Origin of the sequence: Veillonella sp. 6_1_27 (assembly GCF_000163735.1) — a bacterium.
Classification (GTDB): domain Bacteria; phylum Bacillota; class Negativicutes; order Veillonellales; family Veillonellaceae; genus Veillonella; species Veillonella parvula_A.
This window is the reverse complement of record NZ_GG770215.1, coordinates 417,340-474,828: the sequence shown is the minus strand read 5'-3', so window position 1 is coordinate 474,828 and position 57,489 is coordinate 417,340. Positions and strand designations below refer to the sequence as shown.

Here is a 57,489-nt window from a genome sequence, read left to right as displayed (position 1 = left end):
ACTANNCTTTTTTGGGGGGCTCTAGAACCCCCAAAGAGTACATGTACTTTTTATTTTACGCGCGTGTAACTTTATTAGAACGAAGGCAACGAGTGCATACGTTTACTTTTTTAGTAGCACCGTCTACAACCGCCCGTACTCTTTGAATGTTCGGTTTCCAAGTTTTTCTTGTGCGAATGTGAGAATGACTCACGTTCATACCGCTAGATGTGGATTTACCACATACTTCGCAAAGGTTTGCCATAGTTTCCACCTCCAAGCTTAATCTATAACATAACAAAAGTATATTATCATAAAGAATAGCTTAAAGCAAGTATTTTTGTCGTACATATTGCTCTTTTTATGAAATATACTACAATATAAGGTATACTATATATCATATTCTAAGATATAAATGGACTTTTACACAAGGATATACAAAAATTGGATATATCTCATGTGTTTATCGTATATTTAAAGGAGTTTTTATGGATGAACGATTGACGACTATAAAGGGAATTGGTCCTGGTCGTGAGAAACAATTGCATAAATTGGGAATTACCAATGTTACATCCTTATTGACTTACTTTCCCAGAACCTATGAAGACCGGCGTACGATTTATAGAATTGGTGATTTAAAATCAGGTATGACAGGTGGTGTGGTAGGTACTGTTATTGCTGTACAAGAGAAACGACCTCGCCCTCAATTGTCTATTTTAGAGGTAGTCATTGCAGATGGCACAGGACCTTTGAAGATTGTTTTGTTCAATCAAGGGTATAAAAAGAACTTTTACAAAAAGGGACAACGTATATATGCATATGGTAAGGCTGAGTTTCAGTATGGTACTATGCAAATGAATACACCGCAAATGGAAAATTTAGGAGATAGTGGTGAACCAGATCGAGGTATCGTTCCTATTTACGCGCTTGCTGATGGGGTATCTCAGTTTGTGGTTCGTTCATCTGTACGCAATTGGTTCGCAGCTAATCATGAGTTACCAGAGATTTTACCTGTGGAGGTTCGTGAAAGTCATCATTATATGAGTCGCTATGATGCTTTTAAGATGATGCATTTCCCAGACTCCTCAGAGCATTACGAAGAGGCTCGTTATCAATTGGCCTATGAAGAGTTGTTCGTCATGCAAGCTGGCTTAGCTTTGTTGCGAAGTAAAGAGCAATGCCACAGAGGTCCAAAAATGGGACCAAACGGGGAACTAATGGCTCAGTGTATAGAGAATTTACCGTTTTCCTTAACAGGTGATCAACAACGAGCGTTAGAGGATATTCGTATTGATATGGAAGATGAACGACCTATGCAACGTTTGTTGCAAGGTGATGTAGGCTCAGGTAAAACTATTGTGGCTACCTTGAGTTTATTAAAAGCTATCGAAAATGGGTATCAGGGGGCATTGATGGCCCCTACGGAAATTCTAGCGGCTCAACATTATGAAGGAATACGAACTGTATGTGCTAATTTAGGTATTACCATAGAATTATTAACGGGATCCTCTACGAAAAAAGAGAAAGAATACATCTATGAGGGCTTAGCAGATGGCAGAATCCAAATGATTATTGGAACGCATGCTCTTATCCAAGAGGGGGTTAATTTCCATAATTTAGGCCTTGTTATCATTGATGAGCAACATCGCTTTGGTGTAGATCAACGGGCGAGATTGCAACAGAAGGGAACATATCCTCATGTACTTATCATGACGGCTACACCAATCCCTCGTACCATGACATTATCCGTATATGGAGATTTAGCAGTATCTTTAATTAAAGAAATGCCACCAGGTCGAAAACCTGTTAAAACATATGCTGTAGATAGTTCTTATAAAGAGAGATTACGCACTTTCTTTGGTAAGGAAATGGCGGAAGGGCGTCAGGTCTACGTGGTGTGCCCTCTTGTAGAAGAATCCGAAAAATTAGACTTGCAAGCTGCTGAGGAATTGTATCTAGAATTAAAAGAGTACTTTTATAAGGCCTATGAAGTGGGCCTCGTTCACGGTCGTATGAAGCCAAGTGAAAAAGATGAAGTGATGAATGCCTTCCATAGGGGTGAAATTTCATTACTTGTTTCTACAACAGTTATCGAAGTGGGGGTTAATGTGCCAAATGCGACCATTATGTGCGTTGAAGGGGCAGAGCGATTTGGTCTATCTCAGCTACATCAGCTGAGGGGGCGTGTAGGTCGTGGTGCTCATCAGTCCTATTGCATTCTTGTTAGTGATTCTAAAAATGATGTAAGTCAAGAGCGTTTAAAGTTGATGGAACAAATCCAGGATGGATTTGAGCTTGCAGAGCAAGATTTATTGCTTCGCGGTTCAGGGCAATTGTTTGGATTAGCTCAATCAGGACTACCTGATTTGCGTGTTGCTAATATCATCAAAGATATTGAGATTTTAGTAAAGGCTCGTAAAGATGTGCTAGATTTTGTAAGTCGATTCGGAATAGAAAAATTAGAAATTGCTATGAAAGAGGAATTAGAAAAAAGATTTGGTGAAAAATTTCTAAGAATATTGTATAATTAAGAGGTAGGATTAATAAGTATATAAGCATCGATAATATTAGATTTTATCTGGCTTTTTTCCTTGTCTATATGTCCTTCATACCGTATAATAGAACAAACAATTTATTTCATTTTTTCATCTATGGAGGTTAATATGCCAATTATTCATGTAGAGCTCGTCGAAGGGCGTACAAAAGAACAAAAGAAACAATTAGGTGAAGCAATTACAAAGGCTGCGGTTGATATCGTAAATGTTCCTGCTGATGCAGTAAAAGTTATCTTCGTAGATATGAAAAAAGACGATTATATGGAAGGCGGCATTTTGCGGTCTGAACGCTAAGGCTACGACTGACCGCCTAGTCCATAGGGACTAGGCGGGTCGTAGTTTTGTTTTATTATACGGAAAGGAAAGAAATATGAGAGACGATAAATTCGGTATGCGTGGACTAACTTTTGATGATGTATTATTAATACCAGCAGCTTCGGATATACTGCCTAATCAAGTAGAGTTAAAAACTCAATTAACTCGTGATATTACATTAAATATTCCTATGATTAGTTCTGGGATGGATACGGTTACTGAATCACGGATGGCGATTGCTATGGCTCGTGAAGGAGGTCTTGGCGTTATCCACAAAAATATGTCTATTGAAGAGCAAGCTCATGAAGTTGACAAGGTAAAACGCTCTGAACACGGTGTTATCGTTGATCCTATTTTCTTAAGCCCTCAAAATTTACTATCCGATGCAGCAGAACTTATGGAAAAATATAAAATTTCTGGTGTACCTATCACAGAACATGGTAAACTAGTAGGGATCATTACAAATCGCGATATGCGTTTTGAAACTGATTTAAGCCGACAAATTGGGGAATGTATGACAAAAGATTCCCTAGTTACTGCACCGGAAGGTACATCTCTTGAAGCGGCGAAAGCTATCTTAAGCGAACATCGTATTGAAAAATTACCTCTTGTAGATGGCGACGGTAACTTAAAAGGCTTAATTACGATTAAAGATATTGAAAAAGCGACTAAATATCCAAATGCAGCAAAGGATGGTAGTGGCCGATTATTAGTTGGTGCTGCAGTAGGTGTTTCTCAAGATTTGTATGATAGACTTGATGCGCTTGTATCTGCTAAAGCTGACGTAATTATTGTTGATACTGCCCATGGGCATTCTGCAGGTGTTCTTCGTACGTTGAAGGACATTAAACAAGCGTATCCTCACATTCCTGTAATTGCAGGTAATGTGGCAACTGCAGCAGGCACTGAGGCTCTTATCGAAGCTGGAGCTGATGCAGTTAAGGTTGGTATAGGACCTGGGTCTATTTGTACAACTCGTGTCATTGCTGGCATTGGGGTACCTCAAATCACAGCAGTCTATGAGTCTGCTCAAGTGGGGCGTCGCTATGGAGTTCCTATCATTGCTGATGGGGGGATTAAATATTCTGGAGATATTGCTAAAGCTATTGCGGCTGGTGCTAATGTAGTTATGATGGGTAATATTTTAGCGGGTACTGATGAAAGCCCTGGAGAAACAGTGATTTATCAAGGCCGTTCTTATAAAGTATATCGAGGCATGGGTAGTCTAGGGGCTATGAAACTCGGTAGTAAAGATCGATATTTCCAAACAGAAGCTAAGAAATTAGTTCCTGAAGGTATAGAAGGTCGTGTACCATATAAAGGTATGCTGGCCGATACAATTTTCCAAATGGTTGGTGGTTTGCGTGCAAGTATGGGGTATTGTGGATGTCATAACATCCAAGAAATGATTGAAAACACTCAATTCATTCAAATTACAGCGGCTGGTTTGAAAGAAAGTCATCCGCATGATGTAAGCATTACCGTTGAAGCACCAAATTATAGTGGTTGATAATGGAGTATTACATTGAATAAACGTATTTCTGTTTTATCTGTGCCTATCGATTGTGTCACAATGGATGAGGCAGTCCAACGTATTTTGCAATTAACTGAACAGCCGGGGCTACATTTAGTAGCAACGGCTAATGCAGAAATGGTTATGTTGGCTAATGAAAATCCTACATTGCACTCCATATTGAATAATGCTAGTCTCGTCGTTCCCGATGGGGCTGGCATTTTGTGGGCTGCAGAGCGTCTAGGAGAACATGTGCCTGAACGCGTAACAGGTGTAGACGTAACTATGGAATTGTTTAAAGTTGCGGCGACTTATCAAATTCCTGTATACTGCTTGGGGGCGGCACCTGGTGTTGCTCAACGAGCAATTGATAATGTATCTGCTCAGGTAGGTGCATTAAATATAGCAGGAATTCATGACGGATTCTTTGATAGTACAGAGGAACAAGAAATCATTAAATCTATAGCTGAATCTAAGGCAAAATTGGTATTTGTTGCCTTAGGTGTGCCAAAGCAAGAACAATGGATTGCAGAAAAGTTGAGTCACCTCGATGGCGTAGTTGCCATCGGAATTGGTGGTTCCTTTGATGTCTTGGCAGGTAATATTCCTCGGGCCCCAGAATGGATGCAACGAAATCGACTTGAATGGTTGTATCGATTATATTTAGAACCTCAACGGATTGGCCGCATGTTGGCTATTCCAAAGTTTATGTGGACCGTTATTAGAAATAAATAGAGGAGTGTTGAATCGTGCCTACAGGACCAATAATTAAGGAAGGGTTTCCTCTGATAGGAGCTATGCTCATTATCACTGTGGTGTTAGGATATTTAGGACATTATGTAATTGCGATTATTTCATTTATTCTGGCATTATTTTTCGTCAATTTCTTTAGAAATCCTAAACGTGTAATCCCTCAAGATCCAGATTTGATTTTATCCCCAGCAGACGGTAAAATCATGGATATTTCTGATGTATACGAAGATATTTACTTACATAAAGAGTGTAAAAAAGTAACTATTTTCTTATCTGTTTTTGACGTGCATGCTAATCGTGCGCCTATTGATGGTAAAATTACGTACCGTCACTATACGATGGGTAGTTTCCTACCAGCATTCAAAGATGATGTAGGTTTTGAAAATGAACGTCATACTATTTGTATTGAAAATGATCGTACTTCCGTATTAGTAACGCAAATTGCGGGCCTTTTAGCAAGACGTATCGTATCTTGGACAGACCTAGATAGTGTACTTGAACGCGGTCAGTTGTACGGGATGATTAAGTTCGGTTCCTGTACTGAGCTCTATATGGATAAGGATGTAGAGTTGTTCGTAGAAAAAGGTCAACATATTACAGGCGGTGATACTGTTATCGGGAGGTTACGACATGAATAAATCTATTATTCCAAATTTATTTACTAGTGCAAATTTAGCATTTGGTGTTCTTGGTATTACGTTGTCTGCTACAAATAATACCTTCTGCGCAGCTATATGTATATTATTGTCTCTAGTAGCAGATGGATTAGATGGTCGTGTAGCAAGAGCTTTAAACGTTGCAGGACCAATGGGCCGGGAACTTGATTCTCTGTCTGATGTAGTGGGATTTGGTGTAGCGCCTGCCTATATGCTTTATATGAAAGAATTAAATGGTTTAGGATGGATTGCATATGTGCCATTATTAGCTTTTGCAGTGCTTGGTGCATTTCGTTTAGCGCGATTTAATATTAAAACTGACGAAGTTCATGGCTATTTTGAAGGTTTACCAATTCCAGCCGCTGGATGTTTAGCGGCGACTTACGTATTGTGTGGCGTATCGGTACCTCAATTTGTGTTGGTAGTTTGTATGATTGGTATAGGTCTCCTTATGGTTAGTGAAGTTAAATATCCCGATTTTAAAGGTAAAAGTGAGATTTATATCAATAAACTTTCTATTGTACTCACAGCCATATTTGTTATAGCTTGTCTCGTGTATGATTGGCATACATGGGCCGTTATGATTTTTGCTGGCTATGTAATGTTTGGGCTTATTAACGGGGCTTTAAATATAGTACGTAAATAGATGTGTGGAGGAGAATAGTATGAATTACCTACTGGATCTATTACTGATTCCTATGCAGGTAATAATCGTAATTTATACGGTTTATTATTTTATACTCGCTGTCGTAGGTATGTGGCGATCGCGAGTACATAAAAATTATACCCCTAAAAATTCCTTTGCCATCGTTGTATGCGCTCATAATGAGGAAGCTGTTGTTGGTGAGTTAGTTAAAAACTTACGTGGCCTAGATTATCCTGATGATCTATACGATATTTTTGTAGTTGCCGATAACTGTACAGATAAGACTGCGGAAGTAGCAAGTGCTGCTGGCGCTAATGTACATGTACGTGAAAATAAACAAGAAATAGGTAAAGGTTATGCCATGGGGTGGATGTTTGATCGGGTAGAACAAATGGATCGGAAATATGATGCATTCCTGATTTTTGATGCCGATAATTTAGTACATCCTCAATTTATGTTAGAAATGAATGATCATCTTGAAAAAGGTGAGTCTGTAATTCAAGGTTACTTGAACTCTAAAAATCCAACTGACTCTTGGGTAGCCGGTACGTTCTCTATCGCCTTTTGGATGGTTAACCATATGTGGCATTTAGCAAAATATCGTCTTGGATTATCTACGGCCTTAGGTGGTACAGGCATGTGTATTCGTACATCTATTATTCGCGAATACGGTTGGGATTGCAATAGCTTAACCGAAGATATGGAATTTTCCATGAAACTATTGACTCATGGTATCCGTACTTGTTGGGGGCATGATGCTATCGTATACGATGAAAAGGTTACGACTATGATGGCTTCTTGCAGACAACGTTTACGATGGGCTCAGGGGCAATTTGACTGTGCGGGTCGATATATTCCTAAATTATTTGCTATTGGTATCAAAACAGGGAATATTATGATTTTGGATGGTATATTCCAAGTGAGTCAACCTTATTTCTTATTGTTGACAACCGTATACTTGGTGTTATCCTACATCAATGCGTATACTCCAATTTATACAAATATTTTGTATCAAATTATGCCTATGTCTGTATGGACAATTATAGGTGTTGGTCAATATCTATTCCCATTAATTGTATTGTTGAAAATCAAGGTACCACCAAAGATTTGGTTCTATTATTTACTATATCCATTATTTGTTTATTCTTGGATTCCAGTAAATATTTTAGGGTGGTTCCGCCGTCATAATAAGGTATGGTCTCATACAGTCCATACGAGAGCTGTGGGCTTAGATGATGTTAAATTAACACGTATGGGCAATATGAATAAGAATGAAAAATAGAATCTGTAGGAGTGACTATGCATATTTTAATGTGTAATGACGATGGCATTTTAGCAGATGGTTTACGTCATCTTGCATCGTATTTAAGTCAATATTATAGAATTACTGTTGTAGCACCTGCTAATGAGCAAAGTGCTAAATCCCATGCATTGACGACCGAGGTTCCATTGAAATTAGATGCTTGCAATGGCGAGGATGAAAATCCTCGCCTTTATGCTCTAACGGGAACGCCGTCCGATTGCATGAAGTTCGGTCTCAGTTATTTATTGACTGATGATATGCCAGATCTTGTAATTTCTGGAATTAATCATGGATTTAATTTAGGCTCTGATGTATTGTATTCCGGCACTGTTTCGGCAGCTATGGAAAGTGGTTTTTACGGTATTCCCGGTTTAGCATTATCTGTTGAGAGATATTCTGTTGAACGGGGAGACGAGATGCATCCATTTATACATGAATTGATTGAGAAAATTTATGTGGCGGGTCAGTTTAGCGGTTTACTAAATGTGAACTTCCCATTACGTGGCACATGTGATTGGGATCATTTTAAAATGGTGAGCCAAGGCTTACAAACCTACAGTAATATTATCGAAGCTCGCATTAATTCAAGAGGACAGGATTATTATTGGTTAGCTGGCGAGCTAGACTATGGTGCTGAAAGTGTTCCTACAGATGTAGAATTTGCCCGTAAAGGCTATATTACAGGTGTCGCACTTACATGGAAACAACAATGTGATACGGATATGAAAAGGGTTCAAAATATTTTAGATGAAATATAAAAAATATGTTGACATTGCTTAGGGATGTCTGTATAATAACAAATGTTCCGATACGCCGGAGTGGCGGAATGGCAGACGCACTTGACTCAAAATCAAGCGGGTAACACCGTGTGGGTTCAAGTCCCACCTCCGGCACCAACATTAGGCGGTAAGACTTTTGTCTTACCGCCTATTTTTATATTTATAAATTTATATACTATAATATACATTATTAATTTCATGAGGTGACAGTATGGATCAAGGTGTAATTGATTATATTACAAATATCTTTGATATTCCTAAACTTACTCAACAGGTTAGCGCTGTACAGATGCCATTGCCATTATCTCGCTTGGCAGAAATACCATTAGATGGATCTGTAAATCAGTGCCAAGGATTTTGTTATAATTCAAAAAAAGACGTTTTTGCTTTAGCTTGTATTAATTCAGATAATACGAAGCAAATTATTTATGAAATTAATCCAAAAACTTTTACTGTTGTTGCAAAATATGAGTATAGTTATAAAAGTTTATTAGGTCATATGAATACCTTAACTTATAATTCTGTCAATAATCGTTACTATACAACAAATGCTGTTGTAAATGGATATAACCTTACTCCTATTGAAGCGGATAGCATGATTGTTGAAGCACCGATTAAACTAAAAGAGAAAGTTTTTAATTTTGCATATGATAAAGTACGCAATGAATATGTATCAATTGTGCCTTTAACAAACTCTGAACGGACAATTAATTATTACGACTCCAATTTTAATCGTATTCGTTCTTATAAAATTGATGCTAATCATACAAACTTAAATAATAACGGTGCTTACGCAACTAATGGAAATACTTTATTTACAACGTTGACAACCTTTGTATACGTCGATGAAGAGGGGGTTGTTAAAAATATTAGCCCTTATGCTTCTGGAATGGAAGTAGAAGACATGGATTGTCGAAATGGTCAAATGTATATGGCGGTCAATCGCAAAGGTAAAGTTGAAATTTATAGTTTGTCTAGCCTACCATTTTCGGTAAATGTCTAGATACTACCTATGTTTTAATCCCCTTTATGAGTGTATAATAATAGTATTAGAGTATTTTAGGAGCTATTATGAAATTAGGGAATGATATTATAGAGATTGACCGTATACGTCAAGCTATAGAGAAATCAAGTTCATTTAAAGCGCGCGTTTATACGATTCATGAGATTGAATATTGTAAAAGTCGGAATAAAGGATGTTACGAATCCTTTGCAGGTATATATGCTGCAAAAGAGGCTTTTATTAAAGCTTTAGGCACAGGGATGAGGCATGGATCATGGCAAGATATAGAGATTTATCATGATAAATGGGGCGCACCCTTAATTCGTTTACAAGATACTTTCAAAGATATTTACGAAACATCAGGTTATACTGATATTCATGTATCGATTAGTCATTGCAAGGATTATGCAATGAGTACAGTTATACTTGAAGGAGCATAAGATGAATATTTTAACTACAGAAGATGCTCGATTTATAGATCGAGAGGTTCCTAAGCAATTAGGAATCTCTTTAGAAATCCTCATGGAAAATGCTGGACGTGGTATCGTAGATGCCTTATGGGGAGAGTACGATTTATTTTCTCTGAATAATGGCCGTTCCATAAATAGTTTTGTTTTATTCATATGTGGTACGGGTAATAATGGGGCAGATGGCCTTGTAGCGGCTCGCCATTTGATGGAGCAAGGCGTACCAGCACAAATTGTACTAGTAGGAGATATAAACAAGTGTAGTGATCTTTTTGCAGTGCAAATTGAGCGCTGCAAAGCTATGGGCTGTAGCATCGATATGTATGATGAATTCAATGATTGGTCCAACGTAGCTATCGCTGTGGAAGGCATCATGGGAACGGGCGTTACTGGAAGGTTAAGAGAGGTGACCATCGATATATTAAATGATATTGATACTATGCGTAGTCAGTATAATTTTGATTTGTGGGCTATTGATGTACCTGCAGGTTTGGATGCTACTACTGGTCATGTAACTGAAGGCACACTGACCTATGATTATACTGTTACTTTTGGAGCTATCAAACAAGGTTTGTTATTATATCCCGGAAAGGCTATAGGAGGAACCGCTGTGGTTGCTCCATTGGGTGCTCCTTGGCAGCAGGTACTGGGTGAACGTGTTAGAACTATAACTATTGATTCTGATTTAGCAGAAAAAATTATCAACTATCGTACCCCAATGGCGCATAAAGGTGTCAATGGAAACACTTTAATTATTGGTGGTTCAAATGATATGATAGGAGCCCCTATTTTGGCTGCTGAAGCGGCAGTTCATAGTGGTGCTGGTAAAGTAACATTAGCTGTACCCAAAATAATTAAACAGATTGTACAAAGCCGTGTCATACCTGAGGTGATGGTTACTTCCACAGAGACTAATAAAGAACTTTTTGATTGTCGCCAAGTTGTTGCTATGGGACCTGGTTTAGGTCGCACCCGTGAAATCTGTGATTTAGTGGATCATATCTTAGATGCTTACGAAGGAGCATTAGTACTAGATGCTGATGCTTTGTATGCATTGGGACATGTTGGTTGTGTTAATAAAGATGCTTTGCGAGATGGTGATATTGAGTCTGCATATATAGTGGAAAGAGAACTTCCATATTGTGTTATGACACCGCATTTAGGTGAATTTAGTAGACTTATTGATTTACCTATTAAATGGATTGAGCGTCATTATATCACGTTGGCTAGAGAATTTGCTAAGGCTCATCAAGTTATTCTTGTACTAAAGGGAATTCCTTCAATTGTGGCATTACCTGATGGAACAGTGTATGTAAATATTATCGGTAATGCGGGCATGGGTACTGGCGGTATGGGAGATGTGCTGACTGGTGTAATTGCTGGTTTTATAAGTCAGGGTTATTCACTACAAGATAGTGCTATTCTCGGTGTATATGTACATAGTCGTAGTGCAGATATTCTGAATGAAACAAAGAGTTGGGGTTATACTCCGAGTGATGTCAGTGCTTCTTTAGGCTTCGTGGTTAGTGAATTATTGGGAGATTATGAATGACAAATAGAATACAACGCTTTATAGCTTTTTTGTTAGTATTATGTATTCCTATCTTCGCCATTGCAGGATGCACAAATAATGATGTAGCAAACGCAGCAAATCAAGTAACTACTAACGCTAATGGGGCTTACTCGATCGATACTAAAACGACTACCCCTGAAGGTAAGCTAGATGTATATATGCTAGATATTGGTCAGGGGGATGCTATATTACTTAAGGTAGACGATGAGTATAGCATGATCGATACTGGTGACATAGAGCATCGTGAAAATATTGTAGCTCAACTTAAAACTATGGGTGTAACAAAGTTAAAAAATATTATTATCACGCATCCTCATGCTGATCATATGGGTGGTTTCTATGCTATTGCAAAGGCTATGCCTATTGAACATGTATATGATGATGGTATTGCCGTTGATAATAATATGTACAAAACTTATGAAAAGTGGATTGAGAAAAATAAAATTCAACGAACTACTTTGAGAAGTGGAGATGTAGTTGATTTTGGACATGGTGCTGTCTTTGTAGTATATGCTCCTTGGGTTGAACCTTTAACTGATAAAAAAGGAGAGACAGATCTTAATAATAATTCTATTGTAGGTAAATTAATCTTCGGTAAATTCTCTATGCTCTTCACGGGTGATGCTGAATGGCAAGAAGAGAAAAAACTTATAAAAGAGCAGAATTCCAGATTGTTTGCTCGTATTCTTAAGGTAGGTCATCACGGTTCTCGTACAAGTAGCTCTGAAGATTTTTTGAAATCTATTAAGCCTGAAAGTGCATTAATTTCAAATGGCATGTATAATAAGTATGGTCATCCTCACGATGTGACATTACGTCGCTTGCAGGAAAATAATATTGCTATTTACCGTACAGATACGATGGGACGTATTCATATTAGTACGGATGGGAATGAATGGCAAATTACAACTGAACGTTAGTTTTGATTACTTATACAAAAAATTATTTTTATGAAACTGTTTTTTGTGTATTCTGTATAAGGTCTTTATATAGTAATATGTGTAATCGGCATACTAATCTTCATGTTTGTATGAAATAATCTATTTATAATCTAACATTAGTTTATGGATAGATTGGAACGATGAGATTTTGATAGATAAAAATATCATCGACTCATCTCTATGGTTTGGACACTATGTATGTCAGTTAGATTGGAGTGAATGTATTGCGTAAACTATTTTTAATGTGCCTTGCAGTCTTGATGGCGATACCTTTATTATTGACTCAAGCAAAGGCAGCTAATTTGGAAGATGCTCGATGGGTGACTAGAACAGATGCACCTGTACCATATGTTCGTATTGTTATGGACTTATCGGCACCTATAAAGGCATCTGCATCAATTAGCAAAGATGGGAAAACTACGACTGTTACTTTAAAGAATACAAAGCTAAAGACGGCTAAAGAGAACATTTCTATGGACTCAGCTATTGCTAGCTCTGCTAAACTTTCACAAGATGGCAGAGACGTTAAAGTAACAATCAAGACACCTTCATCTATTGATACTAGTGATGTAAAGGTTTTTTCCTTGAAAAAAGATACGGTTAATAAGAAACCGTATCGTATCGTTGTTGATGTTCAGAAAAAAGGTGCTGTAGCTAAGCCTACTTACTATGGTAAAAAGCCATCTCAATCTGCGCATCCAGCAAAAAATGTACCTACAGAATCTGGTAAATACTCTACTAGCGGTGGTTTATCTGGCAAAACAATTACTATTGACCCAGGACATGGTGGTAGTGATTCTGGCGCTATTGGACCTCATGGTGTACAAGAGAAAAACATTACACTACCGATTTCTATGTATTTGAAAAAATCTCTAGAAAATCGTGGTGCTAAAGTGCTTATGACTCGTACTACTGATGTAGATGTATATGGCCCTAATGCAAGCGGTGTTGATGAATTGGGGGCTCGTGTTAACGTGGCTAACCGTAGTAATTCTGATGCTCTTGTAAGCGTTCATATCAACGCATTTAATAATCCTAGCGTTGGTGGTATTGCGACATATTACTATAGCAAAACCGGTAACGATGCTCGATTAGCACAAAAGGTACAATCTCAAATTGCTAACACACCTGGTTTCAATGGTGATCGTGGCATTCAAGAAGGTAACTTATACGTGTTGAGACATTCTAATATGCCTGCAATTCTTGTAGAGCTTGGTTTTATTTCTAACCCTAATGAGGAACGTGTGCTACAATCTCCTCAAACTCAAGAAGACTTTGCTAACCGCATTGCAAATGGTATTGCTAATTACTTTGGAGGTTAATCGATGAAATTACGTAAACAAGTTCTATCGATTCTCTGTGTAGGTATGCTGGCATTTGTAGTGGGTTGTACACATGAACAAGCTCCTACAACAGGTAAAAGTGAACCTACGCAAGAGACGAAAGTCAATAAGGATGCAGAAACAAGTAAAGTATCTCAAGAAAAGGTTAAGATGGCCTTCTTTGTTCCTACAGAGGATGGTTCTGGGGTAAAACAAACTACCGTTGAGATAGAGGCGAATAAAGTTACGCCTAAAGCAGCTCTTTTAGCAATGTTAAATGCCGATAGAGCACAAAAATACCCAGTCTTCTCTAAGGATATTGAAATTACATCTGTTACTGTAAAAGATGGTATTGCTTCTGTTGAAGTAAATGATGCATTCGTAAAGGGTAATGGCGGAGACTTAACTATTAAATTACAAATGGCTGCTATTGTAAATACATTGACATCCTTTGATAATATTAATGGTGTTCTATTTGTCAATAATGGTAAAAAGGTGCCAACTGTAGGTTCCTTTGATACTAAAGAACCTGTTAAGAGAATGACGAATCTAATTAAAAAATAATTCTTTTAAAGACATTTATAGCAGATAGTTGTTATATCAACTATCTGCTATTTTTGTTGTCTTTTATATATGTTACAATACAATAAGTAATAAACGGAAACTAGGTGATCAGATGCAATTAAAAGATGTAGGGGAATTTAATTTCATTCGCCAAATTCAAGATAACACAATATATAATCCTAATACTGTAGTGTATGGTATTGGTGATGATTGTGCTATTTATAAAGCAGAACAAAATACAGAGCAATTGATAAGCACTGACACAATGGTGGAAGGTGTTCATTTTAGCTTTCACTATATGATGCCCTATGATGTTGGCTATCGCCTTATGACGGCTAATTTAAGTGATGTTGCGGCTATGGGTGGCATTCCTAGACAAATTGTATTATCTGTAGCCGTACCAGACCATGTTGATACAGTCATTCTTGATGAAATTTATAGGGGAATTAAAGATCAATGTATGCGATATCAACTCAATATATTGGGTGGAGATACGGTACGTACAGAAGGGCCCATGGTTTGGACTGTAACAATTATCGGAGAGGTTCCTAAAGGCACTGCGGTTATGCGAAGTGGTGCGAAAGTAGGAGATGTTGTAGGTGTTACAAACTATGTAGGTTATGCAGCTACAGGCTTAGGAGCGTTATCATATAATTTAGTAGGCTATGATATGACCAAAGTGGGGCATCAACGTCCCGAACCACAGATTGAATTGGGGCAAAAATTGCGACGACTTGGTATCCATAGTATGAATGATATTAGCGATGGACTAGGAAGTGAATTGAATGAAATCGCTGTAGCTAGTAATGTTTCCATTGTATTTGAAGAACAAGCAATCCCTCTACACGAGGAGACTTACGAATTAGCTAAGCATTTACAAACTAATCCAGTAGATTATGCTTTGTATGGTGGAGAAGACTTTCAGTTAGTCTTTACGGCGCCAAAATCACTACTTTCGGAATTGGAAAAGCTATCAGGCATTACGTTGATTGGAGAAGTTTTATCTGGCCCACCACGGGTTCAAATGGTAACACCTGATAAAACGATTAAGACTGTAGAAGCGAAAGGATATAATCATTTTCATGAAGGATAAGGTACAGGTTCATTTAAAGACTTATACAGTAGAAGATACACAACAATTTGGTAAATTATTAGGTGCATGGGTTAAACAGAATGGGGACCCTCTTTGTATAGCACTAGTTGGTGACTTGGGGACAGGAAAAACACATTTGTCGCAAGGAATTGCAAAGGGCTTTGGGGTTACTGAAGAAATTACAAGTCCTACCTTTGCCATCATGAATACCTATGATGTGAATCGAACTCATTTATATCATTTTGACGTATATCGCTTGGAAGATATTAGTGAACTGGAAAATATTGGCTTTTATGAGTATACAGAAGATTGCGTATCCATTGTAGAATGGGCTGATAAATTTCCTCATGAATTGCCTGATGAAACACTATGGATTTATTTAACGCGCATTGATGATACAAGCCGATCCATTACATTAGTTAGTGATTACCTTACAGCGGATGATTTAGTAGAAATAGGAGGCCCATATGTGGTTGGGAATTGAAACGAGCTCACTTGTGTCGAGTGTGGCTTTAATGGATGAAAGTTGCCTAATTGGGGAATTGACCATTCAAGCTGGATTGACTCATTCTGAGCAGTTGGTACCTCATATTGATATGTTATTACGGACCTGTCAAGTTGAAAAAAGTGAATTAAAAGGGATTATGGTTAGCATTGGACCCGGTTCTTTTACAGGGTTACGGATTGGTATGGGGACAGCAAAAGCTATGGCTTATGCCTTACAAATTCCTTTATATGGTGTAATGACCATGGATAGTTTAGCTCGTAATGTAGCTTATACAGACCGCACGATTTGTACTATTATCGATGCTCAGAAAAAACATGTTTATGCAGGTATCTACAAATATGATGGTAATGAACTAGTCTGCAAAGAGGAACCTTTTGTCATTGCTGCTAATGATTTATTAGATCGACTCCGAGCATCTGAAGAGCATGTTGTATTCCTTGGGGATGGCGTTAAGCGAATAGAGAAGCTACTAGATGAAAGTGATACAAATTTAACGATTTTAGATATATCGCAACGTATTCCAAAAGCTAGTTCTCTATTACTGGCTGGCCGTAGATTGGTAGTCTCTGAAGAGAGTTCTGACCCTATGGATATGGTTCCTTATTATATTCGACGGTCAGAAGCAGAAGTGTTATGGGAAGAACGCCATAAGGATAATCCTGAAATGTTGAAACAAAATCCTGCAGTTATAGTTACTGAGGCAGCGGGAGTCGAATAATGGAGATTCGTTTGGCTACAATAGATGATGCTCAAGCTATCTATGCTATTGAACAACAGTCTTTTTCTGTTCCTTGGAGTTTAGAATCTGTTCTCGTTGAGTTAGAAGGGGCATCAAATAAATTATATATGGTAATTTGTGAGGAGAACAAAATTGTTGGATATGCAGGTGCTTGGCTTGTATACGATGAAGGTCAAATCACGAATATCGCTATTATTCCTTCCGTACGAGGTAAGGGATATGGATCAAAACTTACCAAGCAATTAATAGATGAATGTCTTACGAGAGGTATGAAAGAAATTTTCTTAGAGGTGCGCATATCTAATTTAGCAGCATTAGCTATGTATAGAAATTTAGGATTTTCTGTAAAAGGAATTCGTAAAGATTATTATTCAGAGCCTACGGAAGATGCTTATATTATGTCTCTCGTTTCAGAGGAAATAGAATGAGTATATACACATTAGCCTTGGAAAGTAGCTGTGATGAAACCTCTGCTTCTGTCCTTAAGGACGGGCGCACCGTTTTGTCTAATGTTATTTCAAGCCAAGTACCAATACATAGAAAATTTGGTGGCGTTGTACCTGAAATTGCATCACGTCATCATATAGAACAAGTTATACCCGTTATAGACCAAGCGTTACGTGATGCGAATGTGACTCTACAAGATATCAATCATATTGGTGTTACGTATGGGCCAGGTCTTGTAGGGGCTTTATTAGTTGGTGTAGCTGCTGCAAAAGGGTTATCCTTTGCTACAGGGATTCCCTTGGTGCCAGTGCACCATATGGAAGGTCATATTTTTGCTAACTTTTTAGCTAATCCAGAACTGGAGCCTCCGTTTTTAAGTCTCGTTGTATCTGGTGGTCATACCATGTTAGTACATGTAAAAGGATATGAAGAATTTGATGTTCTTGGTCAAACACGAGATGACGCAGCTGGCGAGGCTTTTGATAAGATTGCACGGGTTATGGGATTCCCTTATCCAGGGGGCCCTCATATCGATGCCCTTGCCGCTGAAGGGAATCCAGAGGCTATTGAATTTCCAAAGGCTTTAAGTGAGCCAGGTAATTTTGAATTTAGCTTTAGTGGTTTGAAATCCGCAGTTTTAAACTATTTAAATAGTAAGCAACAAAAGAATGAGCCTATTAATCAAGCTGATGTGGCCGCATCGTTTCAAAAGGCCATCGTAGATGTGTTAGTAGAAAAGACGAAAGATGCCGCACATACTTTAGGTGAAAGTCGTATTACTATTGCTGGCGGTGTATCAGCTAATAAAGGATTACAAAAGGCTTTAGAAGCTATGTGTATAGAAGAAGGTTTTACTTATTACAAACCACATAAAATTTTGTCTACTGACAATGCGGCCATGATTGGATGCCGAGCTTATTATATGGCGCAGGCCGGAAAATTTTGCGATTTAACATTGAATGCAAAGCCCAGTGTTGAAATTGGATACGTATCTTGGAAAGAGGATTAATCGTGGATATTGGTCAAGATATATTAAATAGAACACCATTAGGACCATTACAAACCTCATTACTTGAGCATATTAGTAAACTCATATCCTTTGGCGAGTCTTTAACTCGTCAAAGGATACAGATTTTTACCCCCCTACTAGAGACAGGACAAGGTGAGAGATCACAACAATGTGCAGATATGCTATGTATAGAACGCAGTAATCAAGGGATTACTACACGTCAATTAAAAGGCAATCATACGTGGCATGCTATGATGAAAGATGGTCAACCACTTATCGGGTTAGATGACAAACAGCGTCAATATGTCTTTCCTATCGTAGACAACGGAGGTCGTATTATTGGGGGTATATCTTTTACATTATCACCATCTATTAAGGCAGAACAATATGAGCAAGAATACCTTTTGTCTGATACGATGCAACGTCTTATGCTGACGGCTACTGATGAACAAATATTGTCTTACGAACCCATGTCCTATTTTGATGGTTTAATTATTTTCGACGACACTTATAAAATACTGTATGCTAACGATGCAGCTATGAAGTTAGTAGATGTATTAGGCTTTGATCGTCGCTTGGTAGGTTCATCAATTTTTAGCAGTACCTTAAAGATGTCCGCTATACAGCAAGTATTATCAGATAGAAGTATACGTACAAATGAAGAAATCTATCAAGATATGGTAATTCGTCAGCACATGATTCCTATTGCTATGGGGCGCAATGAAACGAGGTGCTTTTTAGTTCTTCATGATTGTACTCGTGAAAGTAAACAGCAACAAGAATTATTGGTTAAAAATTCCATTATCAAAGAGGTTCATCATCGTGTAAAAAATAACTTACAAACTGTAGCAGGGTTATTGCGTATGGAGGCGAGACGCTCTAGCTTGCCAGATGTAAAGCAAGCACTCCAAGAGGGGATTAATCGCATCGAGAGCATGGCTCTAGTTCACGATATAGTGTCTCATTACGATGAGGATTATATTGGTATACGATCAATTTACGATGAATTATGTCGTTTGTTGCGTATGAGTATGGTGCGACAAGACCAAGAGGTTACTTTTACTTACAGTGGCGAAGATATGCTAATTTCTTCTCATATGGCAAGTTATGTATCTCTTACTATTAATGAATTGATTACGAATAGCTTAGAACATGGGTTAGACGGGAATCGTGGAAATGTTCATCTAGCAGTTACTGATGCAGGTAGTACAATTAAACTGGCTTTTACAGATAACGGAAAAGGATTGCCTAGTGATTTTTCTGTTTCGTCTAATAAACGGTTAGGTTTAACAATTATTAATAATTTAGTTACTCATGAATTAAAAGGAAGTTTATCCATAGAAAATACTGGAACAGGTGTATTGGTGACGATATATATGAAAAAGGAGGCATAAATGCGCGTTTTAATCGTGGATGATGAATCCCTAATACGTATGGATTTACGAGATATTATTGAGTCTTGTGGTCATGAAGTCGTTGCAGAAGGTACAAATGGTGTTGAAGCTTTAGTACTTTGTAAAAAACATAAGCCAGATATTATATTGATGGATGTTAAGATGCCAGAATTAGATGGTATTGAGGCGGCACGTCAAATTGGCTTTCACCATGAAGCACCTGTAGTATTATTAACAAGTTATAGCCAGCAAGATTTAATCGATAAGGCTCGAGATTCTGGTGTATATGGCTATTTAATTAAACCAGTACGGGAGGAACAGTTAGTTCCTACCCTAGAGATGGCTTTAGGCCGCTATGAAAGTGATGCTCAGTTGCGCGAAAAGATGGCTGAGCTAGAACAGTCATTAGAAGATCGCAAAATTATTCAAAAGGGGACAGGTATATTGATGGAACTATATTCCATATCTGAGGCCGAAGCTTATAATCGCATCCGCACCTTAAGTATGAATAAACAAATATCTATTATAGAAACATGTAATCTCATCATTAAACAGTCTAATAAGTCAAATAATATCTAAAAAGTCAAAAAATCAAAATTAGTACTTGCAATTATTTTAACTTAGGTTATAATAATACTTGTGATTAGCACTCAATGAGTTAGAGTGCTAATAAATTATGGAGATTAACTAGTAAAAAGGAGTGACATTATATGTTAAAACCATTAGCTGACCGCGTTCTTATCCGTCTAGAAGCAAAAGAAGAAAAAACTAAAAGTGGTATCTTCCTTCCTGATACAGCTAAAGAAAAGCCTCAAGAAGGTGTAGTTGTAGCTGTAGGTGCTGGTAAAGTATATGACAATGGTCAACGTGTAGCTCCAGAAGTTAAAGTTGGCGACACTGTTATGTTTGCAAAATATGCTGGTAGCGAATTAGAAATCGATGGCGCTACTCATTTGATTATTAGCGAACGCGATATTTTAGCAGTATTATAATCGCTGATTTATAGTCTATATGACTATAAAAACTGATGATACATTCTATATTGCTTAAGGGCACATATATTTCGTTACATTGGATAGTGTTACTATTTAGGAGGTAATACATATGGCAAAAGAAATCTTGTTTAATGAAGAAGCTCGTCGCGCTTTAGGCCGTGGCGTCGATCAATTAGCAAATGCTGTAAAAGTTACATTAGGTCCAAAAGGTCGTAATGTTGTGTTGGATAAAAAATTTGGTTCCCCAACAATTACAAATGATGGTGTAACCATTGCTCGCGATATTGAACTTCCAGATCCATTTGAAAACATGGGGGCTCAATTAGTAAAAGAAGTTGCTACTAAAACTAACGACGTAGCAGGTGATGGTACTACTACCGCAACAGTATTGGCGCAAGCTATGATTCAAGAAGGTATGCGCAATGTAGCAGCCGGTGCAAACCCAATGATTTTGAAAAAAGGCATTGAAACAGCAGTAAAAACTTTGGTTGAAGAAATTAAAAAACGCTCTATCAAAGTTTCTGGTAAAGCTGAAATTGCTCAAGTTGCAAGCGTATCCGCTGCTGATGAAGAAATCGGTGGTTTAATTGCTGAAGCTATGGAAAAGGTTGGTAATGACGGTGTTATTACTGTTGAAGAATCCAAAGGTTTGCAAACTGCATTAAATGTAGTAGAAGGTATGCAATTTGATCGTGGTTACATTTCCCCTTATATGGTAACTGACCCTGATCGTATGGAAGCCGTTATGGATAACCCATATATCTTGATCACTGATCGTAAAATCAGTGCCATCGCAGACATGTTGCCAACACTTGAAAAAGTAGTAAAAGTAGGCAAAGAACTTCTTATTATCGCTGAAGATGTAGAAGGGGAAGCATTGGCTACATTAGTAGTAAACCGTTTGCGTGGTACATTCAAAGCTGTAGCCGTTAAAGCTCCTGGCTTTGGTGATCGTCGTAAAGCTATGCTTGAAGATATCGCTATCTTAACAGGCGGTACTGTTATTACTGAAGATATGGGTCGTAAGCTTGATTCTGTAGAGCTTGAAGATCTTGGTACAGCTCGTCAAGTTCGCATCACTAAAGATGAAACTACAATCATCGATGGCGCAGGTGATAAAGATGTAATTGCTAAACGCGTTAACCAAATCCGTGCACAAGTTGAAGAAACATCTTCTGATTTCGACCGTGAAAAATTACAAGAACGTCTAGCTAAATTGTCCGGTGGTGTTGCAGTTATCGAAGTAGGTGCTGCTACAGAAGTTGAAATGAAAGATAAGAAACTTCGCATTGAAGATGCATTGAATGCAACTCGTGCAGCTGTTGAAGAAGGTATTGTAGCTGGTGGTGGTACTACATTCATCGATATCATCCCTGCATTGAATACATTGGAAGCTACTGGTGACGTTCAAACTGGTATTAACCTTGTAAAACGCGCTGTAGAAGAACCACTTCGTCAAATCGCATACAACGCAGGTCTCGAAGGTTCTGTAGTAGTAGAAAAAGTTAAAAATACTGAAGCTGGTGTAGGTTTCAATGCCTTGACTGAAGAATACATCGATATGGTTAAAGCTGGTATTGTTGATCCTGCAAAAGTTACTCGTTCTGCCCTTCAAAATGCCGCATCTATCGCATCTCTTGTATTAACTACTGAAACAATCGTAGCTGATAAGGTAGATGAAAATGCAGCAGTTCCTGCAATGCCTCCAATGGGTGGTATGGGCGGTATGATGTAATCAGCTGCTTAGAATTAATTTTATAAGAAATATAATATTCCTAATGAATTGTGAATTACATTTTTCATATTCATTAGGATTATTTTTTACTGATAAATTAATCTATTGTAAGGGTGTAATATTTTAAATAAGATATTATTATATTCAAGCCGACCAGATTTAAAGTGACTAGATTATGTTGATTACATCGATAAAATTGATTTTGTATACAATGTATGATATAATTCTATAGAATTTAATAGTGAGTCTTATTGACATAGTTATTCTCTAATAGTATAATTAGTGTATCGAATTTATTCGATTTGTTATATTTGAATTGAAAGAAGGATCACTATGTTGAACTTTATTTTTAAAAGTAAACCTAATTATGTAAATTTTGGCTTATTGATTTATCGCCTTGCATTGGGCATTTCCATGTTTTATCATGGTTATTTAAAATGGCTTAGCGGAGCTGAAGGGCTCTACAAAGTAGGGACTATGTTAGCACCTTTAGGTGTATCCGGTGGTTATGAGATGTTAGGCACTATGGCAGCACTTGCAGAAATGATTGGTGGTATTCTCATTGCAGTAGGATTATTTACACGTATTGGTGCTATTCTAGTTGTAGGTACTTTAGCAACTGCGACTATTGTGAGTTTGAATGGTAGTTTCTTTAGCTGGGACTACCCATCTCAATTAGGCTTTGGTGCACTTATGTTATTCTTTGCTGGTGCTGGTCGCTTTAGTTTAGATAAAGCTTTATTTAAATAATTAGGAAATTAGAATAAAAGACTCATCGGCTGATGAGTCTTTTATTTATGTAGAAAGGTTATCATGAACAAAAAAACAGTTCCATTCACGTCAGAACAATTAGAAAATATTATTGCTCAGTATCCAACTCCATTCCATATTTATGATGAAGAAGGAATTATTGAGAATATGAAATCTTTCATCAATGCATTCTCTTGGAATAAGGGATTTAAGCAATATTTTGCAGTTAAAGCAACTCCAAATCCGTATATCATGCGTTTGTTACAAAAGCTTGGGGTTGGCGCAGACTGTTCTTCCTTAGCGGAACTACTTTTATGTGAAAAAGTGGGTATTACGGGCCATGATATTATGTTCACATCTAATGATACACCATATGTGGAGTATAAAAAGGCACTTGAAATGGGTGCAATCATCAATCTTGATGATATTACACATATCGAATATTTAGAAAAAAATCATGGCTCTTTGCCAGATACATTCTGCGTGCGTTATAATCCGGGTTCTTTAAAAGAAGGGGGCAATACAATTATTGGCCTTCCTGAAGAAGCTAAATATGGTATGACACGCGAACAAATATTTGAAGCGTATAAACAATTACAAGCTAAAGGTGTAAAACACTTTGGTATTCATACAATGGTTGTTTCTAACGAACTTGATATTGACGGTTTAGTTGGTACAGCAGAGCTTTGCTTTAATCTTGCTGTAGATATTAAAAAAGAACTTGGTATCACTGTTGAATTTATTGATTTAGGTGGAGGTGTAGGTGTAGCTTATAAACCAGAACAAACACCAGTAGACTTCCGCGTATTAAGCAAGGGTGTAGAAGAAGCGTATAATCGAATTTTAGTAGCTAATGGACTTAATGATGTAGCATTGGCTTATGAATGTGGGCGTATGGTAACAGGTCCATTTGGTTATCTTGTTTCTACTGCTATTCATAAAAAAGATATTTATCGTCATTACATCGGTTTAGATGCTTGTATGGCAAATCTTATGCGTCCGGCGTTGTATGGCTCTTATCATCACATTACCGTAATGGGGAAAGAAAATGCTCCCAAGGATCATGTATATGATGTAACAGGCTCCTTATGTGAAAATAATGATAAATTTGCTATTCAACGAGAGCTGCCAAAAATTGATATTGGAGATCGTGTCATCATTCACGATGCTGGTGCACATGGACATTCTATGGGTTTCAATTATAATGGTAAATTACGTTCTGCAGAGTTATTGCTACATAAAGATGGCTCTGTTACACAAATTCGTCGTGCTGAAACATATGATGATTTATTTGGAACTCTTGATTTTTCAAACCTATAATTTAATATTGAGAATCGAATAGGATGAGAATTAATATTAATAAAAACCTATCAATATATGTAATACTTGATATTCTTTTAATTCCTGTATATTTTAGTAGGAATATCTTGCTATCATTTAGATAAGAATGTATAATGAGTGTAGATTGTTATGCACATACTTGCTAAGTTGGCGAGAATTACGGCGGTATTCACGTTAGTGCGTACCGCCTTTTTATATGTGTCAGTATATACGTTTTATATATAATGAGTGTATGTTTCTTATGGTTACATACAAATAAAAGGAGTGAACATTTTGGCTGAATTACTTCAGATAAAAGATTTAAAGGTATCTGTTGAAGAGAAACAAATCTTGAAAGGTATTGATTTAACAATTAATAAAGGTGAAATTCATGTTGTGATGGGGACAAATGGTGCTGGTAAATCTACACTTGCTAATGCAATCATGGGTAACTCTACATATACAGTAGATAGTGGTTCTATCATTTTTGATGGTAAGGATATTACGGAAGATGCAGTAAACGATCGTGCAAAAGCGGGTATTTTTATGTCCTTCCAAAATCCAATTTCTATTCCTGGTATTACTGTAGAAAACTTCATTCGTACAGCTAAATCCACAATTACTGGTGAAAATGTACGTGCATTATCTTTCAAAAAAGAATTGAAAGAAAAAATGGATGAATTATCCTTTGATTTATCTTATGCGCAACGTTATGTAAATGAAGGCTTCTCTGGTGGTGAACGCAAGAAGAATGAAATTCTTCAAATGTCCATTTTGAATCCTAAATTGGCTATTCTTGATGAAACTGATTCTGGCCTTGACGTAGATGCGGTTCGTATCGTATCTGAAGGTGTACAACGTTTCCATAACGAAGAAAATGCTGTATTAATCATTACTCATCATAACCAAATTTTACAAAAACTAAAACCAGACTATGTTCATGTGTTGATTAATGGCAAGATTGTTAAAACTGGTGATGCTTCTCTTGTACGTGAAATCGAAGAAAAAGGTTATGACGCATACAAAGCATTAGCATAGGAGGCATAATGGAAGAAAGAAAGAAAACCCAAGTCGCGGATATGGACCGTGGCGTCTATGATATAAAGAACGAATTTGAATATTCTTATATCTCTGATGCCGGTTTAACAGAAGATATTATCCGTGAGATTTGGTCTAATAAAAATGAACCAGAATGGATGCTCGATTTCCGTTTAAAGTCTTTGGAAATCTATAATCGCATGGGCATTCCAAATTGGATTCCTGATATCTCGGGCTTAGATATGGCAAATATTCATACATATGTTAAGCCTAAAGTAGATATGAAAGAAAACTGGGATGAAGTTCCAGAAGAAATTAAAAGTACTTTTGACCGCTTAGGTATTCCAGAAGCGGAAAAAACATCTCTAGCTGGTGTTGGTGCTCAATATGATTCTGAAGTTGTTTACCACAGTATTCAAGAAGATCTTGTTAAGCAAGGTGTTATCTATACTGATATCGAAACAGCATTACATGAACATGAAGAAATCGTAAAAAAATACTGGATGACATTAATTCCACCTACAGACCATAAATGGGCTGCTCTTCACGGTGCCGTTTGGTCTGGTGGTTCCTTCGTATACGTTCCTGCAGGTGTACAAGTAGAGATTCCATTGCAATCTTACTTCCGTTTGAATGCACCAGGTGCTGGTCAGTTCGAACATACGATGATTATCGTAGAAGAAGGGGCTAAATTGCACTTTATCGAAGGTTGTTCTGCTCCTAAGTATGATGTGTCTAACCTTCATGCAGGCGCTGTTGAACTGTTCGTTAAAGATAATGCTACATTGCGTTATTCTACAATTGAAAACTGGTCTAAAAACATGTACAACCTTAACACAAAACGTTGTGTAGTAGGTAAAAATGGTACAATTGAGTGGGTATCTGGTTCCTTTGGCTCCAAAGTTTCTTGTTTGTACCCAATGAGTATTCTCAACGGTGAAGGTGCACATGCTGAATTTACAGGTGTAACATTCGCAGGTGAAGGACAATTCCTCGATACAGGTTGTAAAGTGGTACATAATGCACCATATACAACAAGTAATGTAAACTCTAAATCCATTTCTAAATCCGGTGGCGCTGCAATTTATCGTGGCCTTTTGAAGATTGGCCCTAAAGCTGAACATTCCAAAGCAACAGTTTCTTGTGAATCCTTGATGCTTGATGCTGAGTCTCAATCTGATACAATTCCGGCTATTATCGTAGAAAATGACAATGTGGATTTAGGTCATGAAGCTAAAATCGGTCGTATTTCCGACGAAGCAATTTTCTATCTTATGACTCGTGGTATTAGCGAAGAAGAAGCTCGTGCGATGCTAGTTCGTGGTTTCGTAGAGCCAATCTCTAAAGAATTGCCACTTGAATATGCAGTAGAAATGAACAATCTAATCAATCTTGAATTAGAAGGTTCTATCGGTTAAGGAGGAATTATGAGCGAATTACTATTTAATGAACTCCCTAGACCGACATTCAGATGGTTGCGCGTTAATCATACTGTAAGCTCTCTAGCTGGAGAAGATACAGCGGTACAATCCATCGCTGTGGAAGCTAATAAAGATATACTTTCACCATTACCTGTTGGTACAGCATTACTAGATGGTAATTATGAAGGTGCTAATAAAGAAGCTGTTCATGTATTAGTTGAAAAAGCGGAAGGCTATGCTATCAATGTGCCTCCTAAGGCGAAAGAAGTTGTAGGCATCCGCATTGATGCTAATGCTCGTGTAGCAAACCGTTTCCAATTTATCGTTGGTGAAGGTGCTGAGCTAGAAGTACAATTCTATGTAACTGGTTCTGGCGATGCATTGACAAATGTTAGCTATTTAAACGAATACGATGTGAAAGAAGCTGGTAAGGTTGTAGTAAAAAAGGTAAATCTTTTGCCTGAACATGTACAGCATATCGAGCATCGATACACTAAATTAGAAGAAAAAGCAGATGTAGAATACATCAATATTGAAATTGGTGGCAGTGAAAACATCTTGAATTACTATCATGATTTAGTAGGTCAAGAATCCCGTATGGTTCATGACATTGCTTATCTTGGTAATAAAGAGCAAAAATTTGATATTTCTATGGTTATGAGTCATGGTGGTAAAAAATCATTTAGTGATATTCATACCTTAGGTGCTCTTAGTGGCAATTCTAAAAAATCCTTCAGAGGGACCCTTGATTTCCTTAATGGAGCAACAGCTTCTGAAGGTGCAGAAGAAGATACTTGCTTATTGTTAGATCCAACTGTAAAATCTGTTTCGTTACCACTTTTATTGTGTAAAGAAGATAATGTAGTTGGTAATCATGCAGCAAGTGCAGGCCAAATTGATCATAATAAATTGTTCTATATCATGAGCCGTGGCTTTAGTGAGGTAGAGGCAAAACATATCATTGTTGAATCTATGATTCGACCTATTATTGATCGCATTGGTGATGAAACGATTGAAGAAGCAGCGTTAGCAGCTGTACGTAATAAAATTTAAAGAGGCGTTTTTATGAGACCAATTGCAGAAGCATACAAAGACTTTCCTATATTACATAAAGAGCATAATGGGCATCGTGTTATCTATTTAGATAGCGGTGCTACTGCTCAAATTCCACAGTCCGTAATTGACCGTGTTGTGGAACATATGACACAACGTAATGGTAACCCACATCGTGGTTCTCATATTTTAGCCATTGAAGCATCTGAAGACTATGAAAATGCACGGGATCGCGTAGTTGAATTTATCAATGCTCGCGAACGAGAAGAGGTTATATTTACACGTAATAGTACGGAGTCAATGAACTTGATTGCCCACAGCTATGGCCTTCATAATGTGAGAAAAGGTGACAAGATTGTCATTACTGTTGCTGAACATCATGCGAATCTTGTAACATGGCAATATGTGGCAGAACAGACGGGGGCAATCTTAGAATACATGTATCTTGATGAACATGGGCACTTAAAAGATGGTGAAATCAATAAAATTGATGAAAAGACTAAAATTGTTGCTTTCGCTCATGTTAGTAACGTGCTTGGTATGGAATTCCCAGTAAAAGAATTAACTGAGAAGGCTCACTCTGTAGGTGCTATTGTTGTTCTAGACGGTGCTCAATCTACACCTCATAAAAAAATTGACGTACAAGCATTGGATTGCGATTTCTTCGTATTCTCTGGCCATAAAATGTGTGCATCTCAAGGGATTGGTGTACTATACGGTAAACGTGATTTATTAGAAACTATGCCTCCATTCCTATTGGGTGGCGATATGATTGAGTATGTAAAAGAGCAAACTGCTACATTCAATGAGCTTCCATATAAGTTTGAGGCAGGTACTCCAAATGCTGATGGTGCCGTTTCCTTGCATGCAGCTATTGATTATTTGGAATCCTTTGGAATGGATGCTATAGAAGCCTATGAAGAGGAGTTAGTAGCTTATATTCTTCCTAAGATTGTTGAATTGCCACATGTCCATGTTATTGGTTCTCAAAATCCTAAGGAAAAACATGGCGTTATTGCGTTCACTGTAGATGATGTACATCCTCATGACGTAGCTACAATTTTGGATTCTAAGGGGATCTGCGTTCGTTCCGGTCACCATTGTGCACAACCATTAGGTGCGTTCTACAATGTATCTGCATCTACTCGTTTAAGTATGTACTTATACACTCGCAAGGAAGATTTAGACGCATTCCTTGAAGTATTAAAGACTGTTCGTTCAGTAATGGGTTTTAAAGATTAGGAGAATTACCACTAATGGAAATGGATCAATTATATACGGAACTTATTTTGGAACATAACCAAGATAAACGTAATAAGCATGAATTATCTGAATTTACAAATTCTGAACATGGACATAACCCTAGTTGTGGTGATGATCTAACATTACAACTCAATGTAGTAGATGGTATCATTAAAGATGCTGCATATACAGGTTCTGGCTGTGCTATTAGCCAAGCATCTGCATCTATGATGATTGATATCATTAAGGGCAAATCTGTTGAGGAAGCGCTTCGTTTAGTAGAAATTTTCTTGGGTATGATTAAAAAAGAGATTACCGATGAAAATGAGTTAGAAGAATTAGAAGATGCTATGGCTCTACAAAATATTTCTAATATGCCAGCACGTGTAAAATGTGCAGTTCTTGCATGGCATACATTGAAAGAGGCTTTAAAGAAATAATATGAAGAAAACGATATTATTTGATTTAGATGGAACCTTAACTGACTCTCAAGAAGGTATTCTTAAAAGCATTAAATTTGCATTGGAACATTTCGGTTATACTGTACCTGATGAAGAAACATTACAATTGTTCTTAGGACCACCATTGGTAGATGCTTTCCAAGAACATTGTGGTTTGACCTTTGAGCAAGCGGAAGAAACATACTTTAAATTCCGTGAACGTTATGGTACCATCGGTAAATTTGAAAATAAAGTATATCCGAATATTGTAGACTTATTGGCTAAATGCAAAACTGAACAATATACTATAGCTGTAGCTACTGCAAAACCAGAACATTATGCTAAAGATATTCTTGATCACTTTGAATTGACACCATACTTTGATGTTATTGTTGGTGCTAATTACGAAGCGGGATTGTTACACAAAAAAGAAATTCTTGAAAAAGCTCTCACGCTATGTGGTAACCCATTAACTGATGAAAATGGTCGTCGATTGACATTCATGGTTGGAGATCGTAAGTACGATGTAGAAGCAGCTAATGAACTTGGCTGTATCTCCATCGGTGTTACCTATGGTTACGGTACAGAATCTGAGTTAAAAGAAGCGGATGCTGAATATATCTGTGATGATGTTGATGAAATTGCTGATGTTCTCAATCTTGAAGAAATGATGGTTCGTAGATAAGCTATATAAATAGAATTACATATCAACCCAAATAAAAAGCTAGAGGAAATCCTCTAGCTTTTTTGCATTTTCATTTTATGTTATTTTTTTAGGCCACTCTTTTTAGCTAATGTTTTGATAACCTTAGCACTTTGTTTTTTCAACTTGCCTCCTGTTTGTTTGAGTTGGATACGTGTACGAGAAACACGACCAAGTGTAGTAATCTTAGTTTTGCGACGTGGCTTCATATCACGTTCGTTACCAAAGTCGCCACGTTGCACACTTGTTGCCTTTACTTTTTCAGCTCTAAAAGATTTACGTAAGGCTTTCATAATTAACGTAAGCGGTAATGTTTGCTCGAAGGAATACAAATCAACTGCTACATAACCAAGTGCAGGATATGTGTGCAATGTAAAGTGAAAACCTAGTGCGACAGAAAGAAGGGCGATTTCCTCATCCATAACCTGACAACTGATTTCATCTACATCAAGTTCAGCTAAGTCAAATGCGGTTGCTACACTTTCCTGTACAGCTGTAGCGGATGAAATTGCGTCTTCATCGCAGGAATATAAATCAATTAACAGTTCTTGTCCTAATGCTTCTGCCATAACAACACCTTCCTTCAGAAAATAATATCTCATTTATTATACATAGATTTAAGCATTAAGTCCAATTATATGAGAATACATTAAAAGTCAAACGTTATTTTTATGAAATTTGACTTTTATGTTGACTAAGGTTAAAAAGTCAAATATAATAAAGTTATGCTAAAGAACAAATAGTCAAAACCATAGTAAATAAACTTTAAAGGGGTGTTTTTTATGAGTATGATAGCTGATAAAATAGAAAAATTTATATTAGACCGTATGCGTGAAGAACAAGAAAAGCTAATTTTAAAGCGTAATGAATTGGCTGATGAATTAGATTGTGCGCCATCCCAAATTAGTTACGTGTTAAGTACGCGTTTTTCTAATGAGCGCGGTTTTGATGTTGAGTCAAGACGTGGCTTGGGTGGATATATTCGAATCAAAAAAATTAACCCAGAAAGTTCAGATTCTTTACCTGCTGTTACAACTTATCGGATTTATGAAGGTCCAAATACGGTAGAACGATTAATTGATATGCGAGATGTAGATCAATCATTATTTCAATTATTACAATCTGAAAAGATTACCCGTCGTGAAGCTCAATTGATGCATAATTCTTTTGCTACATTAATTGAAAATGTAGACGTAGAAGAACGTAATGATGCTGTTCGTCAATTATATGCATCAATGGTGGACACTTTACGGAAGGAGTGATGATTTGTGTTATGTGATCATTGCCATAAAAATGAAGCTACTATCCATATGACTAATATCATAAATAATCAAAAGACTGAGCAACATCTTTGCAGTGCTTGTGCCACCGAGTTACAACAAGCTGGGAAATTATCTCCTTATAGTTCTTTTATGAATGATATGTGGGATAATAACTTTTTTACTAATGATTTTTTTAAGAATATGGTGTATCCAGATAACTTATTAAAAGCTCATCAATCTAAGAGATGCCCTCAGTGTGGTATTACTTATGATGAATTCAATCGGGTAGGTAAGTTTGGCTGTGGTCAATGTTATGAGACTTTTAATAGTGAAATAAATCCATTATTAGAACGAATACAAGGTAGTTCTGAGTATGAAGGGGCTATACCTAGTCGTGGTACTAATGTATTTAAAGCAAAGTATGAAGTAAAGCAATTGCGCCGTCAATTAGATACAGCTATTCAAGCTGAAAACTTTGAAGAAGCCGCAATTTTAAGAGATAAAATTAAAAATCTAGAAGTTATCATCGATGGTGATAACGAATAGGAGGTTCTTATGTTAGATACTATATTGGACTCTCCGCTAAGTCAGTGGCTGTGTCAGGATACAGAGGCGACTGACCACATTGTAATTTCAAGTCGTATACGATTGGCGAGAAATTTTGATGATATATTGTTTACGAATCGTGAAGATATAGTTTCCTTAGAAAAAGTGAATACAATCTCTCGAGGCCTATTGCCAATATTAAAAAAGGCTGATGAGCATCAATATACAAATATTAGCCTTGAGCAATTAAGTCAACGTGAACGTGCTGTCTTAGTTGAAAAACATTTAATGAGTCCTGCTTTAGAGGAACAATTACCGTATCGTAATTTGATCGTATCTGATGATGCTTCTATCGCAATTATGGTAAATGAAGAAGATCATTTACGTATTCAATCTATGGCTTCAGGACTTAAATTGCAACAAGCTTATAATCATGCAGTTCAAATTGATAAAGCTATCGAAGCAAAATACCCTTATGCCTTTGATGAGCGATTTGGTTATTTAACTGCTTGCCCCACTAATGTGGGTACAGGTTTACGGGCCTCTGTTATGTTACACTTACCCGCATTGACGTTATCTGGTCGTATTACGAGACTCATTCGTAACATAATACAATTAGGTTACTCTGTACGAGGTTTGTATGGGGAAGGTTCCGAAGCTTTAGGTTGTATTTACCAGATTTCTAATCAACGAACGATGGGGATTAGTGAAGAAGCAACTATTGAGCAATTGATTAAAATCGTAGAAGGAATTATTGCAGAAGAACGAAAGTCCCGGCAATCTTTATTACACAATGATAAAGAAGGTTTGGAAGATATACTTTGGCGATCCTATGGAGTTTTACAATATGCACGACGTGTAAGCGGTAAAGAGGCACTTAGTAAGCTTAGTGATATTCAATTAGGTGTAGATTTAGAAATATTACCATTCTGGGGTAAAGATACTTTTAATGAGCTTGTTGCTATAACTAGACCAAACTTCCTCTCTAAATACTTAGGTAGTGAAAATTTGACAGATACCGATCGCGACAGCTATCGTGCAAAGGTGATACGTCAAAAAATTTCAAATTAATATAAGTACATAAATAATTAATGCATGATTATTTATTTTGTATAGATTGATTTATATAATTTTCTTAGTTTACTGTTAAGAGATTTGTAAAAAATAGTAAATATTAATACTAGATAGCATAATAGATTAATAGAGTTTAATAATATTTTTGATATTCCAATGGTTATTTCACCATTGTTTACATATATTTGAAAAGAAATAATTACAATTTACATAGATAGATGAGGTGATATTATGATGCAACGGTTTACAGACGATGCACAGCGTGTTCTTTCGTTAGCTCAAGAGGCTGCTTTGGAGTTAGGACATGACTATGTCGGTACTGAACACGTACTCATCGGCCTTACAAAGGTTAAAAATGGTGTAGCAGCTAAAGCTTTAGAAGAGCTTGGCCTTGTTACAGAAGATATTTTTGAAGCTGTAGAAGAACATGTAGGACGTGGTAATAAAAAGGCAACGTCAATATATATGACACCTCGCGTTAAGCATGTGCTTGAGCTTGCCATTCAAGTAGCAAATCACATGAATCACAACTACGTTGGTACTGAGCATATTCTATTGGGCCTACTTAGCGATGGTAGCGGTGTTGCTGTTGCTATTCTACGAGCTATGAATATACGTAGTAATGACGTAGTAGAAGCAATTCGTAGTATTCTTGGCTCGAATAAAGGTAGCAATAATGGTGGTCAAGAGGGAATAAATAGCAATAATGATTTAGGTGAGCTGTCAGATTTTGCAACTGACCTTAATGAGTCTGCTAAACAAGGTAAGATTGATCCTGTTATTGGCCGTGATACGGAGATTCAACGAGTCATTCAAATTCTCAGCCGTAGAACTAAAAATAATCCTGTTCTTATTGGTGAACCAGGTGTAGGTAAAACAGCTATTGCCGAAGGCTTGGCACAGCGTATTGTGACTGGTAATGTACCGGAGATTTTACGTAATAAACGCATTATTTCTCTTAGTATTGGTTCTATGTTAGCGGGTGCCAAGTACCGTGGTGAATTTGAAGAACGGTTGAAAAAAGCCATAGATGAAGTACAACAACATGATGATATGATTATCTTTATAGATGAAATTCATACATTGGTTGGGGCAGGTGCTACTGAAGGCGCTATGGATGCAGCTAATATCTTAAAGCCTGCTTTGGCACGAGGTGAATTCCAAGTTATCGGTGCCACAACACTTGATGAATATAAGAAACATATAGAAAAAGATGCTGCTTTAGAGCGTCGTTTTCAACCCGTTCAAGTAGGAGAGCCTAACGAAGAGGATGCTCTTGAAATTTTAAAGGGATTAAGAGATCGGTATGAAGCTTTCCATAAGGCTAAGATTACAGATGAGGCATTAACAGCAGCTGTGTCTTTATCTAGCCGATATATTACAGATCGATTCTTACCTGATAAGGCTATCGATGTAGTCGATGAAGCTGCATCTAAGGTTCGTATGAAAGTATTTTCTGCAGCACCTGATGTTAAAGCATTAGAGGATCGCCTCAATACAGTTAAGAAAGAAAAAGAAGCGGCTGTTACGTCTCAAGATTTCGAAAAGGCTGCAAAGCTTCGCGATGAAGAACAATCACTAGTAAAAGAAATTGGTGATAAAAAATCTATCGCTAAAGAAAAAAGTGATCAAAAGTTAATAGTAACAGAGGAAGACATAGCTGCTGTAGTAGCGCAATGGACAGGCATTCCAGTGGCTAAAATTGCAGAAGAAGAGTCTGCAACCTTACTACATTTAGAAGAAGAACTTCATAAACGCGTAGTAGGTCAAGATGAGGCTGTTACTGCTGTAGCTAAAGCTGTACGCCGTGCAAGGGCTGGATTAAAAGACCCAAAACGGCCTATTGGTTCATTCTTGTTCCTTGGACCAACAGGGGTTGGGAAAACTGAGCTAGCAAGAGCGCTTGCATCCTCCTTGTTCGGCGATGAATCTGCTATGATTCGACTTGATATGTCTGAATATATGGAAAAACATACTGTGTCTCGCTTAGTCGGTGCCCCTCCAGGTTATGTAGGCTATGAAGAAGGTGGCCAGTTAACAGATGCGGTACGTCGTAAACCATATAGCGTTATCCTCCTCGATGAAGTGGAAAAGGCACATGCAGATTTCTTTAATATTTTGTTACAAGTTCTTGATGATGGTCGTCTTACTGATAGTCAAGGAAGAAATGTAGATTTCAGAAATACAGTTATTATTATGACAAGTAACTTAGGTGCTAAAGCTTTACATAAAAACTCTCCAGAACTTGGTTTCTTAGCAGCTAAAAAGGCTGATTCTAATGTTGATGAAAATAAAGGAATTGATTTTAAAGAGGCTAAGAAGTCGGTAATGGATGCGGTAAAACGTTATTTTAGACCTGAGTTTTTAAACCGCATCGATGAAATGATTGTATTCCATCCATTAACTGAAGAGGACTTAAAAGAAATTGTAACTATCTTGATGAGTGATGTTACAAAACGTCTTGAAGAGCGTGATTTACAATTAGAAATCTCTCCTGAGGCTATGAAATTACTCGTTAAGGAAGGCTCTGATTTTACGATGGGGGCTCGACCATTAAAACGTGCTATTCAACGTTTAATTGAGGACCCAGTGTCGGATCTTATTTTGAAAGGAGATGCAAAAGAAGGCAAAATTATTAAAGCAGATGCAAAGGATAATGATCTTGTTGTATCAATATGATAAAAAATACAAATTATACAGTTGATGACTACCTTTCATATAAAAAATATAAGTTAAATGGTATACTATAGAATGATGATAGTTAACCATGTAGTAAAATTATGCATAAAAGGTCATGAATGGTTATCATTCATGACCTTTCTTTTTAAATGTATTGAGGTGTTATGGCAAAAGCAAAATCTGTATTCTTTTGTCAAAATTGTGGGGCTGAATCCTCTAAGTGGATGGGCCGTTGTCCACAATGTGGAGAATGGAATACATTAGTTGAAGAAATCATTAAAGAAACTAAACATAGTCGAACACCTTCTCGAGGTGTTGGAAATCAAACGACGAAGCCTACCGCCTTGCCAGATATCGAAATTTCTTCTATTGCACACGTATCTACAACCTTTGGTGAAATTGACCGTGTATTAGGTGGGGGCATAGTGCCTGGTGCTCTAATGCTTTTAGGTGGTGATCCTGGTATTGGTAAATCTACTCTGTTACTACAAGTATCCCAGAAGGTAGCCGATACAGTAGGAGCAGTTCTTTATGCATCTGGTGAAGAGTCTCAGTTACAACTTAAACTTCGAGCAGAACGACTGCATATTAATAGTGAACGGTTACAAGTTATTGCAGATACTGATCTAGATCATATATTGGAGCAAGCTGAAGCAATGACTCCTTCTTTACTAGTCATTGACTCTATACAAACTATGTATACGGGAGATATAGATGCTGCGCCAGGCAGTGTTAGTCAAGTTCGTGAATGCACATCTCGCCTACTTCGCTTCTGTAAAGAACGAAATATACCTACTGTAATCATTGGTCATGTAACAAAGGAAGGCAATATTGCAGGGCCTCGTATGTTAGAGCATATGGTAGATGTAGTGCTTTACTTTGAAGGGGAGCGTTCCTATCAATTCCGTATATTACGGTCTATTAAAAACCGTTTTGGATCTACATCAGAAACAGGCATTTTTGCCATGGTAGAGGAAGGGTTACAGGAATTGTCCAATCCGTCTGCTTCTCTTTTAGCCGAGCGTTCCGATGAAGAAAGCGGCAGTGCCGTCATGATTTACCTTGAAGGGGTTCGTCCCATCTTAGTAGAGGTACAAAGCTTGGTAGTTACTACGGCCTTTGGTATGCCACGACGCACGGCGATAGGTTACGATCTCAATCGATTAATCGTATTATTGGCTGTTTTAGAAAAACGCTGTGGCTTTACATTAGGTAATAAAGACGTGTATGTAAATGTTATCGGTGGTCTCAAGGTAAATGAACCGGCTTGTGATTTATCTATGGCGGTTGCTATAGTATCAAACTTAAAAAATCGTATCGTGCCAACAGATATGGTTATCTTAGGTGAAGTAGGCTTAACTGGTAATGTTCGCAGTATTCCTCGCATTGAACAGCGTATTAATGAAGCTAAGAAATTAGGTTTTAAAAAGTTTATTATTCCTGAAGGCAACTATAAACAAATCAAGGATAATGATAGTTCTATCAAAATTAAAGGTGTCAAATCTATACAAGAGGCGATGCAACTCGTATTTTCATAATTAGGAGGTGATTTCATGATTTATCGGATTTTACGCTATGTAATAGCCATTTTAGTAGGTACAGCAGCCTACGTGGGAATGGATAGCTTAGCACCTATTATTGACCCGTATTTGGTTTCTCAATTTGAATCTTTTGGGGACATGTCATTAACAATTGCACGCATTGCAGTATTAATCGTAGGTACTCTATTAGGCCTTGTTATTGGTTATCTGATTTCATCATTTATTTTGAAACAAGGTTTAGTAATTGCTAAAAGATTAGAGCGTATTCTTACTCATATTCCAAATCAAGAATTGATTGCAGGCACCATCGGTTTATTATTCGGCCTTATTATTGCAAATCTAATTGGTGTTGCATTCAATCAAGTACCTATTATAGGACCTTATATTCCTATAATTTTGAGTGCTATTTTTGGATATAGTGGACTTAAAATTATGGCTCGTAAAGGCCCCGAAATGTACAATAATTACGTACAACAATGGGGAGGAGATAGCACTAAAAAAACAAGTCGTTTTAAAATGTTTTCAACTCATAAATTAGATAAATCCTCTAGTACGCCAAAATTACTAGATACTTCAGTTATCATTGACGGTCGTATCAAAGAACTATGTGCTACGGGTTTTATTGAAGGTCCTCTTATGGTGCCACTATTTGTATTAAATGAGTTACAGGTAATTTCTGACTCTGCGGATGCTACGAAACGCAACCGTGGTCGACGTGGCCTTGATATTTTGAAGGATATGCAAGATGCCAATAAGGTTGCTATAGAGGTCGTTGAAGATGATTATGATGATCTTGTAGAGGTTGATTCAAAACTTATGCGACTTGCTTTAGATAAGCAATGGAAGTTGATGACAAATGACTTTAACTTGAATAAGGTGGCTCGTGTACAAGGTATAGAAGTACTTAACCTCAATGAATTGGCAAATGTATTAAAACCTGCTCTAATCGCTGGAGAATGGATTCGCGTTCAAATCATGAAAGAAGGTAAGGAAGTACACCAAGGTGTGGCTTATCTCGACGATGGCACGATGATTGTCGTAGAGGATGGTAAGCCTTATGTTGGTCAAAATGTAGAGGTTATGGTTACATCCATATTACAAACGAGTGCTGGTCGTATGATCTTTGCTCGTGTAGATGGAGGACAAAATGGGCAAGGCAATTAGTTGTATCGTTCTCGCTGCAGGTGCTGGTCGCCGTATGGGATACAAAGAAAATAAGATATTTATTCCTTTAGGAGGATATTCTATTATTCAACGTACCATACAGAATGTAGAAAAGATTGAAGGTTTAAAAGAAATTATTCTTGTTGTAGCTGAAGGCGAACAAGAATATATGTCTAACCATATTCAAGGGTTGGATTTGCATATTCCTGTAAAGATAGTACTTGGTGGAAGAGAACGTCAACATTCTGTGGCATATGGACTCAAAGCTGTATCAGAAGATAGTAATATTGTGCTGGTTCATGATGGAGCGCGTCCATTAGCATCTAGGGAACTGTTTGATGCTGTTGTTAGGGCTGCAATAGAATATGGAGCTGCTACTGTAGGTGTCCCTGCTACGGATACGATTAAACGGGTTAATACAGAGCATACTGTAATAGAAACATTAAAACGCAGTGAATTATACCAAATTCAAACGCCACAAGGCTTTCAAAAAGAACTATTTAAAGCGGCCCATCAAAAGGCTTATGATGAAAAATATTTAGGCACTGATGATGTGTCCCTCGTCGAGTATTTAGGTAAGCCTGTACATATAGTAAGTGGAGACTATTGTAATATTAAGGTGACCACACCTAATGATATTGCTGTAGCAAAACGATATTTAGGAATTGAGGATAAGTGTATGCGCGTTGGATTTGGTTATGATATTCATCAATTAAAAGCAGGTCGTCCTTGTATCTTAGGTGGTGTTCATATCGAATCTGACCTTGGTCCTGATGGTCACTCCGATGCAGATGTTCTCATTCATGCCTTGATGGATGCCATGTTGGGAGCTGCAGGTTTACGGGATATTGGATACTATTTTCCACCTGAAGACGACCAGTATAAAGGGATTTCTAGCATGCTTTTACTAGAAAAAGTAAATTTCTTATTGAAAGAACGTGGGTTACAAGCCTATAATATTGATATTATGGTTATTTCTGAGACACCTAAATTAAAACCTCACATCGATATGATGAAGGCTAATTTACAGTCTATATTAGAGATACCATTAGATCGCATTAGTATTAAAGCGACAACAAATGAAATGCTAGGGGCTATTGGGCGCCGTGAAGGCATTGCTGCACAAGCTGTCGTTTCTGTATATGAAGGAGAGATTTAATCATGAGTTCCATGAAAGTTCGTTTTGCTCCAAGCCCTACGGGTCCATTCCATATTGGTGGTGCTCGTTCTGCTTTATTTAACTGGTTATTAGCACGTAAGGAAAAAGGCACATTTGTATTGCGCATTGAAGATACAGATTTAGCTCGTTCTACACGTGAAAGTGAAGAGAATATTAAAGCTTCCTTACAATGGCTTGGCATGAACTGGGATGAAGGCATTGATGTAGGTGGTAATAATGGTCCTTACCGTCAAACAGAACGTCTTGATTTATATAAAGAAGTAACACAACGTTTATTGGATGAAGGTAAAGCTTATGAGTGTTATTGCACACCTGAAGAGTTAGATGCGGTGCGTCAAGATCAAATGGATCGTGGGGAAACACCAAAATACAACGGTCATTGTGAACACTTAGATGAAGAGACAAAGGCTAAATATATTGCTGAAGGTCGTAAACCTACAATTCGTTTGCGTGTACCGTTGAATAAAACATACGCTTTTGATGATATGGTACGTGGGCATGTATCCTTTGAATCTAATGGCGTTGGTGATTTTGTAATTGTAAAATCTGATGGCATTCCTGTATATAACTTTGCTGTAGTAATGGACGATCATATGATGGGGATTACTCACGTTATTCGTGCAGAGGAACATCTATCCAATACACCTCGTCAAATGGCTATCTATGAAGCTCTTGGTTGGAAGGTCCCTAAGTTTGGTCATATTTCCTTGATTCTTGGTAAAGACTACAAGAAAATGTCTAAACGTCATGGTGCTACCTCTGTTGAACAATACAAACAATTAGGGTACTTGCCAGAAGCACTTGTAAACTTCTTGGCACTTCTTGGTTGGGCTCCTGAAGGTGAAGAAGAATTCTTCACACAAGATGAATTAATTCAGGCTTTCTCTATGGATCGGGTAGCGAAAAATCCTGCTGTGTTTGATATTGATAAATTGAACCATATAAATTTCCACTACATGAAGAATTTGAGCGATGAAGAATTATTCCACCTTTGTTTGCCGCATTTGAAAGAGGTTGGTTTAGCTCCAGATAGCTTGAATCAAGTTGATATTGATTGGTTGACATTATTATGCTCTACATTCCGTGATCATATTAGCTATGGTGCTCAAATCAAAGATCATGTAGGCTTGTTTATGGGCGAAACAGTATTCCTTGAAGAGGGGCATGAAGAGGAGTTGCGTGCTGTATTGAATGAAGAAACAGCTCCAACAGTTCTCGGCGCTTTCCGGAATGCATTGGCTGAACTTGATGAAATTACACCTGAAGTTGTAAAAGCAACAATCAAGGCCGTAATGAAAGAAACCTCTTTAAAAGGTAAATTCGTATTTATGCCAATCCGTGTAGCTTTAACAGGTCAAATGCATGGTCCGGATTTGAATAATATTGTCACATTACTTGGTAAAGAAAAGTGCTTACATCGTTTAGATAATGTAGGTGCATTAACAAAATAAATTTGATCAATTAATCAAAGGAGTTCACGTAACAAGTGTTATGTGAACTCCTTTTGTATGTGTTGTTAATATTCTATAGAAATGCTATAATAATCGGCGTATTAAATTTTGATTTATTATGAAAGCGAGTGTTTTTATGAGTGTTATTCGTTCTATTAATCACTTATTCAATAGTTATCTATCCTGGATAGTACTATTGATGGCTGTTTTAGCATATATGCTACCTGCAGTATTTTCTTGGATGACTCCATATATTGCTTACATGCTACAGTTTGTTATGTTTGCGATGGGGTTAACATTAACGGCTCAAGTCTTTATTGATGTATTTAAGCAACCAATGAAGGTTATTCTCGTATCCGTAATCCAATTCTTATGGATGCCATTGGCAGGTTTCTTAGTAGCCTTAGCATTTAATTTTCCTCCAGAAGTTGGGATTGGTTTTATCTTGTTGGGTGCATGTCCTGGTGGTACTGCTTCTAATGTAATGACCTTCCTTGCAAATGGTAATGTTCCCTTATCCGTATCAGCAACAACTGTATCCACATTATTGGCACCTATTTTAACGCCTTTATTTGTCGTATTATATGCAGGTGCAACATCTTCTATTGAAATTCAATTTATGCCAATGTTTATATCCATTGTAAAAATCGTGTTAGTACCAATTATTTTGGGGATTGTATTGAATTACTTTATTGGCGCAAAAATTGAACCTGTAAAATCTGTATGTCCAACCATTGCAGCTATCGCGGTATTGCTTATCTTGGCAGCTGTAACTGCAGTTAACCAAAAGCAAATTGCCGAAACTGGTTTCATTATTTTTGTAGCGTGTTTAGTACAAAATTTGAGTGGTTATGTTGTGACATACTTTATATGTAAAGCTCTCAGTATTGATGTGTCTTCTCGTCGTGCTATGCAAATTGAAGTGGCTATGCAAAATTCTGCATTATCCGTATCTTTAGCACTAAAACACTTTACACCACAAGCTGCGGTAGCAGGTGCAGTATTCTCCATCATTCATAACTTTACAGGATCTATTTTTGCAGGTATTTGCCGTAAACATGATGATCAAGATAAATTAGAAAATGCTTAATATTAATTGATTTGATGTAATGACATTATTATTACTTGTGTACTATAAAAGCTATTGTTATGAATGATAATAGTAATTTAATATTCTGATTATATATCCTCATCTTTCTAATTAAGCTATTTAAAATACCTATTATGATATGTGAATAGCTGCCTATGAAAGATGGGGATCTTTCTTGTAAATATTGACATTCTATAGCTTTATTGGTAAAATATTTTTATATATGAATATAGATTATTTTAATAGCTGAGACTGAAAGAAGTACTCTACAACTAACTTTTTAGCGAGAACCGATGGTGGGAGGGTTCATGGATAGGTAGATGAAATGCATTCACGAGCTGACACTCCGATTATAGGTAGGTTTGTCCGGCGACGCACCGTTATGCGATGAGTGGGTATCGCTATTGGTACCTAACAGAGTGGAACCGCGGACCATCGTCTCTGTATGAGATGAGAGGTCTTTTTTATTTTACAAAATTGGAGGCATCGGTAACGATGAGAGAAATTACTGTTTATAATACTATGACGCGCCAAAAAGAGGTTTTTAATCCTGTAACACCAGGTGAGGCAAAAATGTACGTATGTGGTGTCACACCATACAATCATCCTCATATTGGCAATGCTCGTCCTTTCGTGACTTGGGACGTAATTCGTCGCTATATGAAACATGTAGGCTATAAAGTAACATATGTACAAAACTTTACTGATGTGGATGATAAAATCATCAACACTTCTAATGGTGAAGGTGTCTCTTGGGATACCATTGCAAACCGTTATATCGATAGTTATTTTGAAGTAATGGATGTGTTAGGTGTACAACGTGCAGACATTTATCCACGTGTATCTACACATATTGATGATATCATTGCTATGATTCAAACATTGATTGACAAGGGCTACGCCTATGAACTCGATGGCGATGTATATTATAGTGTGGAGAAATTTGAACATTACGGTGAGTTATCTGGTCGTACATTAGACGATATGGAAGCAGGCGCACGTATTGAAGTAGATGGTCGTAAGAAGAATCCTATGGACTTTGCTTTGTGGAAAGCAGCAAAACATGGTGAACCTTATTGGGAAAGCCCATGGGGGAATGGTCGTCCAGGGTGGCACATTGAATGTTCTGCTATGAGCCAAAAATATTTAGGCACAGAATTTGACTTCCACGGTGGTGGTAGCGATTTGATTTTCCCTCATCATGAAAATGAAATTGCTCAATCAGAAGGTTGCTCTGGTCAACATCCAGCAGTGCGCTACTGGTTGCACAATGGTTTTATCACTATTAACTCTGAAAAAATGTCTAAGTCCTTGAATAATTTCTTCTTGGTAAAAGATATTTTAGAACAATATAGTCCTGATGCATTGCGTTACTTCTTATTGAGCACGCATTACCGTAGTCCATTAGACTTCTCTGATGAGCGTCTAGAAGAAGCTAATAAATCTTTGGAACGGTTAAGCACAGCTATTGAAAACCTTCTTTACCTTGAAAAATGTGAGCCAGGCTCATGTGATGAAGCTCAACGCTTATTAGAAAAAGCGAAAGCATACGAAGAAGAATTTGAGGATGCTATGAGTGATGATTTCAACACTGCTCTAGCAACTTCTAGTATGTTCGGTCTTGCAAAAGAAATTAATATCTACTATCAAGCTGTAACAAGTAGAGAAGGCGTTGTTTGCCAAGAGGCAATTGCTGAAGTGAAACGAATATTCAAATTTATGACAGATGTTATTGGTGTTCTCGAAAAAGCTTGGGAAGGCAACACGGGCGCCAATGCTGCTGAATACGAAGAATTAATGCAAGTTATTCTTTCTGTACGTCAAGCTTGTCGCGAACAGAAACAATGGGCATTAGCTGATTGTATCCGCGATCGATTAGCTGAGATTGGTATTACCATTGAGGACTCTCCTCAAGGTGCACGGTGGAAAAAACGTGAAGTTTAAACAATTTCAATTCTTAAAGAATGAAGCGATAAAAAAACTAACGGCTCTTGAAGAAGAGCCGCTTCGTTTGCGCAAACGAACAATAGAGGAGTGCTTAAGTGCTGATGCAGTTATGCTAGCATATATCGGTGATGCAGTATACTCCATGTATGTGCGTGAACGCGTGGTACAAATGAATATCACAAAGGTACAGGTATTGCATACAATTGTTACTGAATTTATTTGTGCTAAATCACAGGCAAAAGTATTGCTAGAAATAGAAGATGCTTTCACAGAAGAGGAACAAGCTATTGCACGCCGTGCTAGAAATAGTAATGTAAACGTGCCTAAAAGTAGTACTGTTCAAGAATATCGCAGTAGTACGGCCTTTGAAGCAGTACTAGGATTTCTTTATGAAACGCGCCAAGAAGACCGCTTACAGCATATCTTGGGGCAAGCCTTTTCTATAACTCTACGAGGTATGTAGTATGGATAATTATATTGTAGGTCGCAATGCGGTTAAAGAAGCCCTTAAAAGTGGCCGTTCTATTCAACGTATTCTGGTCAGTGAAGATAAGGTAAAAACAGGGTTAGCTGATATTGTAGGTCTTGCTAAATCTCAAGGAATTGAAGTTAGACCAACACCTATAAAACAAATGAATAAGTACGATTTGGAAGTACCTCATCAAGGTGTTATAGCTCTTGTATCGGCCGTTCAATTTAAGGAGTTGGGTGAGGTATTACAAGAAACGACTCATGAGGTTCCTTTGTTGATCTTAACGGATGGTGTTGAAGATCCACATAATATGGGAGCCATCATTCGTACAGCTGAATGTGTGGGAGCGACGGCTGTACTTATTCCTAAACGACATAATGCGCCCATTAATGCTACTGTTGCGAAGACCTCTGCTGGTGCTATTGAACAAATTCCACTTGTACAAGTTGGCAATGTAGCACAAACCATAAAACAACTTCAAAAACAAGGGTTTTGGGTGATGGGAGCCCACATGGAAGGTGACCGCACTTTGTACGAGGCTGACATGACAATTCCAACCGTTATCGTCATTGGTAATGAAGGTAAGGGGATTAGTCGCGTTGTAAAAGAAGCTTGTGATTTCCTTGTAACAATTCCTATGTATGGAAATTTGAATTCTTTGAATGCATCTGTTGCAGCTGCAGTTCTTATGTATGAGGCGGTACGTCAACGCCAGGCGAAATAATCATGCTAAAAGATATCTTAATTGTAGACGGCTATAATGTTATTTTTGCTTGGACTCATTTGAAGAAATTGGCTCATGAGTCCTTAGAACATGCGAGGATGGAGCTTCGAGATAGATTGTTGAACTATGGTAAATTTAAGGGTTACGAAGTAATCCTTGTATTTGATGGTAAGTATACAAAATCTGGAGGCTCCATTGAATCCATTACAAGTGGATTTATCGAAGTGTATACTGAGGATGGAGAAACGGCGGATTCCTTTATTGAACGAGAGGTATTTTTACGTAAAGGTAAATATACTAATGTATATGTTGTGACCTCCGATGGAGCAGAGCAAAATCAAATTCTAGGCTCTGGCGGGTTGCGTATTCCTGCTCGTGAGTTGCAAAATATGATTCGTATAGCTAAGGAAGAAGAACGACTTCAATATGCTCATGAACATAGACGTGATCAATTTTCAGTGAGTCGTAATGAAGTGGGAGGTTTATTATCTCCTGAAGTTGCTGAAAAGCTTGAGAAATTGCGTCGAGGTCATTGATAGTTGAAAATCATATACCGTTCCAGTATAATAAATATATTGGTTTTTCTCGCTCAATTGTAAGGAGGAGCTTATGAAAATGATTCATACACGCAAGTCCGATTACAATTTCAAGGAAATGACCGATGAGCAAGTTGTGGTCATAGCTCAGGAAGAGCAAAATGAGTTTGCAATCGATTATATTGTTAATAAATATAAGAACTTTGTAAGAGCTAAGGCTCGCTCCTATTTTTTGGTAGGTGCCGATCGAGAGGATATCATCCAAGAAGGGATGATTGGACTCTATAAGGCAACGCGAGATTTTAAACATGATAAATTAGCGTCTTTTAGAGCCTTTGCAGAACTTTGTATAACTAGACAAATTATTACAGCTATTAAATCGGCTACAAGACAAAAACATGCGCCTTTGAACTCCTATATATCCTTAAATAAACCGGTGTATACAGAGGACTCGGAGCGTACATTGATTGAAATGCTATCTTCATCAAAGATTACAAATCCTGAAGACCTCATTATCAGTCAAGAGGAACTAAATGATATTGAGCGCAATATTGGTCATATTTTAAGTGATCTCGAATGGGAAGTCTTGGAAGGATACCTTGATGGACGTTCCTATCAAGAAATGGCTGAGGTCACAGATCGTAGTGTTAAATCTATTGATAATGCACTACAAAGGGTAAAACGTAAATTAGAGAAGTATTTAGAACATCGTGTATTGAGCTCGCATCGAGCATCACAGGAAGGATGACAGTCGTGACAAATTTCTTAATGATTGTAGAAGTAATCGTATCTATTTTATTAATTGTAGTAGTTGTTGCACAAAATAGCAAAAATGCAGGCATGGGCGGTGCTGTTTCTGGTGCGGCAGACTCTTCTTTTGGTGGTAAGCAACGCGGTTTAGATGCTTTCTTATCTAAATGTACGATTATATTGGGGATTATCTTTGCTGTGTTGAGCTTAGTATTAGGGGCAATGATTAATCAATTCTAATGATGAAAGCCTGCTTTGCAGGCTTTTTCTTTTTTCATCCTAATAAGGGGGTGCAGACTTGAAGAAGAAGGTATTGGACTTTTATAAATCTATACAACCACATGCATACCATATTGAGGATGCAGCAATGGATAATCGTATTCGAGGTGGCAAAGATCTTGAAATGTTTATTCGATCTGCGAAAATGCTCGCCCGTGAAGGGGTATTAACTTCATCTCGACCAGATGTATACCGATATGAAGATCAACAGCATGAAGAATATGAAGGTATCTACAAAGGATGTCGTAAATCTTATGGATTTGTTATTATGCTGGATGATGAAGATATTTATGTAGCAGAACAAAATAAAGGAACTGCTATGCATAATGATAAGGTACGTGTTCGCATTGTACCATCAGATTATACTAAGCATAAACGTGAAGGCATCATCGTTGATGTTATTGAGCGTGCCAACGAAACTATTGTGGGTACTTACGATAGACAACAACATTTTGGCTTTGTTGTACCTGATGATGAACGCATTGGTACTGATGTTTTTGTGGACTTAAAAAATACTTTAGATGCTCGTAGTGGCGCTAAAGTTTTAGTAAAAATTACAAAATGGCCTGAAGGCAATAAAAAACCTGAAGGAATTATAACAGAAATTTTAGGTTATAAGGGGGATGTAGGCCTAGACATTAACTGTATTATGGCTAATCATAAGATTCCTTTTGCATTCCCTAAAGAGGTAATTGAGGCAAGTGAGAAGATAGATACTATTGTTCATGAAGATCCGAAGCGGTGGGATCTTAGAGACTTACAAATGGTAACTATCGATGGAGAAGATGCAAAAGATCTTGACGATGCTGTAAGTGGTCGTAAATTACCAAATGGTAATTATGAGCTAGGTGTACACATTGCGGATGTTAGTCATTATGTTACTTCAGGCCAGCCTATTGATAATGAAGCATACAAGCGGGGGACTTCAGTTTACTTAGTGGACCGCGTAGTACCAATGTTACCAGAGGTATTATCGAATGGTATTTGTAGTTTAAATGCACATGAGGACCGCTATGCTATGACGTGCATGATGGAGATTGATGATTCGGGTACAGTTGTTAATTATCGTATTCGTCCGTCTATTATCCACGTAGGACGTCGTTGTAGCTATAAGGAAGTTTATAAAGCGCTTGAAGAAAATATCATTCCTGACGATTTAGTAGATTTTATACCTATGCTTCGCGATTTAGCAGAGATTTCAAAGATTTTAAATCGGATGCGTCGTCGTAGAGGGGCATTAGACTTTGATTTTCCTGAGTATAAGGTATTACTTGACCTCGACGGTACGCCGTTGCGTATTGTAAAACGCGACCGAACTATGGCAGAGCGACTTATCGAAGAATGTATGCTCATTGCCAATGAAACAGTGGCTACACATTTAGAGCATACACACCGTACATCGGTATATCGTATTCATGAGAATCCTAGTGAGGAAAAACTAGATTTATTCCAAAAGGTGCTTAATTATTTAGGTCAAAACCTAGTTCTAAGTACTGATGGTGTGACACCACGAGATTTCCAAAAAATCTTAGATGTAGTAAAAGGGCAAGATATTGAGCAAGTAGCTCAAATTATGACCTTGCGTTCCATGCAGCAAGCTAAATATAGTACCAACAATGTGGGTCATTTTGGCTTGGCATCTACATGTTATACGCATTTCACATCTCCTATTAGACGATATCCTGACTTAATGGTTCACCGCCTTTTAAAAGCAGATATGCATTGGAAAAATGGTTATTCTAAACGGGATGTAGAGGAAGCATTCTTAGCTGGAGCTGTTGAACATTCTTCTATACAGGAGCAAGTAGCTACTGAGACCGAACGAGACACAGTAGATCTTAAAAAGACTCAATACATGGTTCCATTTGTAGGGGAAGTCTTCGAGGGAACTATTTCTAGTATTACATCCTTTGGGATGTTTATAGAATTAGAAAACGGTATCGATGGCCTTGTGCATATGAGCATGATGAACGATGATTACTATTTCTTCGATGAAGAACATTTTGTGCTTGTAGGCAAGAGAACAGGTAAAACCTATCATTTAGGTGAAAAGGTAACTGTTACATTAGTAAAAGCCGATGTAGAAAAGAAACAAATCGACTTTGTACTAGGTGAAGTCAATAATCTAATGGCTATACAAGAACAATTGCGCAATGGTTCTGACTATGCAACTAGTCGCGATAGCTTTGGTAGTCGTAAAGATCGTAAATCTTCAGGCAAATCCAGTAAAAAATCTTCACGACGTGATAGTAATAAATCTGGTCATTCTAGATACGATGCTTTCAGTAAAAAATCTAGTAAAGGTAAATCAAGTCGTAAGAAGTCTACTAAAACGACTAAGCGTAGTCAATCTAAGAAATCTAAAAGTAAACGTAAACGATAGAGGTATATATGGCAAAACAATCTAGTCCATCTCTTATTGCTGACAATCGTAAGGCCCGTCATGATTTTAATATTCATGAAACTTATGAAGCAGGCATTGCTTTGACAGGTACTGAAATTAAATCTATACGCCAAGGTAAACTGAACTTAAAGGATAGCTTTTGTCGTATTGATAAAGGCGAGCTTTTGTTGTATGGCGTTCATATCAGCCCATATGAACAGGGAAATCGCTTTAATCATGAACCCGAACGGACCCGCAAATTGTTGATGCATAAATCTGAAATTAATAAATTGCATGCTCAAGTTAAGGAGAAAGGGTTCTCTTTGGTGCCGCTTAATTTCCATTTTAGCCATGGCTATGTGAAGGTTACAGTAGGCCTTGTAACTGGTAAGAAGTTATACGATAAACGTCAAGATATGGCAGAACGTGATGCTAAGCGAGATATTGCAAAGCGTCTAAAAGAGCAACAAAAATATTAAGATAAAAAGATCGAGTCATTTGACTCGGTCTTTTTTTTTGTGATATTTGTCAACTTATCTTGTATTTTTAGTTGATAAATATGTATATTGAAATTATAATGTAAACAAAGGGTCGTGTTTGTGGTTGACATTTTCTAAGTAGAGGAGAAACATCATGAATCAGAACATTCGGTACATTACAGAGGTTGCTATTTTAACGGCTATGATTACAGTATTAGGGGCAATTAAAATACCTAATATTATTCCTGGCATAGAGTTTCAACTGTCTGCGCCGTTAGCAGTAGCTATATGTGCGGTATTTGGGTTCAAAAAGTATATTATTAGTGGATGTTTATCTAGTTTGATTGGATTAGCATTAGGGACACAATCTATTCTTAATGTTATGATTGCCATGCAATTCCGCCTCATCGTAGGTCTTATTCTTTGGATGTGTCAAAACCATATGATTGGCATCATGATTTCTGGGCCAATTGCATCTGCTTTGGCGCGACTATCTTTGTCTTTATATATTGGAAAGGCTGCATTGCCAATGATTGCCCTAGCAGTTCCTGGAATGATCTTTACGGTAATTATGGCACCAGTGTTTGTGAAAGTATTCCGTAAAATTCACAACCAAGTACCTCAAACAAATATGATTAAAGGTAAGGTGTCATAATGGACGAATTATATAGTGTACGCATGCGTGCTGCTCAAGGTGGTCCCCATGAAAAAGGGGGCCACCATATTTCTGGGGCAGAGCGGATTGTGAAGTTAGAAGAAGTAGGGGCTATAGCTCAATCGTTAGCTGATCGCGCACTGCATCACAGTAAAGGAAGAGCTGATTTTATCAATATTACTGTAGATTTAATCCCACCGGAGAAGATTACATATATTGACTGTCTTAAGGTAGAGGAACATAAAACTAGTAGTATTTCTGAATCCCATCAATTGGCGACTGAGCTTTTACAAGGTCCTCATATTAGTGAGGCAGCTGTTCTTAAAGCTATATCTTTGTTAAAAAGTTTAGATAAATCTATGCGCGGCGCTATGTTAGTGGATGCCATTACTGGCGAGCGCTTAGATACAGGTGACCGCGGAGTACGTGTTAGTCATATGGACTCCTTTGACTCTTATGCATTAGGTGATAATGAACATATGAGAGAGGCTTTAGTATTAGCTTCAAAGGTTCAATCAGCAGATGGTATTGTGGGCGAATTATGTTGGTCTGATGATCCAGACTATACAGTAGGTTATGTTGCTTGTAATGGTGTATACCATCGCCTTCCTAATATGAAAGAATTTGGTTCAGATATAGGGGGCCGCGTTTTCTTTGTACGGTCTGATATAGATAGTGAAAGTGTAATTGAGTATTTGGAGCGTACTCCAGTACTTGTTCAACGGAGATAGAATGTACAAATTTTTTAAAGAACAATTAGATTCTAAGATAGAGAACCATAATTTACGAACCTTAAGAGAATACTGTCCTCTAGATGCAGTGCGAGTAAAACGAGATGATAAAGAATATTTAATGATGGCTTCAAATAATTATTTGGGCTTAACTTTTGATACTCGTGTCATAGAAGGGGCCCTGAAAGGGGCTCAACAATATGGAACAGGATCTGGTGGATCGCGCCTTGTATCTGGTACATTTCCATTATTTACAGAGCTCGAAAGGTCATTAGCTAAATTTAAGAATACTGAAAAAGCCCTTGTATTTAATACCGGTTATATGGCCAATGTAGGAACTATTTCTGCCGTAGCTGATAAGAATACTATTATTTTTAGTGATGCTCTTAATCATGCTAGTATTATTGATGGTTGTAGATTAAGTCGAGGTACTGTAAAAACATATAGCCACTGTGATATAGACGAGTTAAAGTATCTGTTAAAACAGGTAGATCGAAACACTCGAAAGCTTATAGTTACTGATGGCGTATTTAGTATGGATGGGGATATTGCACCACTAGATAAACTGTATGAATTAAGCCGTGATTACAATGCATTGCTCATGGTTGACGATGCCCATGCAACGGGAACTATTGGTAATGGTCATGGTACAGCGGCCTATTTTGGACTTGAAAAAGAAGTAGACATACAACTTGGTACATTGAGTAAATCTCTAGGCTCTGTTGGTGGTTATGTAGCTGCAAATAGTACTATCATAGATTATCTCGTTAATACGAGCCGCAGTTTTATATTCTCTACCGCATTATCTCCTGCTGATATAGGGGCGGCCTTAGCTGCATTACAGGTTCTTGAGACAGATGCATCTGTTTTAGCGCGTTTACATGAAAATGTAAACTATATGGCAGATCAATTGATTTCTATGGGAATTGATGCTACTAATGAAACGCCAATTTTCCCAATACTAATAGGGCGTAATGAAGATACACTTGCCGTATCTGATTATCTATATGAGGATGGCATTATAGGCACCGCTATTCGTCCGCCTACAGTACCTATTGGTGAAAGTAGAATTAGACTAACGGTGACTGCTGCGCATAATAAAGAACAAATAGATTATGTGTGCCAATCACTGCAAAATGCTATGAAACAGTTATAATCATGATAATAGATAATATATCCTCTGAAGACAGGGATAAAAGAATCCTTGGATTGGTAAAATTGTCAAATTTAGATAAGTTGAGAAGGTTAAGAGTAGTGAATATACCGAATTGGTGAAGGTTTCATATAATTGACAGTAATACTAAATAGGCTTATAATTATGAGACCGACACACGGGGATGTAAAGGTTTCGACAGGGGTGCGTGTGGTATAGATAGCGAGTCGGCGTTCCATGAGGCCGTTAAACGGTGGGAAAACATTTAAACGCAGAAGAAAATTTTGCATTAGCTGCATAAGCTACGTCCCTCATACTTGTGCCTACCAAGTGTGAATGGACGTCAAACCGTAGGCTGGCTTAATTCAGTTGTTCATATGAATTAGGCGAGACAACATGAACTGGGGTTGTGTAGCTTGTCTGTGAGCGGTAGCAACCTGAGATCTAAATCATAGACTGTGCTCGGAGAAGTCTATATGGCAACACTTCTGGACAGGGGTTCGACTCCCCTCATCTCCACCATATTGAATATATATGCTAGTAGTATAGAATGCTAAATAATGGTTCTATGCTTCTAGAATTTTTTTGTACACAAAAAAATATAAAAGTCAATAATTTTTATCGGTTTGATTGTGCACAATGAATATGAATTAAATCAGATTTTATCTATGTTTTATAAAGGTGGAAGGGTATCGAAAAAATTGACTTTGTCTATAGAATCCTGTAAAATATATATAGATATTTATGTAATTATGACACATAGATGATTAGTTTCGTGTAAAGGAGTACAGATAATGAAGTTCCGTTATTCCCGTATGTTAGCGGCTCTCGTTGTATCCGCTGTAATGGTTGCTGGTTGTGGCAGTAATCAACAGCAAGCAGGCGACGTGAGTGTCAATGCATACAAAATTACTGCAAGTGATGCACAGGTAAACCAAACCTATGCTGGTACAGTAGTTGCAGAAAACTCTGTAGCTGTACATGCTCGTGTAACCGGTTACGTAGTTGAAAAATATGTTAAAGGCGGGGAGCAAGTTGTTGCTGGCCAGCCATTATATCGTATCGATTCTCGTCAATACGAAGCTAGTCTTGCTAATGCAGAAGCACAAGCTGCTCAAGCTAATGCGACTTATAAAAATGCTGAAGTAGATCTTAATCGTTATGAAACATTGGCTCAACAAGATGCGATTGCGCAGCAACGTGTAGATACGCAACGCAGTACTACAGAACAAGCTAAAGCAGCATATGAAGCATACCAAGCATCTGTAAAGATTGCTCAAGATAACTTGGGTGACACAATGGTATATGCACCATATTCCGGTACATTACGTATGGATGATATTGATATGGGTGCATTTGTACAAGCTGGTTCTACAACATTAGTTACAATTGACTCCATTGATCCTATCTTTGTTGAGTTTAGTATGACTGAACAAGAATATCTTGACTTCATGAAAAATCCAACTGGCGATGATTCCAATGGTCCAAACATTCAATTAAAACTTGCAGACGGTGAAACATATAATCAACCGGGTTCTATTGTTCAAGCAGCAAAAAGTCTTGATCAATCAACAGGTAAGCTTGTGTTGAAAGCATCTTTCCCAAATCCTGATCATTTGTTATTGCCAAATATGTTTGCTACAGTGATTTCTCCTGGTCAAAAACTTAAAGATGCTATTCTTGTTCCTAGTCGTGCCATTCTTCAAATCATGGATAAAAACTTTATCTATGTTGTAAATGCTGATGGTGTAGTAGAACAAAAAAGTGTTGAAGTTGGCGGTACAAGTGGTAGCGATACAATTATTAAAGCCGGTTTAGCACCTGGAGACACAATCATCGTTGATGGCTTAACTAAGGTTAAAAACGGTGTGAAGGTTAATGCTAAATTGCTTTCAAAAGAACAATTAAAAGCTACAAAATAGAAGGGGGCTAGATCGTGTCGAAATTCTTTATTAATCGACCTATCTTTGCCATTGTAATAGCCATTGTTATTACCTTGGTAGGTCTCATTTCTATGATGAACCTTCCGATAGCTCGATATCCACAAATTTCTCCACCTACAGTTCGTGTAAACACTGCCTATACAGGTGCAACGGCTCAAGTTGTTAATGATACGGTAGCCAGTGTTATTGAAACACAAATCGTAGGCGTACAAGATATGGACTATATGACATCTAGTAGCTCTAGTAATGGTAGTTACTCTTTGACTGTTCAGTTCAATCAAGGCACAGATGCCGATATGGATACGGTTAATACACAAAACCGTGTACAAGCAGCACTTGCTCAATTACCTGCAGAGGTACAAGCAGTTGGTGTTACAACTACTAAATCTTCTGGTGATATGGCTATGGTATTTTCCTTGAACTCACCTGATGGTACTTATGATTCTACATTCTTAAAGAACTATAGTACCAACTATATGATGGATGCTATTAAAGCCATTAAGGGTGTCGGTTCTGTACAAGAGTTCGGTTCTGATTATGCTATGCGCATTTGGTTAGATCCAGCGAAGATGCAAAATCTTGGTGTTACCATTTCTGAAGTAACAGCAGCTATTAAGGGACAAAACTTACAGGCTGCTGCAGGTACAGTTGGTCAAAATCCTACTAATGGGGAACAAGCATTTCAATACCCTATCAAAATTGAAGGTCGTCTTGTAACACCTGAACAATTTGGTAATATTGCTATTAAAAGCTCTAATGGTAAGGTATTGCATCTAAAAGATGTTGCTCGCATTCAAATTGGTGCTAAAGGATATGACTTTATTGCTAAGTCCGCACATAAAGAGGTAGCAGGTTTTGCTATTTCCTTACAAAATGATGCGAATGCATTAGAAACTATTGCGAATGTTAAGAAGGTACTAGATGAACAATCTAAATCTTTCCCACCAGATATGCAATATAACGTAGTTGTAGATAATACTAAATTCGTAAGTGCTTCCATTAAAGAGGTAGAGCATACATTTGTAGAAGCATTGTTACTCGTTCTTATCGTAGTATATGTGTTCCTACAATCTTGGCGATCTACGATCATTCCTATGATTGCTGTTCCAGTATCCTTGCTAGGTACATTTGGTGCTTTCGTATTACTTGATTTCTCTATCAATACGTTAACATTATTCGCCATGGTATTGGCTATCGGCCTCGTTGTTGACGATGCTATCGTAGTAGTAGAAGCGGTAGAGTATGAATTAAAATATAATGGCTTACCTCCGAAAGAGGCGGCTATTAAAGCGATGGAAAATGTACAAGGCCCTGTAATTGGTATCGCCTTTGTATTGGTAGCTGTATTCGTACCAGTTGCCTTCATGGGTGGTATGACAGGTATTCTTTACAAACAGTTTGCATTAACAATCGCTGTATCTGTTGTTATTTCTGCGATTGTTGCCCTTGTATTAACACCAGCACTATGTGCTACGATGTTAAAACCTCACACACCTAAAGAGCGTGAAGATTGGGTACATCGTCAGTTAAATAAATTCAATGCAGGCCTAGAACGTTTCAGCAATTGGTATGGTATCCAATTGGCTCGTTTAAGCCATCGTTTGAGCTTAACCGTTATTGCATTGCTTATCTTTGCGGGGGGAACAGGCTTAGTATTCCACTTCTTGCCTACATCCTTTGTACCTGCAGAGGATAGCGGTTATTACATGATTGCTGTTAATGAGCCGCCAGGTTCCACATCTGAGCGTACGATGGCGACCCTTGAAAAAATTGCCTCTTTCTTGGAAGGTAAAAATGATCCTGAAAAGCCAAAAGATGAGCAATTATTCCAAGAAGTATTTACAGTAGCAGGCTTTGACCTCTTAGGTGGTGGTCAAAAATCAAGTGCAGGTGTAATCTTTGCTACTATGTCTGACTGGAAGTATCGTACAACACAAGCAACATCAATTAATGCCATGGTTGGTCAAACATTTGGCTTTGCTGCTGAAAAGGTACCAGAAGCAACTGTAATTGCTATGAACCCACCATCTATTCCTGGTCTAGGTTCTACAGGTGGTTTCAGCATGTACCTCATTAACAAAGCTGGTGACAGCCCACAAGTTATGGCGGAACGTGCTAATGAATTCTTAGCAGAAGCTCGTAAGAGTCCAGCAATTCGATCTATTTACACTACATTTGATACATCTACACCATCCTTACAATTTGATGTGAATCGTGAAAAAGCGGCTCAAGATGGCGTGGCATTAGCTGATATCTTTACTACATTGCAAGGTTTCTATGGTAGTATTCAAGTCAATGACTTTACTACATATGGTAAAAACTATAAAGTAGTAGTTCAAGCTGAAGACGCTTACCGTCAAAATGCGGAACAGCTTAATATGCTAGCTGTTCGTAATAGCAAGGGCCTTATGGTTCCAGTTTCTAACTATATTACGAAAGAACAAACAGGTACACCGTCTAGTATTACTCGTTTTGATAATGCGATGGCTGTACAAATCGGTGGTTCTCAAGCGAATGGTTACTCCTCTGGTGATGCGATTAATGCATTGAAAGAGGCGGCAGCTAAAACATTACCAGCCGGTTATACATATGACTGGGCAGGTCAATCTCGTGAAGAGTTGAAAGCTGGTTCTCAAACCATCATGATTCTTGGTTTAGGTCTAGTATTTGTATTCTTAATTTTGGCTGCCTTGTATGAATCTTGGAAGGTACCATTTGCCGTATTGTTCTCCGTACCATCTGGTATGATTGGTGCTTCTTTAGTTCCATTCTTGTTGAACTTTACAGGCAGATATTCCTTAGCTAATGATATTTACATGCAGATTGGTCTCTTAACCCTTGTTGGTTTGGCTGCCAAAAATGCGATTTTGATTATTGAGTACGCTAAGATCCGTGTTGACGAACGTGGTATGAACGTTGTTGATGCCGCTATCGAAGCTGCAAAAATTCGTTTACGTCCAATTTTGATGACATCCTTTGCGTTTATCCTTGGTGTATTGCCATTGGCAGTATCTACTGGTGCTGGTTCTGGTGCTCGTACATCCATGGGTATTACTGTAGTAGCAGGGATGACAACAGCAACATTGTTTGGTATCTTTATCATTCCAATGCTGTTCATCATCATTGAAACACTTGGGCCTGGTTTGTTTACAAACCGCAAAAAAAATCACGACTAATCATTTACATTAGATAAT

55 protein-coding genes, 1 tRNA gene, 1 other RNA gene and 1 other annotated feature are annotated in these 57,489 nt (G+C 37.6%); of the genes, 55 read left to right on the top strand and 2 right to left on the bottom strand.

Translation table 11 applies throughout. The annotated features are described in order from the left end of the window. Nucleotides 1-55: 55 nt before the first annotated feature. Nucleotides 56-244: a 50S ribosomal protein L28 gene (gene rpmB, locus HMPREF0874_RS02245; RefSeq protein ID WP_008601135.1), complete on the bottom strand. Its 189-nt coding sequence runs from the start codon at nucleotides 242-244 to the stop codon at nucleotides 56-58. A gap of 223 nt (nucleotides 245-467) precedes the next feature. Here rpmB and recG point away from each other — a divergent pair, with 223 nt between their 5' ends. From recG to HMPREF0874_RS02085, 32 genes are all read left to right on the top strand, one after another. Further along, on the top strand, nucleotides 468-2,510 hold the full coding sequence (gene recG / locus HMPREF0874_RS02240) for an ATP-dependent DNA helicase RecG (protein ID WP_008601133.1): 2,043 nt from the start codon (nucleotides 468-470) through the stop codon (nucleotides 2,508-2,510). A gap of 132 nt (nucleotides 2,511-2,642) precedes the next feature. Beyond that, entirely contained in the window at nucleotides 2,643-2,828 is a 186-nt protein-coding gene (locus HMPREF0874_RS02235; protein WP_004696087.1) for a 4-oxalocrotonate tautomerase, read from the top strand. Between the two features lie 76 nt (nucleotides 2,829-2,904). Further along, entirely contained in the window at nucleotides 2,905-4,359 is a 1,455-nt protein-coding gene (guaB, locus tag HMPREF0874_RS02230; protein ID WP_004696085.1) for an IMP dehydrogenase, read from the top strand. Between the two features lie 15 nt (nucleotides 4,360-4,374). Next, the gene (locus tag HMPREF0874_RS02225) at nucleotides 4,375-5,097 is read left to right on the top strand and encodes a WecB/TagA/CpsF family glycosyltransferase (protein ID WP_008601131.1); all 723 of its coding nucleotides are present in this window, start codon (nucleotides 4,375-4,377) and stop codon (nucleotides 5,095-5,097) included. Between the two features lie 14 nt (nucleotides 5,098-5,111). Further along, nucleotides 5,112-5,753 (top strand): phosphatidylserine decarboxylase family protein, encoded by a 642-nt coding sequence (locus tag HMPREF0874_RS02220; protein WP_004696080.1) that lies wholly within the window; start codon nucleotides 5,112-5,114, stop codon nucleotides 5,751-5,753. Further along, nucleotides 5,746-6,417 (top strand): CDP-diacylglycerol--serine O-phosphatidyltransferase, encoded by a 672-nt coding sequence (gene pssA / locus HMPREF0874_RS02215; RefSeq protein ID WP_039964980.1) that lies wholly within the window; start codon nucleotides 5,746-5,748, stop codon nucleotides 6,415-6,417. The genes HMPREF0874_RS02220 and pssA overlap by 8 nt, the downstream gene beginning before the upstream one ends. A 19-nt stretch (nucleotides 6,418-6,436) precedes the next feature. Further along, nucleotides 6,437-7,699: a glycosyltransferase family 2 protein gene (locus tag HMPREF0874_RS02210; RefSeq protein ID WP_004697272.1), complete on the top strand. Its 1,263-nt coding sequence runs from the start codon at nucleotides 6,437-6,439 to the stop codon at nucleotides 7,697-7,699. Between the two features lie 17 nt (nucleotides 7,700-7,716). Further along, the gene (gene surE, locus HMPREF0874_RS02205; protein WP_004697320.1) at nucleotides 7,717-8,478 is read left to right on the top strand and encodes a 5'/3'-nucleotidase SurE; all 762 of its coding nucleotides are present in this window, start codon (nucleotides 7,717-7,719) and stop codon (nucleotides 8,476-8,478) included. Nucleotides 8,479-8,532: 54 nt separating this feature from the next. Next, a tRNA-Leu gene (locus HMPREF0874_RS02200) sits at nucleotides 8,533-8,616 on the top strand. A 94-nt stretch (nucleotides 8,617-8,710) separates the two neighbouring features. Then, nucleotides 8,711-9,502 (top strand): hypothetical protein, encoded by a 792-nt coding sequence (locus HMPREF0874_RS02195; RefSeq protein WP_008601125.1) that lies wholly within the window; start codon nucleotides 8,711-8,713, stop codon nucleotides 9,500-9,502. 68 nt (nucleotides 9,503-9,570) lie between these two features. Then, nucleotides 9,571-9,942, top strand: a complete 372-nt coding sequence (gene acpS / locus HMPREF0874_RS02190) for a holo-ACP synthase (protein WP_008601123.1) — start codon at nucleotides 9,571-9,573, stop codon at nucleotides 9,940-9,942. Between the two features lies 1 nt (nucleotide 9,943). Continuing rightward, nucleotides 9,944-11,521, top strand: coding sequence for a bifunctional ADP-dependent NAD(P)H-hydrate dehydratase/NAD(P)H-hydrate epimerase (locus HMPREF0874_RS02185; RefSeq protein ID WP_008601121.1), 1,578 nt, complete (start codon nucleotides 9,944-9,946; stop codon nucleotides 11,519-11,521). Next, complete coding sequence (locus tag HMPREF0874_RS02180) at nucleotides 11,518-12,462, top strand: ComEC/Rec2 family competence protein (protein WP_039964978.1); 945 nt, start codon at nucleotides 11,518-11,520, stop codon at nucleotides 12,460-12,462. Before HMPREF0874_RS02185 ends, HMPREF0874_RS02180 begins: the two co-directional genes overlap by 4 nt. Nucleotides 12,463-12,707: 245 nt before the next feature. Continuing rightward, nucleotides 12,708-13,805, top strand: a complete 1,098-nt coding sequence (locus HMPREF0874_RS02175) for an N-acetylmuramoyl-L-alanine amidase (RefSeq protein WP_039964977.1) — start codon at nucleotides 12,708-12,710, stop codon at nucleotides 13,803-13,805. Between the two features lie 3 nt (nucleotides 13,806-13,808). Beyond that, nucleotides 13,809-14,369, top strand: a complete 561-nt coding sequence (locus HMPREF0874_RS02170; RefSeq protein WP_008601115.1) for a GerMN domain-containing protein — start codon at nucleotides 13,809-13,811, stop codon at nucleotides 14,367-14,369. A gap of 112 nt (nucleotides 14,370-14,481) precedes the next feature. Continuing rightward, nucleotides 14,482-15,462 (top strand): thiamine-phosphate kinase, encoded by a 981-nt coding sequence (gene thiL, locus HMPREF0874_RS02165; RefSeq protein ID WP_008601113.1) that lies wholly within the window; start codon nucleotides 14,482-14,484, stop codon nucleotides 15,460-15,462. Beyond that, nucleotides 15,452-15,946: a tRNA (adenosine(37)-N6)-threonylcarbamoyltransferase complex ATPase subunit type 1 TsaE gene (gene tsaE, locus HMPREF0874_RS02160; RefSeq protein WP_008601112.1), complete on the top strand. Its 495-nt coding sequence runs from the start codon at nucleotides 15,452-15,454 to the stop codon at nucleotides 15,944-15,946. The genes thiL and tsaE overlap by 11 nt, the downstream gene beginning before the upstream one ends. Then, a complete protein-coding gene (gene tsaB / locus HMPREF0874_RS02155) occupies nucleotides 15,930-16,688 on the top strand; it encodes a tRNA (adenosine(37)-N6)-threonylcarbamoyltransferase complex dimerization subunit type 1 TsaB (RefSeq protein ID WP_008601110.1) in 759 nt (252 codons plus the stop codon). Before tsaE ends, tsaB begins: the two co-directional genes overlap by 17 nt. Next, a complete protein-coding gene (rimI, locus tag HMPREF0874_RS02150; protein ID WP_008601109.1) occupies nucleotides 16,688-17,137 on the top strand; it encodes a ribosomal protein S18-alanine N-acetyltransferase in 450 nt (149 codons plus the stop codon). The genes tsaB and rimI overlap by 1 nt, the downstream gene beginning before the upstream one ends. Then, complete coding sequence (gene tsaD, locus HMPREF0874_RS02145) at nucleotides 17,134-18,165, top strand: tRNA (adenosine(37)-N6)-threonylcarbamoyltransferase complex transferase subunit TsaD (RefSeq protein ID WP_008601107.1); 1,032 nt, start codon at nucleotides 17,134-17,136, stop codon at nucleotides 18,163-18,165. The genes rimI and tsaD overlap by 4 nt, the downstream gene beginning before the upstream one ends. Before the next feature lie 2 nt (nucleotides 18,166-18,167). Next, on the top strand, nucleotides 18,168-19,559 hold the full coding sequence (locus HMPREF0874_RS02140) for a sensor histidine kinase (protein ID WP_039964975.1): 1,392 nt from the start codon (nucleotides 18,168-18,170) through the stop codon (nucleotides 19,557-19,559). Beyond that, a complete protein-coding gene (locus HMPREF0874_RS02135) occupies nucleotides 19,560-20,138 on the top strand; it encodes an ANTAR domain-containing response regulator (RefSeq protein WP_008601103.1) in 579 nt (192 codons plus the stop codon). A 131-nt stretch (nucleotides 20,139-20,269) separates the two neighbouring features. Then, complete coding sequence (gene groES, locus HMPREF0874_RS02130) at nucleotides 20,270-20,551, top strand: co-chaperone GroES (RefSeq protein ID WP_004696047.1); 282 nt, start codon at nucleotides 20,270-20,272, stop codon at nucleotides 20,549-20,551. A 112-nt stretch (nucleotides 20,552-20,663) separates the two neighbouring features. Beyond that, nucleotides 20,664-22,289, top strand: a complete 1,626-nt coding sequence (groL, locus tag HMPREF0874_RS02125; RefSeq protein ID WP_004696042.1) for a chaperonin GroEL — start codon at nucleotides 20,664-20,666, stop codon at nucleotides 22,287-22,289. Nucleotides 22,290-22,622: 333 nt separating this feature from the next. Continuing rightward, nucleotides 22,623-23,039 (top strand): DoxX family protein, encoded by a 417-nt coding sequence (locus HMPREF0874_RS02120; protein ID WP_004696040.1) that lies wholly within the window; start codon nucleotides 22,623-22,625, stop codon nucleotides 23,037-23,039. Between the two features lie 63 nt (nucleotides 23,040-23,102). Continuing rightward, nucleotides 23,103-24,359 carry a diaminopimelate decarboxylase gene (locus HMPREF0874_RS02115; RefSeq protein WP_008601096.1) on the top strand — a complete coding sequence of 419 codons (1,257 nt, stop codon included), beginning with the start codon at nucleotides 23,103-23,105 and terminating at the stop codon, nucleotides 24,357-24,359. Between the two features lie 294 nt (nucleotides 24,360-24,653). Continuing rightward, nucleotides 24,654-25,397, top strand: a complete 744-nt coding sequence (sufC, locus tag HMPREF0874_RS02110; protein ID WP_004696035.1) for a Fe-S cluster assembly ATPase SufC — start codon at nucleotides 24,654-24,656, stop codon at nucleotides 25,395-25,397. Between the two features lie 8 nt (nucleotides 25,398-25,405). Then, complete coding sequence (gene sufB / locus HMPREF0874_RS02105; protein WP_004696034.1) at nucleotides 25,406-26,815, top strand: Fe-S cluster assembly protein SufB; 1,410 nt, start codon at nucleotides 25,406-25,408, stop codon at nucleotides 26,813-26,815. A gap of 9 nt (nucleotides 26,816-26,824) precedes the next feature. Then, complete coding sequence (locus HMPREF0874_RS02100; RefSeq protein ID WP_004696032.1) at nucleotides 26,825-27,871, top strand: SufD family Fe-S cluster assembly protein; 1,047 nt, start codon at nucleotides 26,825-26,827, stop codon at nucleotides 27,869-27,871. A 12-nt stretch (nucleotides 27,872-27,883) separates the two neighbouring features. Beyond that, entirely contained in the window at nucleotides 27,884-29,113 is a 1,230-nt protein-coding gene (locus HMPREF0874_RS02095; RefSeq protein WP_008601092.1) for a SufS family cysteine desulfurase, read from the top strand. 14 nt (nucleotides 29,114-29,127) lie between these two features. Further along, nucleotides 29,128-29,553: a Fe-S cluster assembly sulfur transfer protein SufU gene (sufU, locus tag HMPREF0874_RS02090; RefSeq protein WP_004696027.1), complete on the top strand. Its 426-nt coding sequence runs from the start codon at nucleotides 29,128-29,130 to the stop codon at nucleotides 29,551-29,553. 1 nt (nucleotide 29,554) lies between these two features. Then, nucleotides 29,555-30,238, top strand: a complete 684-nt coding sequence (locus tag HMPREF0874_RS02085; RefSeq protein WP_004696982.1) for an HAD hydrolase-like protein — start codon at nucleotides 29,555-29,557, stop codon at nucleotides 30,236-30,238. A gap of 80 nt (nucleotides 30,239-30,318) precedes the next feature. On the opposite strand, the gene HMPREF0874_RS02080 is transcribed toward HMPREF0874_RS02085, so the two are convergent. Beyond that, complete coding sequence (locus HMPREF0874_RS02080) at nucleotides 30,319-30,825, bottom strand: S-adenosylmethionine decarboxylase family protein (protein ID WP_008601088.1); 507 nt, start codon at nucleotides 30,823-30,825, stop codon at nucleotides 30,319-30,321. Nucleotides 30,826-31,038: 213 nt separating this feature from the next. Between HMPREF0874_RS02080 and HMPREF0874_RS02075 the strand changes: the two genes are divergently transcribed. The 23 genes from HMPREF0874_RS02075 (at nucleotide 31,039) to HMPREF0874_RS01970 (ending at nucleotide 57,471) form a co-directional block, all read left to right on the top strand. Beyond that, nucleotides 31,039-31,518, top strand: coding sequence for a CtsR family transcriptional regulator (locus HMPREF0874_RS02075; RefSeq protein ID WP_004696020.1), 480 nt, complete (start codon nucleotides 31,039-31,041; stop codon nucleotides 31,516-31,518). A gap of 6 nt (nucleotides 31,519-31,524) precedes the next feature. Further along, on the top strand, nucleotides 31,525-32,064 hold the full coding sequence (locus HMPREF0874_RS02070) for a UvrB/UvrC motif-containing protein (protein WP_012864447.1): 540 nt from the start codon (nucleotides 31,525-31,527) through the stop codon (nucleotides 32,062-32,064). A 9-nt stretch (nucleotides 32,065-32,073) separates the two neighbouring features. After that, complete coding sequence (locus tag HMPREF0874_RS02065; RefSeq protein ID WP_008601084.1) at nucleotides 32,074-33,135, top strand: protein arginine kinase; 1,062 nt, start codon at nucleotides 32,074-32,076, stop codon at nucleotides 33,133-33,135. A gap of 234 nt (nucleotides 33,136-33,369) precedes the next feature. Further along, the gene (locus HMPREF0874_RS02060) at nucleotides 33,370-35,817 is read left to right on the top strand and encodes an ATP-dependent Clp protease ATP-binding subunit (RefSeq protein WP_008601083.1); all 2,448 of its coding nucleotides are present in this window, start codon (nucleotides 33,370-33,372) and stop codon (nucleotides 35,815-35,817) included. Nucleotides 35,818-35,981: 164 nt separating this feature from the next. After that, on the top strand, nucleotides 35,982-37,355 hold the full coding sequence (gene radA / locus HMPREF0874_RS02055; protein ID WP_008601081.1) for a DNA repair protein RadA: 1,374 nt from the start codon (nucleotides 35,982-35,984) through the stop codon (nucleotides 37,353-37,355). A 15-nt stretch (nucleotides 37,356-37,370) separates the two neighbouring features. Next, a complete protein-coding gene (locus tag HMPREF0874_RS02050; RefSeq protein WP_004696009.1) occupies nucleotides 37,371-38,522 on the top strand; it encodes a PIN/TRAM domain-containing protein in 1,152 nt (383 codons plus the stop codon). After that, nucleotides 38,506-39,681: a 2-C-methyl-D-erythritol 4-phosphate cytidylyltransferase gene (ispD, locus tag HMPREF0874_RS02045; RefSeq protein WP_008601077.1), complete on the top strand. Its 1,176-nt coding sequence runs from the start codon at nucleotides 38,506-38,508 to the stop codon at nucleotides 39,679-39,681. Before HMPREF0874_RS02050 ends, ispD begins: the two co-directional genes overlap by 17 nt. Before the next feature lie 2 nt (nucleotides 39,682-39,683). Further along, nucleotides 39,684-41,153 carry a glutamate--tRNA ligase gene (gene gltX / locus HMPREF0874_RS02040; RefSeq protein ID WP_008601075.1) on the top strand — a complete coding sequence of 490 codons (1,470 nt, stop codon included), beginning with the start codon at nucleotides 39,684-39,686 and terminating at the stop codon, nucleotides 41,151-41,153. Between the two features lie 136 nt (nucleotides 41,154-41,289). Then, on the top strand, nucleotides 41,290-42,243 hold the full coding sequence (locus HMPREF0874_RS02035) for a bile acid:sodium symporter family protein (protein ID WP_230949586.1): 954 nt from the start codon (nucleotides 41,290-41,292) through the stop codon (nucleotides 42,241-42,243). A gap of 239 nt (nucleotides 42,244-42,482) precedes the next feature. Further along, nucleotides 42,483-42,689 (top strand) — a binding site (T-box leader). A 49-nt stretch (nucleotides 42,690-42,738) separates the two neighbouring features. Beyond that, nucleotides 42,739-44,187 carry a cysteine--tRNA ligase gene (gene cysS, locus HMPREF0874_RS02030; protein WP_008601072.1) on the top strand — a complete coding sequence of 483 codons (1,449 nt, stop codon included), beginning with the start codon at nucleotides 42,739-42,741 and terminating at the stop codon, nucleotides 44,185-44,187. Beyond that, a complete protein-coding gene (locus HMPREF0874_RS02025) occupies nucleotides 44,177-44,653 on the top strand; it encodes a Mini-ribonuclease 3 (protein ID WP_008601070.1) in 477 nt (158 codons plus the stop codon). Before cysS ends, HMPREF0874_RS02025 begins: the two co-directional genes overlap by 11 nt. A 1-nt stretch (nucleotide 44,654) precedes the next feature. Next, nucleotides 44,655-45,386 carry a 23S rRNA (guanosine(2251)-2'-O)-methyltransferase RlmB gene (gene rlmB / locus HMPREF0874_RS02020; protein WP_008601068.1) on the top strand — a complete coding sequence of 244 codons (732 nt, stop codon included), beginning with the start codon at nucleotides 44,655-44,657 and terminating at the stop codon, nucleotides 45,384-45,386. 2 nt (nucleotides 45,387-45,388) lie between these two features. After that, nucleotides 45,389-45,922: an NYN domain-containing protein gene (locus HMPREF0874_RS02015; RefSeq protein WP_008601066.1), complete on the top strand. Its 534-nt coding sequence runs from the start codon at nucleotides 45,389-45,391 to the stop codon at nucleotides 45,920-45,922. Nucleotides 45,923-45,995: 73 nt separating this feature from the next. Continuing rightward, nucleotides 45,996-46,670 carry an RNA polymerase sporulation sigma factor SigH gene (sigH, locus tag HMPREF0874_RS02010; protein ID WP_008601064.1) on the top strand — a complete coding sequence of 225 codons (675 nt, stop codon included), beginning with the start codon at nucleotides 45,996-45,998 and terminating at the stop codon, nucleotides 46,668-46,670. Nucleotides 46,671-46,675: 5 nt separating this feature from the next. Beyond that, nucleotides 46,676-46,912 carry a preprotein translocase subunit SecG gene (secG, locus tag HMPREF0874_RS02005; RefSeq protein ID WP_004695991.1) on the top strand — a complete coding sequence of 79 codons (237 nt, stop codon included), beginning with the start codon at nucleotides 46,676-46,678 and terminating at the stop codon, nucleotides 46,910-46,912. Nucleotides 46,913-46,970: 58 nt separating this feature from the next. Further along, nucleotides 46,971-49,334, top strand: a complete 2,364-nt coding sequence (gene rnr, locus HMPREF0874_RS02000; protein ID WP_008601061.1) for a ribonuclease R — start codon at nucleotides 46,971-46,973, stop codon at nucleotides 49,332-49,334. An 8-nt stretch (nucleotides 49,335-49,342) separates the two neighbouring features. Then, complete coding sequence (gene smpB, locus HMPREF0874_RS01995) at nucleotides 49,343-49,813, top strand: SsrA-binding protein SmpB (RefSeq protein ID WP_004697155.1); 471 nt, start codon at nucleotides 49,343-49,345, stop codon at nucleotides 49,811-49,813. A 154-nt stretch (nucleotides 49,814-49,967) separates the two neighbouring features. After that, the gene (locus HMPREF0874_RS01990; RefSeq protein WP_008601058.1) at nucleotides 49,968-50,468 is read left to right on the top strand and encodes a hypothetical protein; all 501 of its coding nucleotides are present in this window, start codon (nucleotides 49,968-49,970) and stop codon (nucleotides 50,466-50,468) included. Then, entirely contained in the window at nucleotides 50,468-51,199 is a 732-nt protein-coding gene (locus HMPREF0874_RS01985) for a 6-carboxyhexanoate--CoA ligase (protein WP_039964970.1), read from the top strand. Before HMPREF0874_RS01990 ends, HMPREF0874_RS01985 begins: the two co-directional genes overlap by 1 nt. A 1-nt stretch (nucleotide 51,200) precedes the next feature. After that, nucleotides 51,201-52,355, top strand: a complete 1,155-nt coding sequence (gene bioF, locus HMPREF0874_RS01980; RefSeq protein WP_004697385.1) for an 8-amino-7-oxononanoate synthase — start codon at nucleotides 51,201-51,203, stop codon at nucleotides 52,353-52,355. Between the two features lie 177 nt (nucleotides 52,356-52,532). Further along, nucleotides 52,533-52,874, top strand: a transfer-messenger RNA (tmRNA) gene (gene ssrA / locus HMPREF0874_RS09895). A gap of 272 nt (nucleotides 52,875-53,146) precedes the next feature. Then, complete coding sequence (locus tag HMPREF0874_RS01975; RefSeq protein WP_008601056.1) at nucleotides 53,147-54,274, top strand: efflux RND transporter periplasmic adaptor subunit; 1,128 nt, start codon at nucleotides 53,147-53,149, stop codon at nucleotides 54,272-54,274. A 14-nt stretch (nucleotides 54,275-54,288) separates the two neighbouring features. Next, entirely contained in the window at nucleotides 54,289-57,471 is a 3,183-nt protein-coding gene (locus HMPREF0874_RS01970) for an efflux RND transporter permease subunit (RefSeq protein WP_008601054.1), read from the top strand. Nucleotides 57,472-57,489: the final 18 nt, after the last annotated feature.

Excerpts from the sequence above, each read along its gene's own strand:
- rlmB (WP_008601068.1), top strand. The coding sequence starts at position 44,655 with ATGGATAATTATATTGTAGGTCGCAATGCGGTTAAAGAAGCCCTTAAA.
- sufU (WP_004696027.1), top strand. The coding sequence starts at position 29,128 with ATGGAAATGGATCAATTATATACGGAACTTATTTTGGAACATAACCAA.
- sufB (WP_004696034.1), top strand. The coding sequence starts at position 25,406 with ATGGAAGAAAGAAAGAAAACCCAAGTCGCGGATATGGACCGTGGCGTC.
- HMPREF0874_RS02015 (WP_008601066.1), top strand. The coding sequence starts at position 45,389 with ATGCTAAAAGATATCTTAATTGTAGACGGCTATAATGTTATTTTTGCT.
- HMPREF0874_RS02065 (WP_008601084.1), top strand. The coding sequence starts at position 32,074 with ATGTTAGATACTATATTGGACTCTCCGCTAAGTCAGTGGCTGTGTCAG.
- groES (WP_004696047.1), top strand. The coding sequence starts at position 20,270 with ATGTTAAAACCATTAGCTGACCGCGTTCTTATCCGTCTAGAAGCAAAA.
- gltX (WP_008601075.1), top strand. The coding sequence starts at position 39,684 with ATGAGTTCCATGAAAGTTCGTTTTGCTCCAAGCCCTACGGGTCCATTC.
- HMPREF0874_RS02170 (WP_008601115.1), top strand. The coding sequence starts at position 13,809 with ATGAAATTACGTAAACAAGTTCTATCGATTCTCTGTGTAGGTATGCTG.
- HMPREF0874_RS02210 (WP_004697272.1), top strand. The coding sequence starts at position 6,437 with ATGAATTACCTACTGGATCTATTACTGATTCCTATGCAGGTAATAATC.
- sigH (WP_008601064.1), top strand. The coding sequence starts at position 45,996 with ATGAAAATGATTCATACACGCAAGTCCGATTACAATTTCAAGGAAATG.
- HMPREF0874_RS02080 (WP_008601088.1), bottom strand. The coding sequence starts at position 30,825 with ATGGCAGAAGCATTAGGACAAGAACTGTTAATTGATTTATATTCCTGC.
- HMPREF0874_RS02075 (WP_004696020.1), top strand. The coding sequence starts at position 31,039 with ATGAGTATGATAGCTGATAAAATAGAAAAATTTATATTAGACCGTATG.
- HMPREF0874_RS01975 (WP_008601056.1), top strand. The coding sequence starts at position 53,147 with ATGAAGTTCCGTTATTCCCGTATGTTAGCGGCTCTCGTTGTATCCGCT.
- tsaB (WP_008601110.1), top strand. The coding sequence starts at position 15,930 with ATGTGGTTGGGAATTGAAACGAGCTCACTTGTGTCGAGTGTGGCTTTA.
- HMPREF0874_RS02085 (WP_004696982.1), top strand. The coding sequence starts at position 29,555 with ATGAAGAAAACGATATTATTTGATTTAGATGGAACCTTAACTGACTCT.
- HMPREF0874_RS02035 (WP_230949586.1), top strand. The coding sequence starts at position 41,290 with ATGAGTGTTATTCGTTCTATTAATCACTTATTCAATAGTTATCTATCC.
- cysS (WP_008601072.1), top strand. The coding sequence starts at position 42,739 with ATGAGAGAAATTACTGTTTATAATACTATGACGCGCCAAAAAGAGGTT.
- HMPREF0874_RS02235 (WP_004696087.1), top strand. The coding sequence starts at position 2,643 with ATGCCAATTATTCATGTAGAGCTCGTCGAAGGGCGTACAAAAGAACAA.
- HMPREF0874_RS02095 (WP_008601092.1), top strand. The coding sequence starts at position 27,884 with ATGAGACCAATTGCAGAAGCATACAAAGACTTTCCTATATTACATAAA.
- HMPREF0874_RS02135 (WP_008601103.1), top strand. The coding sequence starts at position 19,560 with ATGCGCGTTTTAATCGTGGATGATGAATCCCTAATACGTATGGATTTA.
- smpB (WP_004697155.1), top strand. The coding sequence starts at position 49,343 with ATGGCAAAACAATCTAGTCCATCTCTTATTGCTGACAATCGTAAGGCC.
- HMPREF0874_RS02180 (WP_039964978.1), top strand. The coding sequence starts at position 11,518 with ATGACAAATAGAATACAACGCTTTATAGCTTTTTTGTTAGTATTATGT.
- HMPREF0874_RS02060 (WP_008601083.1), top strand. The coding sequence starts at position 33,370 with ATGATGCAACGGTTTACAGACGATGCACAGCGTGTTCTTTCGTTAGCT.
- tsaE (WP_008601112.1), top strand. The coding sequence starts at position 15,452 with ATGAAGGATAAGGTACAGGTTCATTTAAAGACTTATACAGTAGAAGAT.
- tsaD (WP_008601107.1), top strand. The coding sequence starts at position 17,134 with ATGAGTATATACACATTAGCCTTGGAAAGTAGCTGTGATGAAACCTCT.
- ispD (WP_008601077.1), top strand. The coding sequence starts at position 38,506 with ATGGGCAAGGCAATTAGTTGTATCGTTCTCGCTGCAGGTGCTGGTCGC.
- surE (WP_004697320.1), top strand. The coding sequence starts at position 7,717 with ATGCATATTTTAATGTGTAATGACGATGGCATTTTAGCAGATGGTTTA.
- HMPREF0874_RS02050 (WP_004696009.1), top strand. The coding sequence starts at position 37,371 with ATGATTTATCGGATTTTACGCTATGTAATAGCCATTTTAGTAGGTACA.
- recG (WP_008601133.1), top strand. The coding sequence starts at position 468 with ATGGATGAACGATTGACGACTATAAAGGGAATTGGTCCTGGTCGTGAG.
- HMPREF0874_RS02100 (WP_004696032.1), top strand. The coding sequence starts at position 26,825 with ATGAGCGAATTACTATTTAATGAACTCCCTAGACCGACATTCAGATGG.
- HMPREF0874_RS01985 (WP_039964970.1), top strand. The coding sequence starts at position 50,468 with ATGGACGAATTATATAGTGTACGCATGCGTGCTGCTCAAGGTGGTCCC.
- rpmB (WP_008601135.1), bottom strand. The coding sequence starts at position 244 with ATGGCAAACCTTTGCGAAGTATGTGGTAAATCCACATCTAGCGGTATG.
- thiL (WP_008601113.1), top strand. The coding sequence starts at position 14,482 with ATGCAATTAAAAGATGTAGGGGAATTTAATTTCATTCGCCAAATTCAA.
- radA (WP_008601081.1), top strand. The coding sequence starts at position 35,982 with ATGGCAAAAGCAAAATCTGTATTCTTTTGTCAAAATTGTGGGGCTGAA.
- pssA (WP_039964980.1), top strand. The coding sequence starts at position 5,746 with ATGAATAAATCTATTATTCCAAATTTATTTACTAGTGCAAATTTAGCA.
- HMPREF0874_RS02195 (WP_008601125.1), top strand. The coding sequence starts at position 8,711 with ATGGATCAAGGTGTAATTGATTATATTACAAATATCTTTGATATTCCT.
- acpS (WP_008601123.1), top strand. The coding sequence starts at position 9,571 with ATGAAATTAGGGAATGATATTATAGAGATTGACCGTATACGTCAAGCT.
- guaB (WP_004696085.1), top strand. The coding sequence starts at position 2,905 with ATGAGAGACGATAAATTCGGTATGCGTGGACTAACTTTTGATGATGTA.
- HMPREF0874_RS02120 (WP_004696040.1), top strand. The coding sequence starts at position 22,623 with ATGTTGAACTTTATTTTTAAAAGTAAACCTAATTATGTAAATTTTGGC.
- bioF (WP_004697385.1), top strand. The coding sequence starts at position 51,201 with ATGTACAAATTTTTTAAAGAACAATTAGATTCTAAGATAGAGAACCAT.
- HMPREF0874_RS02185 (WP_008601121.1), top strand. The coding sequence starts at position 9,944 with ATGAATATTTTAACTACAGAAGATGCTCGATTTATAGATCGAGAGGTT.
- HMPREF0874_RS01990 (WP_008601058.1), top strand. The coding sequence starts at position 49,968 with ATGAATCAGAACATTCGGTACATTACAGAGGTTGCTATTTTAACGGCT.
- rimI (WP_008601109.1), top strand. The coding sequence starts at position 16,688 with ATGGAGATTCGTTTGGCTACAATAGATGATGCTCAAGCTATCTATGCT.
- HMPREF0874_RS02115 (WP_008601096.1), top strand. The coding sequence starts at position 23,103 with ATGAACAAAAAAACAGTTCCATTCACGTCAGAACAATTAGAAAATATT.
- groL (WP_004696042.1), top strand. The coding sequence starts at position 20,664 with ATGGCAAAAGAAATCTTGTTTAATGAAGAAGCTCGTCGCGCTTTAGGC.